The organism is Shouchella shacheensis, assembly GCF_001484965.1.
GTDB classification, from domain to species: Bacteria; Bacillota; Bacilli; order Bacillales; family Bacillaceae_D; genus Shouchella; species Shouchella shacheensis.
The window spans coordinates 1-56760 of record NZ_LLYY01000027.1 but is presented as its reverse complement, the minus strand read 5'-3'; the positions used below and the strand labels follow the sequence as shown (position 1 = coordinate 56760).

General features: G+C 48.6%; 54 protein-coding genes and 2 pseudogenes. 33 read left to right on the top strand and 23 right to left on the bottom strand.

Going from position 1 to position 56760, the window contains the following annotated elements:
• Nucleotides 1-19: 19 nt before the first annotated feature.
• Genes AVZ68_RS15765 through AVZ68_RS15745 form a run of 5 tightly spaced genes read right to left on the bottom strand, consistent with a single transcriptional unit; the run spans nucleotide 20 to nucleotide 5114 of the window.
• Nucleotides 20-1684 carry a CocE/NonD family hydrolase gene (locus tag AVZ68_RS15765; protein WP_059105533.1) on the bottom strand — a complete coding sequence of 555 codons (1665 nt, stop codon included), beginning with the start codon at nucleotides 1682-1684 and terminating at the stop codon, nucleotides 20-22.
• Between the two features lie 13 nt (nucleotides 1685-1697).
• On the bottom strand, nucleotides 1698-2360 hold the full coding sequence (locus AVZ68_RS15760) for an ABC transporter permease (protein ID WP_059105532.1): 663 nt from the start codon (nucleotides 2358-2360) through the stop codon (nucleotides 1698-1700).
• The gene (locus AVZ68_RS15755; protein ID WP_059105531.1) at nucleotides 2360-3277 is read right to left on the bottom strand and encodes an osmoprotectant ABC transporter substrate-binding protein; all 918 of its coding nucleotides are present in this window, start codon (nucleotides 3275-3277) and stop codon (nucleotides 2360-2362) included. Before AVZ68_RS15755 ends, AVZ68_RS15760 begins: the two co-directional genes overlap by 1 nt.
• Nucleotides 3278-3291: 14 nt before the next feature.
• Complete coding sequence (locus AVZ68_RS15750; RefSeq protein WP_059105530.1) at nucleotides 3292-3948, bottom strand: ABC transporter permease; 657 nt, start codon at nucleotides 3946-3948, stop codon at nucleotides 3292-3294.
• 11 nt (nucleotides 3949-3959) lie between these two features.
• Nucleotides 3960-5114, bottom strand: coding sequence for a betaine/proline/choline family ABC transporter ATP-binding protein (locus AVZ68_RS15745; RefSeq protein WP_059105529.1), 1155 nt, complete (start codon nucleotides 5112-5114; stop codon nucleotides 3960-3962).
• 248 nt (nucleotides 5115-5362) lie between these two features.
• On the opposite strand from AVZ68_RS15745, the gene AVZ68_RS15740 reads away from it, so the two are divergent.
• The 7 genes from AVZ68_RS15740 to AVZ68_RS15710 all read left to right on the top strand — a co-directional run bounded on the left by AVZ68_RS15740 (nucleotide 5363) and on the right by AVZ68_RS15710 (nucleotide 12169).
• Nucleotides 5363-5950, top strand: a complete 588-nt coding sequence (locus AVZ68_RS15740; protein ID WP_059105528.1) for a GbsR/MarR family transcriptional regulator — start codon at nucleotides 5363-5365, stop codon at nucleotides 5948-5950.
• On the top strand, nucleotides 5943-6824 hold the full coding sequence (locus AVZ68_RS15735; RefSeq protein ID WP_059105527.1) for a beta-keto acid cleavage family enzyme: 882 nt from the start codon (nucleotides 5943-5945) through the stop codon (nucleotides 6822-6824). The genes AVZ68_RS15740 and AVZ68_RS15735 overlap by 8 nt, the downstream gene beginning before the upstream one ends.
• 26 nt (nucleotides 6825-6850) lie before the next feature.
• Nucleotides 6851-7813 (top strand): 3-hydroxyacyl-CoA dehydrogenase NAD-binding domain-containing protein, encoded by a 963-nt coding sequence (locus AVZ68_RS15730; protein ID WP_059105526.1) that lies wholly within the window; start codon nucleotides 6851-6853, stop codon nucleotides 7811-7813.
• Nucleotides 7806-8270, top strand: coding sequence for a thioesterase family protein (locus AVZ68_RS15725; RefSeq protein WP_059105525.1), 465 nt, complete (start codon nucleotides 7806-7808; stop codon nucleotides 8268-8270). The genes AVZ68_RS15730 and AVZ68_RS15725 overlap by 8 nt, the downstream gene beginning before the upstream one ends.
• Before the next feature lie 241 nt (nucleotides 8271-8511).
• Nucleotides 8512-9486: a TAXI family TRAP transporter solute-binding subunit gene (locus tag AVZ68_RS15720; RefSeq protein WP_059105524.1), complete on the top strand. Its 975-nt coding sequence runs from the start codon at nucleotides 8512-8514 to the stop codon at nucleotides 9484-9486.
• Nucleotides 9487-9494: 8 nt separating this feature from the next.
• Nucleotides 9495-9992, top strand: coding sequence for a DUF1850 domain-containing protein (locus AVZ68_RS15715; RefSeq protein WP_082676692.1), 498 nt, complete (start codon nucleotides 9495-9497; stop codon nucleotides 9990-9992).
• A gap of 5 nt (nucleotides 9993-9997) precedes the next feature.
• Nucleotides 9998-12169: a TRAP transporter permease gene (locus tag AVZ68_RS15710; protein WP_082676689.1), complete on the top strand. Its 2172-nt coding sequence runs from the start codon at nucleotides 9998-10000 to the stop codon at nucleotides 12167-12169.
• A gap of 80 nt (nucleotides 12170-12249) precedes the next feature.
• Here AVZ68_RS15710 and AVZ68_RS15705 read toward each other — a convergent pair whose 3' ends face one another.
• Nucleotides 12250-13239 carry an HD domain-containing protein gene (locus AVZ68_RS15705; protein ID WP_059105522.1) on the bottom strand — a complete coding sequence of 330 codons (990 nt, stop codon included), beginning with the start codon at nucleotides 13237-13239 and terminating at the stop codon, nucleotides 12250-12252.
• Between the two features lie 13 nt (nucleotides 13240-13252).
• Nucleotides 13253-13570, bottom strand: coding sequence for a MazG nucleotide pyrophosphohydrolase domain-containing protein (locus AVZ68_RS15700; RefSeq protein ID WP_059105538.1), 318 nt, complete (start codon nucleotides 13568-13570; stop codon nucleotides 13253-13255).
• Between the two features lie 429 nt (nucleotides 13571-13999).
• Here AVZ68_RS15700 and pxpB point away from each other — a divergent pair, with 429 nt between their 5' ends.
• From pxpB to AVZ68_RS15675, 5 genes are all read left to right on the top strand, one after another.
• Nucleotides 14000-14731, top strand: a complete 732-nt coding sequence (pxpB, locus tag AVZ68_RS15695) for a 5-oxoprolinase subunit PxpB (protein WP_059105521.1) — start codon at nucleotides 14000-14002, stop codon at nucleotides 14729-14731.
• Nucleotides 14728-15732 carry a 5-oxoprolinase subunit C family protein gene (locus tag AVZ68_RS15690; protein ID WP_059105520.1) on the top strand — a complete coding sequence of 335 codons (1005 nt, stop codon included), beginning with the start codon at nucleotides 14728-14730 and terminating at the stop codon, nucleotides 15730-15732. The genes pxpB and AVZ68_RS15690 overlap by 4 nt, the downstream gene beginning before the upstream one ends.
• A gap of 23 nt (nucleotides 15733-15755) precedes the next feature.
• Entirely contained in the window at nucleotides 15756-16517 is a 762-nt protein-coding gene (locus AVZ68_RS15685) for a LamB/YcsF family protein (protein ID WP_059105519.1), read from the top strand.
• Between the two features lie 91 nt (nucleotides 16518-16608).
• The gene (gene manA / locus AVZ68_RS15680; RefSeq protein WP_157404684.1) at nucleotides 16609-17565 is read left to right on the top strand and encodes a mannose-6-phosphate isomerase, class I; all 957 of its coding nucleotides are present in this window, start codon (nucleotides 16609-16611) and stop codon (nucleotides 17563-17565) included.
• Between the two features lie 171 nt (nucleotides 17566-17736).
• Entirely contained in the window at nucleotides 17737-18045 is a 309-nt protein-coding gene (locus AVZ68_RS15675) for a CotD family spore coat protein (protein ID WP_059105517.1), read from the top strand.
• Nucleotides 18046-18091: 46 nt separating this feature from the next.
• Here the strand turns inward: AVZ68_RS15675 and AVZ68_RS15670 are convergent, their stop codons facing one another.
• The gene (locus AVZ68_RS15670; RefSeq protein WP_059105516.1) at nucleotides 18092-18562 is read right to left on the bottom strand and encodes a low molecular weight protein-tyrosine-phosphatase; all 471 of its coding nucleotides are present in this window, start codon (nucleotides 18560-18562) and stop codon (nucleotides 18092-18094) included.
• A 114-nt stretch (nucleotides 18563-18676) separates the two neighbouring features.
• On the opposite strand from AVZ68_RS15670, the gene AVZ68_RS15665 reads away from it, so the two are divergent.
• Nucleotides 18677-19645: a Gfo/Idh/MocA family protein gene (locus tag AVZ68_RS15665; RefSeq protein ID WP_059105537.1), complete on the top strand. Its 969-nt coding sequence runs from the start codon at nucleotides 18677-18679 to the stop codon at nucleotides 19643-19645.
• 63 nt (nucleotides 19646-19708) lie between these two features.
• Here AVZ68_RS15665 and AVZ68_RS20945 read toward each other — a convergent pair whose 3' ends face one another.
• Together AVZ68_RS20945 and AVZ68_RS15660 are read right to left on the bottom strand one after the other, a co-directional pair.
• A complete protein-coding gene (locus AVZ68_RS20945; RefSeq protein WP_281176635.1) occupies nucleotides 19709-19843 on the bottom strand; it encodes a hypothetical protein in 135 nt (44 codons plus the stop codon).
• A gap of 12 nt (nucleotides 19844-19855) precedes the next feature.
• Nucleotides 19856-20965: an AimR family lysis-lysogeny pheromone receptor gene (locus tag AVZ68_RS15660; protein ID WP_059105515.1), complete on the bottom strand. Its 1110-nt coding sequence runs from the start codon at nucleotides 20963-20965 to the stop codon at nucleotides 19856-19858.
• Between the two features lie 267 nt (nucleotides 20966-21232).
• Between AVZ68_RS15660 and yidA the strand changes: the two genes are divergently transcribed.
• Nucleotides 21233-22048, top strand: coding sequence for a sugar-phosphatase (yidA, locus tag AVZ68_RS15655; RefSeq protein WP_059105514.1), 816 nt, complete (start codon nucleotides 21233-21235; stop codon nucleotides 22046-22048).
• Between the two features lie 82 nt (nucleotides 22049-22130).
• On the opposite strand, the gene galT is transcribed toward yidA, so the two are convergent.
• Both galT and AVZ68_RS15645 read right to left on the bottom strand, forming a co-directional pair.
• Nucleotides 22131-23609: a UDP-glucose--hexose-1-phosphate uridylyltransferase gene (gene galT, locus AVZ68_RS15650; RefSeq protein ID WP_059105513.1), complete on the bottom strand. Its 1479-nt coding sequence runs from the start codon at nucleotides 23607-23609 to the stop codon at nucleotides 22131-22133.
• Nucleotides 23610-23624: 15 nt separating this feature from the next.
• Complete coding sequence (locus AVZ68_RS15645) at nucleotides 23625-24785, bottom strand: galactokinase (RefSeq protein ID WP_059105512.1); 1161 nt, start codon at nucleotides 24783-24785, stop codon at nucleotides 23625-23627.
• Nucleotides 24786-25021: 236 nt separating this feature from the next.
• On the opposite strand from AVZ68_RS15645, the gene AVZ68_RS15640 reads away from it, so the two are divergent.
• From AVZ68_RS15640 to AVZ68_RS15625, 4 genes are all read left to right on the top strand, one after another.
• A complete protein-coding gene (locus AVZ68_RS15640) occupies nucleotides 25022-26026 on the top strand; it encodes a LacI family DNA-binding transcriptional regulator (protein WP_059105511.1) in 1005 nt (334 codons plus the stop codon).
• 411 nt (nucleotides 26027-26437) lie between these two features.
• Entirely contained in the window at nucleotides 26438-27277 is an 840-nt protein-coding gene (locus tag AVZ68_RS15635; protein WP_059105510.1) for a hypothetical protein, read from the top strand.
• Nucleotides 27278-27349: 72 nt separating this feature from the next.
• On the top strand, nucleotides 27350-27994 hold the full coding sequence (locus AVZ68_RS15630; RefSeq protein ID WP_059105536.1) for a type 1 glutamine amidotransferase domain-containing protein: 645 nt from the start codon (nucleotides 27350-27352) through the stop codon (nucleotides 27992-27994).
• A 238-nt stretch (nucleotides 27995-28232) separates the two neighbouring features.
• A complete protein-coding gene (locus tag AVZ68_RS15625) occupies nucleotides 28233-29762 on the top strand; it encodes a BCCT family transporter (protein WP_059105509.1) in 1530 nt (509 codons plus the stop codon).
• Between the two features lie 212 nt (nucleotides 29763-29974).
• Here AVZ68_RS15625 and AVZ68_RS15620 read toward each other — a convergent pair whose 3' ends face one another.
• Complete coding sequence (locus AVZ68_RS15620) at nucleotides 29975-30166, bottom strand: YwbE family protein (protein ID WP_059105508.1); 192 nt, start codon at nucleotides 30164-30166, stop codon at nucleotides 29975-29977.
• A gap of 165 nt (nucleotides 30167-30331) precedes the next feature.
• Between AVZ68_RS15620 and lipP1 the strand changes: the two genes are divergently transcribed.
• The 10 genes from lipP1 (at nucleotide 30332) to AVZ68_RS15570 (ending at nucleotide 41345) form a co-directional block, all read left to right on the top strand.
• The gene (lipP1, locus tag AVZ68_RS15615; protein WP_059105507.1) at nucleotides 30332-31270 is read left to right on the top strand and encodes a LipP1 family hormone-sensitive lipase; all 939 of its coding nucleotides are present in this window, start codon (nucleotides 30332-30334) and stop codon (nucleotides 31268-31270) included.
• Between the two features lie 241 nt (nucleotides 31271-31511).
• Complete coding sequence (locus AVZ68_RS15610; protein WP_059105506.1) at nucleotides 31512-32234, top strand: MBL fold metallo-hydrolase; 723 nt, start codon at nucleotides 31512-31514, stop codon at nucleotides 32232-32234.
• Nucleotides 32235-32581: 347 nt separating this feature from the next.
• A complete protein-coding gene (locus AVZ68_RS15605; RefSeq protein ID WP_059105505.1) occupies nucleotides 32582-32845 on the top strand; it encodes a hypothetical protein in 264 nt (87 codons plus the stop codon).
• A gap of 102 nt (nucleotides 32846-32947) precedes the next feature.
• Nucleotides 32948-34243 carry a S1C family serine protease gene (locus AVZ68_RS15600; RefSeq protein WP_059105504.1) on the top strand — a complete coding sequence of 432 codons (1296 nt, stop codon included), beginning with the start codon at nucleotides 32948-32950 and terminating at the stop codon, nucleotides 34241-34243.
• Nucleotides 34244-34403: 160 nt separating this feature from the next.
• Entirely contained in the window at nucleotides 34404-35159 is a 756-nt protein-coding gene (locus tag AVZ68_RS15595) for an IclR family transcriptional regulator (RefSeq protein WP_180316720.1), read from the top strand.
• A gap of 17 nt (nucleotides 35160-35176) precedes the next feature.
• On the top strand, nucleotides 35177-36157 hold the full coding sequence (locus tag AVZ68_RS15590) for a sugar kinase (RefSeq protein ID WP_059105502.1): 981 nt from the start codon (nucleotides 35177-35179) through the stop codon (nucleotides 36155-36157).
• On the top strand, nucleotides 36154-36792 hold the full coding sequence (locus AVZ68_RS15585) for a bifunctional 4-hydroxy-2-oxoglutarate aldolase/2-dehydro-3-deoxy-phosphogluconate aldolase (RefSeq protein ID WP_059105501.1): 639 nt from the start codon (nucleotides 36154-36156) through the stop codon (nucleotides 36790-36792). Before AVZ68_RS15590 ends, AVZ68_RS15585 begins: the two co-directional genes overlap by 4 nt.
• Before the next feature lie 501 nt (nucleotides 36793-37293).
• Nucleotides 37294-39075, top strand: coding sequence for a methyl-accepting chemotaxis protein (locus AVZ68_RS15580; RefSeq protein WP_245628155.1), 1782 nt, complete (start codon nucleotides 37294-37296; stop codon nucleotides 39073-39075).
• Between the two features lie 18 nt (nucleotides 39076-39093).
• A complete protein-coding gene (locus AVZ68_RS15575) occupies nucleotides 39094-39843 on the top strand; it encodes an SDR family NAD(P)-dependent oxidoreductase (RefSeq protein ID WP_059105499.1) in 750 nt (249 codons plus the stop codon).
• A 35-nt stretch (nucleotides 39844-39878) separates the two neighbouring features.
• Nucleotides 39879-41345, top strand: coding sequence for a sodium:solute symporter family protein (locus AVZ68_RS15570; RefSeq protein ID WP_059105498.1), 1467 nt, complete (start codon nucleotides 39879-39881; stop codon nucleotides 41343-41345).
• 132 nt (nucleotides 41346-41477) lie between these two features.
• On the opposite strand, the gene AVZ68_RS15565 is transcribed toward AVZ68_RS15570, so the two are convergent.
• From AVZ68_RS15565 to AVZ68_RS15550, 4 genes are read right to left on the bottom strand one after another with little or no spacing between them, the layout of a single operon-like run.
• On the bottom strand, nucleotides 41478-42671 hold the full coding sequence (locus AVZ68_RS15565) for a hypothetical protein (RefSeq protein ID WP_059105497.1): 1194 nt from the start codon (nucleotides 42669-42671) through the stop codon (nucleotides 41478-41480).
• 13 nt (nucleotides 42672-42684) lie between these two features.
• Entirely contained in the window at nucleotides 42685-43518 is an 834-nt protein-coding gene (locus AVZ68_RS15560; RefSeq protein ID WP_059105496.1) for a hypothetical protein, read from the bottom strand.
• Complete coding sequence (locus AVZ68_RS15555; protein WP_059105495.1) at nucleotides 43515-44204, bottom strand: ABC transporter ATP-binding protein; 690 nt, start codon at nucleotides 44202-44204, stop codon at nucleotides 43515-43517. The genes AVZ68_RS15560 and AVZ68_RS15555 overlap by 4 nt, the downstream gene beginning before the upstream one ends.
• A complete protein-coding gene (locus AVZ68_RS15550; protein WP_157404683.1) occupies nucleotides 44197-44577 on the bottom strand; it encodes a GntR family transcriptional regulator in 381 nt (126 codons plus the stop codon). Before AVZ68_RS15550 ends, AVZ68_RS15555 begins: the two co-directional genes overlap by 8 nt.
• Before the next feature lie 307 nt (nucleotides 44578-44884).
• On the opposite strand from AVZ68_RS15550, the gene AVZ68_RS15545 reads away from it, so the two are divergent.
• A complete protein-coding gene (locus AVZ68_RS15545) occupies nucleotides 44885-45697 on the top strand; it encodes an NYN domain-containing protein (RefSeq protein ID WP_059105493.1) in 813 nt (270 codons plus the stop codon).
• 407 nt (nucleotides 45698-46104) lie between these two features.
• On the opposite strand, the gene AVZ68_RS15540 is transcribed toward AVZ68_RS15545, so the two are convergent.
• From AVZ68_RS15540 to AVZ68_RS15525, 4 genes are all read right to left on the bottom strand, one after another.
• Entirely contained in the window at nucleotides 46105-47274 is a 1170-nt protein-coding gene (locus tag AVZ68_RS15540; protein WP_059105492.1) for an MFS transporter, read from the bottom strand.
• Nucleotides 47275-47866: 592 nt separating this feature from the next.
• Complete coding sequence (locus AVZ68_RS15535; protein ID WP_437182701.1) at nucleotides 47867-48676, bottom strand: SDR family oxidoreductase; 810 nt, start codon at nucleotides 48674-48676, stop codon at nucleotides 47867-47869.
• Between the two features lie 173 nt (nucleotides 48677-48849).
• A complete protein-coding gene (locus AVZ68_RS15530; RefSeq protein WP_059105491.1) occupies nucleotides 48850-49959 on the bottom strand; it encodes a Gfo/Idh/MocA family protein in 1110 nt (369 codons plus the stop codon).
• Nucleotides 49960-49971: 12 nt separating this feature from the next.
• Nucleotides 49972-50718: a sugar phosphate isomerase/epimerase family protein gene (locus AVZ68_RS15525; protein WP_059105490.1), complete on the bottom strand. Its 747-nt coding sequence runs from the start codon at nucleotides 50716-50718 to the stop codon at nucleotides 49972-49974.
• A 131-nt stretch (nucleotides 50719-50849) separates the two neighbouring features.
• Between AVZ68_RS15525 and AVZ68_RS15520 the strand changes: the two genes are divergently transcribed.
• A complete protein-coding gene (locus tag AVZ68_RS15520) occupies nucleotides 50850-51761 on the top strand; it encodes a helix-turn-helix domain-containing protein (RefSeq protein ID WP_059105489.1) in 912 nt (303 codons plus the stop codon).
• A 93-nt stretch (nucleotides 51762-51854) separates the two neighbouring features.
• Nucleotides 51855-52847: a Gfo/Idh/MocA family protein gene (locus AVZ68_RS15515; RefSeq protein ID WP_059105488.1), complete on the top strand. Its 993-nt coding sequence runs from the start codon at nucleotides 51855-51857 to the stop codon at nucleotides 52845-52847.
• Nucleotides 52848-53055: 208 nt separating this feature from the next.
• Here AVZ68_RS15515 and gbsB read toward each other — a convergent pair whose 3' ends face one another.
• Nucleotides 53056-54264, bottom strand: coding sequence for a choline dehydrogenase (gbsB, locus tag AVZ68_RS15510; protein WP_059105487.1), 1209 nt, complete (start codon nucleotides 54262-54264; stop codon nucleotides 53056-53058).
• A 52-nt stretch (nucleotides 54265-54316) separates the two neighbouring features.
• Nucleotides 54317-55786: a betaine-aldehyde dehydrogenase gene (betB, locus tag AVZ68_RS15505; protein WP_059105486.1), complete on the bottom strand. Its 1470-nt coding sequence runs from the start codon at nucleotides 55784-55786 to the stop codon at nucleotides 54317-54319.
• A gap of 560 nt (nucleotides 55787-56346) precedes the next feature.
• Between betB and AVZ68_RS15500 the strand changes: the two are divergent.
• Together AVZ68_RS15500 and AVZ68_RS21155 are read left to right on the top strand one after the other, a co-directional pair.
• Nucleotides 56347-56550: pseudogene (locus tag AVZ68_RS15500) on the top strand (transposase); the annotation flags it as partial.
• Nucleotides 56551-56568: 18 nt separating this feature from the next.
• Nucleotides 56569-56760 (top strand): annotated as a pseudogene (locus AVZ68_RS21155) (IS3 family transposase); the annotation flags it as partial.

The following is a 56760-nucleotide window of genomic DNA, read 5'->3' as shown; positions in this document are numbered from 1 at the left end:
ATTCAGCAGGCGCGCTTTCCTACTTTTCCACCGGCACAATCACCCGCGACGGATACCGTGCTCCATGGTAAACAACTTGCTCACTTGCTACGCCACCAGAAGAGGTGCGTGTCGTTTCCCCGTTGTTCAAATTCACATCAAAGCGGGGGGCATTGCTAGCAGCAATCTCGAGGCGAATGGAGTGACCTCCCCTCAGGCGGTAGGCGGTATGATTCACAGTAATATAGAGGCATGATGGCACACCGGGCTTCACGGTTTCGCGTTGATAGGCATCAACGACATTATAGGACCGGCCATCGGGATACACGTCCGTCACTCGAACAAACAGATCCAATAACGAGGAAGCACTGGAGACCCAAATTTCGGCTTGAACCAGACCAAGAAGATCACAATGTGCTTCAAGCGGTTCGCTTGTGTACATAAGCACATCTCTGCGGCTTTCAATGGCGCGCTGGTCAAACATGCCAGACTCTTGCCCCGCAACAAGCGAGTTGCCGCCATGTGCGGGCACAGGGTTTTTCGGGTCGTGAACAAATCCATCCCCGCCCTCTCTCGTAGGAGGTTCGCTCACTAACTTTCCATTCCCATAACGAGACTGCGCGTTTCCTTCACTTTGCAGATAAAAGCTTCGCATCTCACCTTGAGGAGGCCAGGTTTCCAGTGCTTCCCAGAGCCGTTGCCCCATCTTATAGACATGTACGGATTTTTCCATGCCGAGCACCTCATCTTTGAGCCAGTGATTGAACCAGCGAATGTGTAGCTCGGTTGGGTCCTTGATCTTGTCTACCCCAAGTGATGTCGCGCTGTCTGCAAAATAGAACTCTCCTGCTCTCCCCGTCATTTCCGAGTGAGTCCACGGCCCGATCCACAGCGAGGACGGCCCGCCGTAGGCTTGGTATGCTTTGATCGTTGGTTCAAGCAACGCATCAAACCAGCCACCGACAAAGAGGGCGGGAATATCAACATCGGCCAGTCGGTTCAAAACATGGATGCGCTCCATCGTATCCTCACTCAGCTCCTGATTGATGAAATCAAAGAAAAAGGAATCAGGGTCCAGGTCTTTAAGCGGCGGCCATTCGTTTGCCGGGGCATAGGCAAGCCATTTAGTTAACTGGCCAGCATACGTTTTTAGCTGCTCAAGCTTTTCAGGACGGCGGCGCTCCAGTTGATTAGGCAGGATCGATTCTAGCGTCCATGTGAAAAACGAACCTGTGTCCGCCGGCCCATTTTTCTCTGACAACATCGCCGCATGCGGCTCAGCCATTGTCATGACGGGAGCGATGGCCTTCAGAGAAGGAGGGGCGCAGACAGCGGCGGCCAGCTGTGTATACCCGTGGTAGGACATGCCGAAAAGCCCGACTTTTCCATTGGTATAGGGCAAAGTCGCTGCCCATTCCACCGCTTCATAGCCATCTTTGCCTTCATCGACAAAGGGATAAAACTCGCCATCTGAGGCAAAACGACCACGCACGTCTTGCAAAATGACGACGTACCCTGCATCGACCAAACGCGGGACGCTTATATATTCATCATAGTAGCGCTTCGTCTTCTTATTGTAAGGGAGGCGGAGCATCAGTACCGGGTAGCGTTCGGAAGTATCCGGCCTATAGACATCTGCGCGAAGAATGGTGCCATCCGAAAGCTGACACTCGACGTCTCGTTCAACGATTTGTTCTCTCAACATTGGTCTACCCTCCTTAGCTTGCGGCTGGCTTCGATTTTTTAATCGGATGCAGCTTGCGTTCAACCCAGCCCATGAATAAGTCGGCAACAATTGCCATAACGGCGGTTGGGATCGCTCCTGCCAAAATGATCGCTGTTCCATCTGTCGCGTTTGTCCCTGTTAAAATAATCGCTCCAAGTCCGCCGGCGCCAACAAATGCACCGACAGCCGCGATACCGATCCCGACAACAAGCGCTGTCCTGAGGCCAGCCATGATCACGCTAATTGCTAGAGGCAATTCAACCATGCGCAAAAGTTGGTAGCGCGTCATGCCGGTGGCGTGGCCCGCTTCAACGATGGTAGGGTCAACGCCCTTCATGCCGACATACGTGTTCTGGGTGATCGGTAAGATCGAGTAGAAGAACAGTGTAAGAACGACGGTGAGCGGGCCTAAACCCATGACAAGCATTAAGGCAGCCATCGCGCCGATGGCTGGGATCGTTTGAATGATGTTGCCAAAAGCCAGAACCCAGCCACTTAATTTCCCGTACTTAGCAATGAAAATGCCGAGCGGGATGGAAATAATAGCGGCGAAGAAAACGCCGTAAGCAGCCATGAGGAAGTGTCGGTAAAACTGCATCCAAATGTAGCCGCCGTTTTGCGAAACATAGGTCATGAATTGCTCCAAAGTCTCCATTATTCATCCCCCTCTTCAAAGTAGTTATGTTCCTCTAGGAATTCCCGAGCCACTTGTTCAGGGTTTAGCAAGTCGACATCGGCTTGGTAGTTCAGTTCTTGCATTTTCTCTGTGGTGATCGTGTTTTCTAGTTTCTTTGTAATTTCTGCGATTTCTGGGTGTTCCTCGAGCACTTCATTTTGAACCACTGGTGAGGCGTCATACGGCGGGAAGAATTGTCTGTCATCTTCTAGGACTCGTAAGTCGAACTCCTGAATGCGCCCGTCGGATGAATAGGCGAGGACGGCATCCATATGACCGCTCGCGTTCGCCTGATAGACAAGGCCGATATTCATTGGAAATACATCGCCAAATTCAAAATAGGTCTCGACGAATCCATCATAGCCATCCCCGACGCGATTCACCCAGGCGTTGTCGACGCCAAAGCTCATATCACCTGCATGCTCCTCAAGGTCGGAAATCGTTGTGATGCCCTCTTCTTCCGCAAATTCTTCGGTAACGGCGAGTGAATAGCTGTTTTCAAAGCCGTATGTCTCGGCCCACGTTTGATCGAACTCGCTCTGAAAATCACGCTGGACAATATTAAGTGCTTCGTCAGGGTCTTTGACTGGCTCCATTCCGAGAGCACCAGCCATATCTGTTCCTGTGTAGCGAGTGGATGTGATGTCGAGGTCATCGGTCATCATCGCCTGGTGCTGGACAACCGATGAGCCTAAATGAGTAATCAGTTCCGTATCCAAATCGGTTTCTCGTTCAATCATAATAGAAAGAACTTCTCCAAGAATTTCTGATTCTGATGTTCCTAGCGTCCCGATCCGAAGGGTATTCGTCGTAGAACCGCTAAGGCCGGGCAGTGCACAGCCTGAAATCATCAGGAGGGCACTGGTCGCCAGAATTGCTTTGATTCGTCTCTTCATTTTTGACCTACCTCCTAGGTTGTCTGCTGTGACTTCTCTTTCAGGCCGTTCGGTGTGAGCTTTTGTTCAAGCAAATGTAAGGTTCGGTCTGTGATCAAGGCAAGAATCGTTGCAGGTACGGTACCGGCGACGATAAGCATAGGCTGATACAAGTTGAGACCGTCGAAAATAAAGTCGCCGAGTCCACCGCCACCAATGAAGGCAGCAAGTGTCGCCCACCCAATCAAATAAACGGTCGCCAAACGAATCCCAGCCATGATCACAGGGAGGGCGAGGGGCAGTTCAATTTTAAACACCGATTCGATCTGATTCATGCCCATGCCTTTTCCGGCTTCTCGCACATTGGCATCGACGTTTTTCACACCTGTATACGTATTTCTCAAAATGGGTAAGACTGAATAGAAAAAGAGTGCAATGATCGCCGGGAACTTTCCAACCCCAAGTAGTGGGATGAAAAAAGCAATGATCGCGAGGCTCGGGATCGTTTGCAAAATCCCAACAAACGAGATCAAGCGGTCGGCGACGTTGGGAATCCGCGTGAGCAAGACACCAAGCGGGACGGCCACAAGGACGCCAAGCAGGATGGCCGCAAAGGAAATGTATAAATGTTCGCCGGTTTTGATCAGTAACTCCGAACCATAGGACGAGAAAAATTCGCGTATCGCGTTCATAGTGTCACCTCCTATACACTCTGGGCGATTGGTTCTTCCACTTCGAGTCCATCGCCCCAAATTGTGTCATACACCATGTCTGCGAGGCTTGCTCTGGTAACAATGCCTGCGATGCGGTGGTCCTCATCGACAACGGGAACGTATTTTGCCCCGCGACGAAGCATTTTGTGAATGGTGTCACGTAGCAAGCTATCTTGTCGGACGGTGAAAAGGTTTGTTTCCATCACTTCGCGCACAAGGCTGGCTTTCTTGTAATTGGAATTGATGATCTCCACGTCGATGTACCCTTTTAGGACGTTGTTTTCATCGACAACCAAAAGGGAATCCACCCGCTTCTCACGCATTCGCCCAATTGCGTCTTTGAGCGATTCATCTTCCTGGGCAGTGACCTGAGACCCGCTCATCACTTGCCCAACCGTCGTCACATCAGGCTGGCCTTGAATGAGACGGTCTTTGCCAATGAAGTCTTCTACAAATTGATTGGCAGGACTGCGCAAGATTTCATCCGGCGAACCGGACTGGACGATCTCTCCGTCTTTCATAATGACAATTTTGTCAGCGAGCTTTAAGGCTTCATCCATGTCATGCGTAACAAAGATAATCGTTTTATCAAGTTCTTTTTGCAGCTTTTTAAACTCCTCTTGCAGTGTATCTCTTGTGATCGGGTCGAGCGCTCCGAATGGTTCGTCCATTAATATTAATGGAGGGTTTGTGGCGAGCGCGCGCAACACGCCGATTCGCTGCTGTTGTCCGCCACTAAGTTCATGCGGATACTTGTCCAGATAGGCCTCAGGCAAGTCGACAAGGTGAATCAATTCCTTTGCTCGTGCCTCTTTTTCCTCTTGCGACCATTTGAGCAAAGTCCCGACAAGCACAATGTTCTCTTTAACTGTCATATGAGGCATTAAGCCGATTTGTTGGATTACATAGCCAATCGAACGACGCAGTTTCACTGGGTCCTGGTCTTTGATGTCTTTTCCGTCTATCAAAATTTCTCCATTTGTAGCTTCGTGAAGACGATTGACCATTTTCATGGTGGTCGTCTTCCCGCATCCACTTGGTCCGATGAAGCAGACGAACTCTCCTTTTTCAATCGTTACATTTAGATCGTTCACAGCGGGTTTGCCTCCGCTATACCGTTTTGTTACATGTTTAAACTCTAACAAGGCCTAAACACCTCCGTGTCGTTTTTTGTTGCTCGAACATTTCTACAGTATAGGAAACAAAGGCTGAAACGTAAAGTTTATAAAAATGTTAAAATCCATGCAATTTTAATTGTGCAGATTGTCATATGTTTATATCGTTGATTTCCTTTGTTTATCGCCGATTTCCTCCCTCACGTGATTTTTTCGTTTTTTGGGCAACAATGATAAAGTGATGGTTGTAAAAAGACGAGCGGACGGAGGGGAGGAGCATGAGCCGGAAATCAAAGGAAGAGTTGATGGAAGAATTGCAGCATGCGGAGAATCAAATTGCCGATCGTATTGCTGATAATATGAATACGTTTGGTGTCTCGTCCACGGTGGGTCGATTGCTTGGGATCATTTATTTGAACCGCGCGCCCATGACGCTAGATGATCTAGCCGAAAAAACAGGGATGAGTCGCACGAGAATGAGTCAGGTGATGCGTGAAATGATGGCACTCAATATTGCCGACAAGGAGTCGGTGAGAGGCAGTCGTAAGGAACATTACACTGTAGAAAATGATTACATCCAGACGTTCATTTCCCTGTTTACAACGAATTGGATGGAAGTCGTCAGCAAGAACTCGCTGCTCGCCCGCCGTCTTCAAGATAAGATTGATGCGATTGAGCAAGATGCAGGGAACGACGCCGCACCTGAGATTGAAGCGAAGATCAGTGAATTGAAGCAGGAACTTGAGGACTGGATTACCTACTACGATTGGATTCGGCGTCTCGTCGATTTCTTTGAAAGTCGAGAGGTGCTTGATTACGTACCGCTAAATGAAAACAAGGACCAAGGAGGTCGTACGAATGAATAAAAAAACGATCATTACAGCTGCCGTAACGGGGGCGGGAGAGACCACAGCGAAAAGCCCTCACGTTCCAGTCTCGCCAAAGGACATTGCCGACTCCGCGATTGAAGCGGCGAAAGCAGGGGCGGCGATTGCGCATATCCACGTTCGTGATCCCAAAACAGGACAGCTCAGCCACGATGTCGAGCTATTTAGCGAGGTCGTTGCGCGCATTCGCGAGTCGGAGACCGACGTTGTGATTAATCTGACCGCTGGTGGCGGCGGTGACTTTTTTCCAAGCCTTGAAACCCCGACCCAAGGTGGACCAGGAACGGATATCCAAACGCCAGCGGAGCGTCATGAACCGGTCGGACTTCTTTTGCCAGAGATTTGCACATTGGACTGTGGCAGCTTGAACTTTGGCGATCAGGTCTATCTGGGCCCGGCCGAGTGGCTAAGGGAGCACGCGAAGCTTATTCAGGCAAGCGGTGTGAAGCCGGAGATGGAGTGTTTTGATACAGGCCACATTCGACTTGCGAACCAGCTGATTCAAGAAGGGTTGGTGGACGAGAACCCGATGTATCAATTTTGTTTAGGGATTCCTTGGGGAGCCGAAGCAGATGCAGAGACGATGATTTATATGCGCGATCATATTGTCCCTAATGCAAGCTGGTCCGCGTTTGGAATTGGGCGGATGCAGCTGCCAATGGTGGCACAAGCAGCGCTACTCGGAGGCAATGTTCGCGTGGGACTTGAGGACAATCTCTATTTGGAAAAAGGTGTGCTTGGAACCAACGCGCAGCTGGTCGATAAAGCAGTCAGCGTTTTAAGGGGAATTGGGACAGAGCCAATGAGCCCTCAGGAAGCAAGAGAACAACTTGGTTTGAAAAAAGCACGCTAGGATCGGAGAAGGAGGATGAAAAACGAATGCAGCAAAAAACAATGGCCGTCATCGGCACGGGCGTGATTGGAAACGGCTGGATCGCTCGCTTTCTGGCAGGTGGTCACAAAGTGATTGCCTTTGACATGGACCCAAACGCAGAGCAAAAAACAAGCGCTTTTTTAGAGAACATTTGGGCCACGCTTGAGAGCTATGGCATGGACGAGAATGGCTCTTTAGAGAACTTACATTTTACCCAAGATCTTAAGACGGCGGTTGAACAGGCCGACTTGATTCAAGAAAACGTTCCTGAACGGGAGGATGTAAAAAAGAGCGTTCTGAAAGATGTTGATGCGTATGCGCGAGAAGGCGCGATCATCGCTTCAAGTACGTCGGGTTACATGCCATCGGTGTTGCAAGAGGCTTGCGACCATCACCCAGAGCGCTTGATTATCGCCCACCCGTTCAACCCCGTTTATCTCGTTCCTTTAGTTGAACTTGCGGGCGGAAAACAAACGGACCGCTCTGTTCTTGCTGAGGCGAAGGAATTGTATGCCAGTCTGAACATGAAGCCACTTGTGATGTCCGGTGAAATTGACGGTCATATTGGCGACCGCTTAATGGAAGCAATCTGGAGAGAGGGGCTTCACATTGTCAACGACGGCGTAGCAACGACGGAGGAAGTCGACGCGGCGATTGTCTACGGACCTGGCTTGCGCTGGGCCTTGATGGGGCCATTCATGACGCTTCATTTAGCTGGCGGAGAAAAAGGAATGGAGCATATGCTTGAGCAATTTGGTCCGGCTCTTAAATTGCCGTGGACGAAACTCGTCGCTCCTGAGCTCACCGAGGAGCTTAGCCAAAAATTGATTAACGGCACGAACGAACAATGTGGCGACACCCCGATTGCCGACCTCGAAGCCCGTCGCGATCGCTTCCTGATTAAACTGATGGCCCTCCTTGAAGAAGAAGGCTTCTGGCCAGCCGAGAAGTTGGTGCGAAATGGCTAAGCTGATTTGGACAGGAGAGGTGCGAGCAGAGTGGGTCGACTACAACGGCCATATGAACGACGCCTGCTACGCGCTTGCGTTTAGCGAGGCGTTAGAAGGACTCATTCAGGCGATCGGGCTTAATGAAGAGAGCAGACGTGACTATCAATACACGATCTTCACGTTGGAGACGCATCTTCAGTATGTGGCCGAAGCAAAGCAAGGAGAGAAGCTCACGGTAGAAGTGAGCCTCGCCGATTCAGATGCCAAACGCATGCATTTGGTGTTTTTAATGAAGAATGAAGCTGGGGCACTTGTCGCTGCAAGTGAGCAGATGACGATGGGCATGGACCAGCAATTAGGAAGGCCCGCACCGTTTCCAGAAGCGGTCGCGGCGACTATTCGGAAGCTCCCAGTAGTGAGTGCAGCTGAAACAGAGAACCACGTCGGTCGAGTGATCGGGATTCGCAGAAAATAGAGACGTTAACGCAAACCCTTGAGGGAAACTCAAGGGTTTGTGTGCGTGTTGAAGCAAGACCCCCTACCGCCGTTGCTCGAAATGAGCGGCATGTCAGATTGAGCGATTTCTTGTCAAACGACGACACTAATATTCTTGAAACCCGTTTCATATAATGATAATCTGATAGTGTGTGGAATTGTGCATTTTTTATTAAAAATGTATGGTTCTGAACTACGAAATTAGGGGGGGAGTTGTAGAAATGAAAAAACATGTGGGGAAATTATCGTTAGTGGCCGTCGCTTCGTTTGCTTTAGCGGCGTGTGGAGACGACGAAGCGCCCGGCGAAGACGGGGAAACGGTTGATTCGAATGAAGAGCTTGAAATTTTAACCGGTGGTGAGCAGGGGGCGTACTATCCGCTAGGCGGGGCGCTTTCCAATATTATCAATGATCATGTGGAGGGTTGGGATTCTGCTCATTACTCGACGGGGGCATCCGTGGTTAATATTAATGACATTGCTAGCAGCAGTGGTCATTTGGGCTTTGTGCAAAACGATACGGCGTATTACGCTGTCGAAGGGGACGATGAGTTCTTTGAGGAGCCTGTCGAGGGCTTTAGCGGCATGGCTACCCTTTATCCGGAAGTGATTCAAATTGTCGCGACAGCAGAGTCCGGTGTTGAATCCGTTGGAGACTTGGAAGGCATGAGCGTAGCCGTTGGCGACCAAGGTTCCGGAACGGAGGTTGTCACGAGACAAATTCTTGACGCGCACGGAATTACCTACGATGATATTTCGCCAGAGTATCAGGATTTCGGGGATGCCGCGGACAGCTTGCAGGATGGCAATATTGATGCAGCGCTCATTGTAGCAGGAACGCCGACAGGAGCGATCGAAGCTCTTAGTGCACAGACGGATATTGTGCTTGTGGATATCGAGCAAGACGCGGCCGACGCGTTGATGGATGAATATCCGTTCTATACGGAATATACGCTCGAGGAAGATCTGTATGGCATTGAAGAGGAAGTTAGTACGGTGGCTGTGCAAGCGATGTTGATTGCTAGGGATGACCTTGAAGAGGATGTTGTGTACGACATTATGACAGCGATCTTCGAAAACACGGATACTTTCTCGAACTCCCACAACGCTGGCAGCTTTATCGATCTTGAATCCGCACAAGAGGGCATGTCGATTGACTTGCACCCGGGTGCCGAGCGCTTCTTTGATGAGCAGTAAACAAGCAAATGGCTAAGCAATGGATGGATGTGCGAGGAAGAGGAAGGTGGTTGCTTCTCTTCCTTGCGCTCTCTTTTTTTGCGGGCGTCATTTGGTGCTTGCAAATGAGGCAAGCTCCTGTATTGCAAATTGTCTCGGTACAAACCGAAGACGTTCTCTTTGAAGAGGACGTCAATGTTGGGGATACGTTTTCTCACGAATACATCCACTCTGTCATGAAAACACCGATTCGAGAGGTCTTTGAAATCAACGAACAGTATGAAATGATTGCAACCGAAACATGGACAAAAGCGTTTGGAGCGGGCATTCCTTACGAAGAGGGGGCTGGCATCCGTGAGGAAGATGGCTATTTTGTCCTTTCCGATAACGGCCATGTGGTCGAGGAGTTTCGCATGGCTCCCTCCAATTTGTACACGCATACCTTTCAATTTGGGGGGGAGGTTCTTGAATTATCAGAACTTCCCGATGAAAAACGAAAAATCAGAATCCGCATTCAAGGGGGGTAGAAGAGATGCTGCGCACACTAAAGCAAGCTGCAAGAGACGAGAAAAGTGAAATTCAGGGGGACGTGCCGGACGAGGTCAAAGACGTCGATGGCAGTGACCGAAAAGTTTTTGGCTGGAAGGCGATGCTTATTTTGCTCATTGCTGTGGCGATGTCGATGTACCACTTGTACACGGCAGGGTTTGGATTAGCGGTCTCCACACGCCAACATATCTTTATTCACCTGATTCTTGGTCTTGTGCTTGTCTATTTAATCTTCCCGTATAAAAAAGGGATGAAGCAGCAAACGATCGCCTGGTATGATTTTCTGCTTGCTGGCCTATCGGCAGTCGTTGGGGTCTATGTCATGATGAGTCAAACCTCGCAATCCATTCTCTCGGGAAGAATGGAAGACCTGCAAATGGTGGCAGGGGTAACCATGATTGTGCTAATCATCGAGGCGACGCGTCGAGTGGTTGGAAAGCCACTACTGATCATTGCTGTTATCTTTATCCTTTATTATTTCTTTGGGAACCTTCTGCCTCCGCCATTTTCACATACGCGAGCTAGTTTTGATTCCTTTGTTTACGAAATGATGTACACGACAACAGGGATTCTGGGAACACCGATTTCCGTTTCCGCCAACTACGTCTTTATCTTTATTTTGTTTGGCTCCATTCTTGAAGCCACCGGTGCGGGGAAAATGTTCATCGACCTTGCGTTGCGTCTCGTCGGCCATTACCGCGGGGGTCCGGCGAAAGCAGCCGTCGTAGGTTCAGGGCTGATGGGCTCGATCTCAGGAAGTTCCGTTGCCAACGCCGTAACGACGGGGACGTTTACCATTCCGCTTATGAAAAAAGTCGGCTTTAAGCCCCATGTATCAGGGGGGATTGAAGTTGCCTCTTCCTCGGGAGGGCAGTTTCTACCACCTGTTATGGGTGCGGCGGCGTTCTTAATGATTGAGTATACCCCCTATAGTTATGGACAAATTATCATCTCAGCTGCAATTCCTGCCATCCTCACCTACGTAGGAATTATCTGGATGGTGCATATTGAGGCTGTGAAAAATAATATTTCCGGTCTCGCCAAAGACTCGCTCGTCTCAGCGCGAAAAAGCCTCGTGCAGCAAGGCTACTTAATTCTTCCGATTATCGCTCTTGTCTACTTTGTGATGGTCGGCAACACGGTCTTTAATGCGGCGTTCTTTGCGATTGTGATGCTCTTAACGGTGGCGGTTTTTGCTCATCGTTTGCGGGATCGTTTTGGCGCTGGACTTCTAATTGCCGCTTTGCTTGCCGCTCTTTCTTACGGGCTCCACGCGTGGATGGGCTGGCATATTGAAGTGACGATCATGATTGTCCTTGGGGTCTTTGTTTCGTTATTTTTTATCCTGTTTCAGCGACAGTTTAAGGTTGACTCTGCGCCTGTTAAATTTGGCTTGCGTGAGTTGATCGTTAGTTTTGAAATGGCAGCTAGAAAGGCACTCGCTGTTGTGACCGCCTGTGCGACAGCAGGGATTTTAATCGGTGTGATTAACCTCACAGGGTTGTCAGGGAAACTGCCGAATATTATCATTAGCTTTTCTGGCGAGATCATATTGCTGGCGCTCTTCTTCACCTTTATCGCCTCCCTTATTGTCGGTCTTGGACTACCGACAACGGCGACTTACGTGATTCTTGCGGCGATGATTGCGCCAGCCCTTGTTGACATGGGGATTCCAATCATGGCTGCACACTTGTTTGTCTTGTATTACGGCGTCCTTGCCGATGACACGCCACCGGTCAACTTGCCGGCCTACGCTGTCTCAGGGATTGCTAAAGCGGATCCGATTATTACAGGAGTGCAAGGCTTTAAATACGATTCTGGGGCGCTGCTTTTGCCATTCGTATTTGCCACGAACACAATCATCCTTCTTTTGCCAGAGAACGCAGGGATGTACAGTTGGTACGAGATCGGCTGGGCAATTTTTACGGCGCTTATCGGGATTATGGCCTTTGTGACGGTCATCCAACGGTACTTCCTCGTGAAGTACAGATGGTTTGAAATCGGTGTGGCCTTGGCTTCGGCGCTTGTCTTTTTGCACGGTGCTTTCTGGTCGGATATGATTGGGGTTGTGCTCTTTGCACTGCTCTTTATTAGCCAGCGGTTCCGTAAGAAGCGTTTGGAGCGGGAGCAAGAGGGGCCGGTTGCCACTTCGTAAACGACCGCTAAGAAAAATGGCATGGGGCTCGGTGAATAAACCGGTCCATGCCATTTTTGGTTTGCAGTAGGGTGCAGAGGTTAACACCATCGTTCGGACTCGACCACCTTCACAAAGGAACCTTCTTCTGCTCTTTTTCTCGTTTTCTGCTGCATATGTACCACCTGTTCTGAAAGATGAGAGCCGGGAACGGGTGTGCCATTCATCAAGACCGGGGGATCGACGAGTCGGACTTTATTTCTGATGTGGAAATCATACTCATGCTTGTTCTCCTCAACCTTCACGTCAGGATGAATACGTAGGAGGAGCTTCGTGATGTCTTCATCTGCTGAGTTTTCCAGGGTGGACAGCAGTTCATCATCTGTACTCAGGAAATCTCTTGTTCCAATAAGGCCCTTCTTAAAAGCTGATTGCAGCACGTTTGTCAGGGCTTTGTATCCGTAGAGATTCTTCGGATGCATGAAAAACTCAATGACTTCTTTGTAGTAGGTTTCCGTGAACCATTCCGCTGCCTGGATGGTACTGACGTAAATCCTTCCACTCTTTACTGTAAGGCTTGCAAGAAACGTCTGAGCGTCGTCGTTGTTTATCTGGCCATAGTGATACATATCACGTAAGGTGTAGTCAATTCGATCGGCGCAGAGCGCAGGTGCCTCCTGTTCAAGAAGCGTCCACTTCCACTCATTAAAAAGAAGGTCTGCATAGTTATACCCGTGTTCCTTCAGAATTACAGGAAGTTCGGAGTCTTCAATGACACGGTCGTAGATTTGCTCGTGGAAGTCCTCTTTTTCCTGTTCAAGAACAAAATCGATCACATGCGAAAAGGCGGTGTGGGACACGTCGTGGAGAAGGGCGGCGATCTGTTCTTCCAGCGACCCTCCTAGTTTGCGAACCAACAGCATCACGCCGATCGAATGGTCATAACGAGTCACGTTCCACTCTGGATTGACGAGAAAGCTAGCACCGCCTTGATGAATGCCTTTTAGACGCTGCACGGGCGCAGAATGAATAAGATCCGTGAGGACATCTTCCAGTTCATAGGTACCATAAAGCGTATCCGTAATGAGCATACAACTCTCCCCCCTAGGGTTTGTAGCGGGAATCTAGTTTTTCAATGTGAGATTGAAAGATGTCTTCGAGTGATATGTCGTAGCGGTTGGCGATGATGATCAAGTTGCCAAGGACGTCGCCTAACTCTTCTGTTAAGTCTTGGTTCAGCTGGTCCAATTTCTTGTCGGCTTCATCTGGACGATCTCTTCCAATTTCTATCGCTCGGATCGCTCGTGCCACCTCGCCCGTTTCTTCAGCTAAAAAACCAATCCGGATGAACGAGTTGAGCTCAGACCAACCTCTGTCCCGGTAGTAAGTGCTTACCGCTTTTTGAAAATCGTGCAATTCCATTATGTACCAACCCTTTCCTCGTTCTTCTAGCATCATAACATGGACGACAAGAGGAATGATGCGGAACCAGGAGAGCCAGTGCTTCTTATTTCCCGCGTGAGCGTCATGATTGAACGCCGAAATCCACACCTCCGGAATGCCAAGATCCAGTGCGGGGGCGCAGAGATTCAGCGCGGGAATGCCAAGGTTGAGCTTGGGAACGCCGAGATTCAGCCTTTGAACGGCAGGATTCTCTTCTGTTATTCCATAGGCCCCGCGTGTCCAAAGTTCCCCCTCTCTAAACACCGTATCTCCCCCACCTGTATCGCATCCTGCGGCTTTTAAGGTATACTATCCATAAGGCGCCGGTGAGTGAAGGTTGACAGATCACGGGTATGAGAAGAATAAGAGAAGCAAGATGAATTTGCGAATTCCAAAGGAGGGGAACGGATGCCTTCTGCTACCTATACCGTTTTAAGTGAACATGCAGTCAATCTTTCATTTGGAAATGAGATTAAGCGTTCCTATCATCAACAGGTGAAGAACGCCTTGATTCAATTGACGAATGCCCCTTTCGCTGGCTTTAGGGAATGCGTGCCGAGCTACACGGGGGTGACCGTCTTTTATGATCCTCTTGAGGTTTTACCCGCCATGAATCAAGAAGAGAAAAAGGAAATGCTTGTAAGTAAAAAGGTAATCCAAATGATCGAAGAACGAATCCAAACAATGGAAGAAAGCAGTGAAGGCAAAGAGTCAAAGATCGTGACGATTCCCGTTTGTTATGAGGAGTCGCTGGGACCGGACTTGCCCCATGTGGCCCGTGTGAATGACCTCTCGCTGGAAGAGGTGATCGCAATTCACACGGGCGGCGAGTATTTGGTGTACATGCTCGGGTTCGCGCCGGGCTTCCCGTTTCTAGGAGGAATGTCCCCAAACATTGCAATGCCGAGGCGGGAGGAACCACGAGCGAACATTCCGGCTGGAGCCGTTGGTATTGCCGGTGAACAAACCGGGGTCTATCCGATTGAAACCCCAGGCGGATGGCAGCTGATTGGCCAAACTCCGCTAGTTTTATTTGACGCGAAAAGAGAACAGCCAAGCTTGCTACAAGCAGGTGATACGGTTCGTTTTGCCTCCATCTCATTCGAGGAATTTCATGAACAAAAGGAGGCAGGCCGATGAGCTTTCATGTGGTGAAAGGCGGGGTGTTAACGACGATTCAGGATTTGGGACGAACCGGGTTTCTCGATCAAGGCGTCTTGGAAAGCGGGGCGATGGATCGTATTTCATTACGGACGGCCAACCTTCTTGTTGGAAATGAAGAAAGCGAAGCGTGCCTAGAGATGACGTTAAATGGACCTGAAATTGAAATCAACAAGGACAGCTTGATTGCTGTGACAGGGGAAGGGATGGTCCCTTTTATCGAGGGTGAACGCTTTCCGGTCGGGACACCGATCTACGTTCCAGCAGGGAGGACGCTTCACTTTAAGTCAACAAAAACAGGCTGCCGCACCTATTTGGCTGTGGCGGGAGGGCTTGAGGTTCCCGTTGTCATGAATAGTAAAAGCACCTACCTTCGGGCCAGATTAGGGGGTTATAAAGGGCGGGCGCTGCAAAAAGGAGATTGTCTACATATAGGCGAGGAGAGCGATCTTGCCAAAAAGAAAATCGGGCACTTTAAGCAAAAAAATGCTGCGAACCCTCAAAGCGAAAGCTGGAGCGCGAATGGAGAGTTACTCACAACTGAAGAGTCCGAAACGACGATCCGAGTCATACGCGGCACCCATTTCTATCGCTTCACAGAGGAGAGTCAAGAGCAGTTTTTCTCTCGACCTTTCATCGTTTCTCCAAAGTCGGATCGAATGGGCTACCGTTTAAGCGTGGATTCGTCGCTTGAACTCACAGAATCGTTCAGCTTGCTCTCTGAGGCGGTCGCATTTGGCACCATTCAAGTGCCACCAGACGGACAACCGATTGTTCTCATGGCAGATCGGCAAACAACGGGAGGCTATCCACGGATCGCTCAAGTTGTTGCCGTCGATTTGGGAAGACTTGCACAATGCCGGCCGAAAGACGAGATTTTGTTTAAAGAGATTTCGTTAGCCGAAGCGGAGGCGCTTTTTATCAAACAGGAAGCAGCCATGTCTGCGCGCAAAATCGGGATTTACCTAAAACATCGGTAGACAGGAGAAGGAGCGATGAAAAAGTGAAAGAAATCGACATCAACTGCGATATGGGAGAAAGCTACGGGGCTTACAAAATGGGGATGGACGAAGACATTCTCCCGTACATCTCTTCCGCCAATATTGCCTGTGGGTTTCATGCCGGCGACCCTTCGACGATGAAAAAAACGGTGCGCCTGGCGATGGAGCACAAGGTGGCTATCGGCGCTCATCCGGGACTTCCGGACTTAATGGGGTTTGGACGTCGCAACCTCGATATTTCTCCAGAAGAAGCGTATGATTTAGTTGTTTATCAAGTTGGCGCGCTCTGGGGATTTGTCCAAGCGGAGGGGGGACGCTTGCAGCACGTAAAAGCACACGGCTCTCTTTATAACATGGCCACGGTCAGAACTGATTTAGCGGAGGCGATTGCGCGGGCCGTCGATCACATTGACCCAGAACTTGTCTTAGTAGGAATGGCAAATGGCGCTCTGCTTGAGGCGGGGAAAACGATCGGATTAAAGACAGCGAGCGAAGTGTTTGCAGACCGGACGTACCAAGAAGATGGAACGCTGACGCCGCGAAGGTCGGAACAGGCGCTAATCTCAGACCCAGAAGAAGCGAGCAAGCAAGTGATTCGCATGATCCAGGAGCAGAAGGTCACATCGATTCAAGGGAGTACTCTCGATATTTTAGCGGAAACCGTATGTATTCATGGCGACGGCCTGCATGCCCTAGCGTTTGCCAAACGAGTGCGTAGAGAGATTGAGGCGGCTGGAATGGTTGTGAAAGCTAGCTCGGAGTAAAGAAGCTTTCCCCTGAACGCTAGAGTTCCGCCTTTTTTTGTGCTACTCTTCAATGTGTAAAAAGAACTCGACAAAGATAGGAATGATCAATGTGGCAAACGAACCCATTTTCTTTGAACCTTTATTCCAGTACCGGGTCTGGGGTGGTCAAAAGCTGAAGGAGTTTGGCTATTCCCTTCCATATGAGCGGACGGGGGAGTGCTGGGCGATTTCTGCCCATCAAAACGGGGTGAGCGTTGTGAAACATGGAACGTATGAAGGGCAGACCCTCGATTCTTTATGGAAAAACGAAGCGCAGCTTTTTGGAGAGAAAACCACAGAGTCCTTTCCTTTATTGGTGAAGCTGTTGGACGCTCGCGACGACTTGTCGGTACAAGTTCATCCAAATGATGAACAAGCGCAGCAGCTAGAAAGCAATGAAGCGTACGGGAAAACGGAATGCTGGTACGTAGTCGATGCGGAGGAAGGCGCAGAGCTCATTCTTGGGCACACCGCCAAAACGCGTGAGGAATTTGAGATCATGGTGGAGGCTGGACAATGGGAAGAGCTTCTCACCCGCGTGCCAATCCAAGCTGGCGACTTCTATTATGTGCCAAGTGGGACGATCCATGCGATTGGGGCAGGCGCGCTGATCCTTGAGACCCAGCAGAACTCAGACACGACTTACCGCGTCTATGATTTTGACCGGGTGGAGCCGAACGGCGAAAAACGCGAGCTTCACTTAGATAAAGCAATCGAGGTCAGTGCTATTCCTCACGCCCCGGCAAAAACAGAGACAACCATCAGTAAGCAAGAAGAGGGAGGGACCGTCACCCAACTTGTTTCTACAGATTTTTTTACGGTTGATAAAATTGAGGTGGACGGAGAACTCACGCACTCCCTTTCTTCCAAGTACTCGCTCGCAAGCGTTATTGAAGGAGAGGGTTCTCTTTTAACGAGCGAGGGGACAGCGTTCGAGATTCAAAAAGGCGATCATTTCTTACTTCCGAATGGAATGAAAGAATTTAAAACAAAGGGTCGGCTTGAATTCATCGTCAGCCATCCATAGAAAAAAGGGCAGTCGGGGGGCTGCTCTTTTTGGCTTTCTCTAGTCAGTGGGAATCTCCTAGGAACTTGTCTGATTTTTAGCAATAGGAAGACAACCAGCCCATCAAGAGAAAGAACACATATGTTACTACTATACCACTGACCGGTGGTGATTCAGAAAGGAGGAAGAGTGATGTCGATGGAGCACACTTATAAGGGAGCAGCAGAACCTCAACGTCACCGCACGCTTCCAGAAACGGTGAAAAAATGTGAGCCGGTGATTCACCCGACACAACACAATGTTGTAGAAAGCACAGAGGTAATCATCACTCCAGAAGTGTTTCCTGTTCACACAACGTATGTGAAAAATCGGGTGAATAAGCGCGTGCTCAGTTCCCCTCACACGGAGTCTGTCAAAGAAAAGGTTCACGATGAAACGGTGGTTGAAGGAGCAGAAAATGGTAAAGACCAGCGCCGCGGGTTATTTGATCGTTGGTTCTAAGCAATTGCAATAAAAGCGAGTGTGAGCACTCGCTTTTTACTATCTATTAAAGATTATTCTGCTCTCGAATATGAGAAAGCAAATGAACGCACCCCTCTGAAATCAAGTCATAGGCCTCTTGAAAATCGCCTGTGAAATAAGGGTCCGGCACGTCACCGGTCGATTGATTGGGCACATAATCAAGCAGTCGTTCAATTTCGGCTTGGGGCTGCAGGCCTGCGAGTCTGCGCAAATCACCAGCATTTGTCGTATCGAGTGCCACCACGTAGTCATAGTTCTCAAAATCCGCCAGTTCGATTTTCCTGCCAACGGAACGGGGAGCCTGGATCTTGTTTTCCTTGAGGATTTCGAGCGTTCCTTCATGGGGCTCGCTTCCAACATGATAGCCTCCTGTCCCAGCCGAATCGATCACAAAAGATTCCTTGAGACCCGCACGGTTGACTTCGTGCTGAAAAATCGCCTCAGCCATTGGTGAACGGCAAATGTTTCCCAGGCACACAAATAAAACATGGATCATTCAAACCCTCTCCTTTTAAACGGTTGTTTGGGTTCTAGTTTAGCACAACAGGCGATCAGCCATGTGATAAGATGGAAAAGAAGAGAAAAGCGAGGAGTGAGATAAATGAAAAACTTGAAAAACGTAAACTGGGGCATTCTTGGCCCTGGAGCCATTGCAGAGAAGTTTGTACAAGCGCTCCATGAGGTGAACGGAAGCGCGTATGCCGTAGGTTCTCGTTCCTTTGAGAAGGCCAAGCGTTTCGCCAAGGAGCATGGGGTCGATCAGGCGTACGGAAGTTACGAAGAAATGCTTAAGGACGAGGCCATTGACGCCGTATACATATCAACCCCACATTCGAACCATTACGAATACATGATGAAAACGTTGCACGCTGGCAAGCATATTCTCTGTGAAAAAGCAATTACGGTGAATGGAACACAACTTAAGGAAGTTCTCGCACTGGCTGAGGAGAAGAACTTAATTGTGTCCGAAGCGATGACCATTTTTCACATGCCGCTTTATAAGAAGCTGCGGGGTATTGTTCAAACGGGAAAACTCGGTCCCCTAAAGATGGTGCAGGTCACTTTTGGCAGCTGCAAAGAAAACGATCCCAGCAATCGCTTTTTTAACAAAGAGCTGGCAGGCGGGGCTCTCCTCGATATCGGCACCTACGCCCTATCTTTCGTGCGTCCGTTTCTGACAAGTCAACCAAACGAAGTGCTAACCACCGTAAAGACCTATGACACAGGCGTGGATGAGCAGTCAGGGATAATCTTGAAGAATGACCACGAAGAAATGGCCGTCGTCTCCTTGACGTTCCGCGCAAAAATGCCGAAGCGTGGCATCGTCGCTTGCGAAAAGGGATTTATCACCGTCGAGGACTTCCCGAGAGCAGACAAGGCAACGATGACTTATGTCGATGGGACGACGGAGGAAGTTCAGGCTGGCGAAAGTGGCAAAGCCCTGCATTACGAAATTGAGAATATGCAAGAGGCGATCCTAAATGGAACCCCGGATGCGACGCAGACCCTGACCCGGGATGTGATGGAACTCATGGATGAGGTTCGCGGGCAGTGGGGGGTTCGGTATGAGGGGGAGTAGGGATCTATGAAAGATGAACGTAAAAAGCCTCAGCATTGTTTAATGCTGAGGCTTTTTTCCTTCTTAAAGACCGTGATTTGGATGACTTTGAACGGACGCTGGGTTCTCTGCGTCAGAAGCAGCGCCAAAAGAAACAACGGAAAGTGCCAAGACGCTTACAAAAACGAGGGATTGTGTGATTTTCACAAATTTTTTCATTTCAGGTTCCTCCTAGGTTGTTTTTGTAGGGACGAAAGAATTCATTTCTCGTAAATACCATTCACTGTAAAAAACGTTGCCAGATTTAATCGCAAGTCTGAGAGCCTTTACATACTGATTTGGATCTTTGCTTGCTTTTGCTTTATAAAATTCACTGAGGTAGCTAGTGTTACCGGTACTGTCTACAAGAGCAAGTGTATCGAGTGCTTTTTTGTAATCGCCTCTAACGATGTATTGATGAGCTCTCTCGTTCAAATCAATTCTACCGTTAAGATCCACTGATTTCCCGTAAACGTTCTTGAGCAAGATCAGATCATCCTGAAGGAGAATATCAACTTGTGGTTGGTTGCCAAGCTCCCTGAACATTTCAATCGCAATGTTTAGATGCTCGAGGCTCCTATCTTCGTTTGTGAACAGATAAATGAGGCTGAGCGTATGATGTACCGCAGCTATTAAGGGCTGTGGTGCAACAGGGTTTACTAGGACACTTAAAGCATAATTTTCTGCTTTAACGAGATCGTTGTGTGCATATAAATACGTAATGGCAAAATGAACGCCAAGTCTTGCTGAGAAGGTTGTTTTAAGGAAGCCATTGCTGCTTCTTTGAATTTTTTCTTCCAGCTGCTGAGCCAAATACAAGGAAGCCGAATACTCTCGAACTCGATAGAAACTAATAACTTCCATGATGTCATTGTTAATAATCAAGTCGAAGTCACTTGTTGGTGTTAATTCAGCACGCATTACACCAATCATGTCTTCCGCTTTTAGATGTCCGGTTAGGTAACGCAGTTTAATCTCATACGCATCACACCAGTCTTTCAACAACTCATCTTCCTGGTGTCTATTAATCAAGAATTCCAACAACTCTTTTTGAAGGTACAACGATGCAAATTCAAAGGCCGCCTTCACTGAAGCGAGCTTATTCGTCGTTCGACAATACTCGCCCATGATTTCTAAAAAGTGATCTGGGTTGACATGTTTCACAATCGTCACAACGTCTTCAAAATCTAGCGCAGGATGTTCTTTTGCGAGTGAGCGAACGGTTTCAATTGTGAAGGCATCCCCTGGCTGAATCCCTTCATTATGCAAAAGCAACCGGTTCTTCTCGCTTATCCAACTCAAAGGCCATCACCTCAGCTTCGTATTAAATTACTTGAAGTATAACATGAAAAGTTTTTTGAATGGTAACTTTTTTGAAAGATTTTGTCGATTTTTTGGTTGGGAAAATGAGTAACCATGTTGCAAAAAGTCGAAGTATAAGGAAGGGGCAACGCTTGGATTTAGCGCCAAACGTAGTCCAGGTCCCCACACCACACCTCCTTAATGGAAGTGAGACGGCTAAGTCGTATATAATAGAAAGAAAGAGCTAGTGGTAGGAGAGTGGAACATATGTACAAGCTAATCGCGATTGATATGGATGGGACGCTACTGAACGATCAGCATGAAGTGACAAATGAAGTGAAAGACGCCTTACGGGAGGCAAAATCTCAGGGAGTAAACGTGGTGCTTTGCACAGGGCGCCCGATTGGCGGCGTACGATCGTATCTCGATGATTTAAACTTAACAGAGGAAGGGGACTTTGTGATTGCTTATAATGGGGCGCTCGTGCAAAACAGCTATTCGGGGGAGGTGGTTCTCTCTCATTCGCTCACGCATAAGGAACTAAAGGAGATCTATGAGCTTAGCCTTACGCTTAAGACCCCGATGCATTACTTTGATTCGGAGAATGTCTATACACCCAACCGCCACATCAGTCCATACACCGTTTACGAGTCCTATGTAACTGGGGTGCCACTAACGTATCAAACGGTTGAAGAAACGCCTCATGACATTGCCATTCCTAAAATCATGTTTGTGGACGAATCGGAAAAGCTGGATCAAGCGATGAAAGCTCTTCCCGCTTCCTATAAGGAAACATATATGATGGTCAAAAGCGCGCCGTTCTTTCTGGAAATTCTCCACCCAGAGGTTAGCAAGGGAAATGCGGTCCGGCATTTAGCGGAAAAATTGGGGTACGGCCGCGAGGAAGTACTCGCGATTGGGGACAATGGGAACGACTTGACGATGGTGGAGTACGCCGGCTGTGGCGTTGCCATGGCGAATGCGATTCCAGAGCTGAAAGAAATTGCAGATGCCCATACAGGCTCAAACAATGAAAATGGCGTTGCTCACGCCATTCGCGATCTTGCCTTAAAACCAGTTTAAGCGATCTGAGGTATCAGCAGACAAGCGGTCAGGCGAAATCAATCGCCTGACCGCTTGTCGTTTGCTTTTGGAATGAAAACAGTCAGCCATTTACCCTGCGAATAAAACGGTCGAATGCCTGCTTCTCTTTAAATACCCCTGCATCCTCAAGCACCTTTTCGAACTTTCTCCCCAACTCCTGATGCACGATTGTCTCTGCCTCTTCGGGATTGGAAAGAGTACCGTACGAATCTTTCAGTTGACGGGCCCATTCCTGATGGTAGTCGGCCACATCCGCTTGTTCGCCAAGTAAAAACTGGTTAATCTCAGCCAGTTCCTCCTTGAGTCGTGCTGGCAACACCGCAAGGCCCATGACTTCAATGAGGCCGATATTTTCCTTTTTAATATGATGAACATCGGCATGTGGATGAAAAATCCCCATGGGGTGTTCTTTAGACGTGCGGTTGTTTCGCAAAACGAGGTCCAGTTCATGCATGCCTTCGCGAATCCGGGCAATAGGCGTGATCGTATTATGAGGCGTATCTCCAGAGAAAGCTTTCACATTCGTGTCTTCATCTGAATACTGTTTCCACGTTTGTAGCAGGTGATCTGCCGCTTGAATGAGCGGTTCCTTATGCGAGCCCTTTAGACGAATGACAGATAACGGCCATATTAAAACAAAAGCAGAAATCTCTTTAAATCCCTTGAGCTCAAAGGAGAAAGCCTCGTCCGCGTTCGTCATGGGGAACGCGTAGCGACCGGCCTGATAGTGGTCATGGCTTAAAATCGAACCGCCGACAATCGGCAAGTCTGCATTGGAGCCGATAAAGTAATGGGGGAATTTGTCCGTGAACGTGAGCAGTCGTTCAAAAGCGTGTTTGTCAATCTTCATGTCCCGGTGTTCTTCGGCTAGTAAAATGCTGTGTTCATTGTAATAAACATAGGGGGAATACTGCAGGTACCAACTTTCTCCCCCAAGTGGAACCTGAATCACACGGTGATTGGCGCGTGCGGGATAGCCCGTGCGCCCGGCATAGCCTTCATTTTCCACGCAGAGTAAACACTTTGGATAATCCACCGTTTTCTTTAGTTCCCGTTCTCGTTTGATTTGGGCGGGATCTTTTTCTGGTTTCGATAAGTTAATGGTGATGTCCAGTTCGCCGTATCTGGTGTCCGCTTTGAAATGAATGTTTTTTCGGATCCGGTTCATCTGGATGTAGTTGCTGTTCTTGCTGAGTTCGTAAAAATAGTCGGTCGCTGTTTGCGGTGACTCGGCATATTTTTCTTGGAAACTCGCATTCACCTCAGAGGGACGTGGCAAAAAGCAGTTCATGATGTTGGCCGCAAGCCTCTCCTTCTCGTCGAAAACATCGTCAATCACGTGTTGTTCGATTGCGTAACCGATGATGTCCTCAAGCAAGTTCGGAATCGTCTCATCAGTGGCTGCATCCATGTTTTCAGGAAAAGTCTCTAGCTGCAAACGGTTCATGATCTGGTTGCGCACATAGAGGTGATCCGCTTTATCAATCAGCTTTACGTCCATCGCTTTTTGAACCAGTTTTGCTAGAGTTTGATCAATCATTTTGGTTGCTCCTTTTCATAGTTGTTTGGCGCCGTCGCCTAACGCAGCGGTGTAAAAGGTTGCGTCGTAGCCCACGGTTTCGCGATACATTTGATTCGTGTTTTTCTGGAAATCATCAATGGTATCCTTCTGCACAATCGCAATCGCACACCCACCAAAGCCAGCGCCGGTCATACGTGCGCCGATCACGCCTTTTCCTTCCCAGGCGGCTTGCACAATCGTATCGAGCTCCAGCCCCGTCACTTCATAATCTTGTTGGAGCGACCGATGCGATTCATTCATCAAGGTTCCGAAGCTTTTAAGGTTCCCAGCTTGCAACTGTTTTAACGCTTCCAGTGTCCGCTCATTTTCGTAAATGACATGCTTGGCGCGCTTTCGATTGATCTCACTCTGGATCAGATGCTTATGCTGTTCAAATTGTTCGCTCGATAGCTCGCCAAGGCTATCGATGGAAAGCTGCTGTTGTAAATCAGCAAGCGCTTGTTCACATTGCGAACGACGTTCATTGTATTTGGAGCCTGCAAGGGCGCGCTGCTTGTTGGTGTTAATGATCACAATTGCGTGCTGATCCAGCTTGACCGGCGCGTAGTGGTAGTCGAGAGTTTGGCAGTTTAAAAGAATCGCGTGATCCTCTCTCCCCATGCCGACCGCAAACTGATCCATAATCCCACTATTGACGCCGATGTATTCGTTTTCTACTTTCTGAGCAAGTTGAATCATATCGAGACGAGCGACTTCTTGATTAAAGAGACCCTCGATCAGAACGCCAGTCGCCATTTCGATAGATGCCGAAGAGGAGAGGCCGGCACCGTTTGGGATATTTCCGTAAAACAAAAGATCGGCGCCATGGGCAACCGGGTGTCCATTTTCCGCTAAATACTTAATCATTCCCTTTGGATAGTTGGCCCAGTCGTGGTCGTTATTATAGCTTAAATCAGCGAGAGTACAGGTGATGATACCGCTTTCCGTGGCATTCATAGAATAGAAACGAAAGGTCTGATCCTCTCGCTTTCGCCCCAGGGCATAGGTACCAAAAGAAATCGCAGCCGGCAAAACGTGCCCGCCATTGTAGTCAGTGTGTTCGCCGATCAGGTTGATTCTTCCTGGAGCGAAGAAAAGGGAGGGTTGTTCGTTCGTTTCAAATTGTTCCTGAAATGCCTGGTAAAGATTCTGCACAGCCTGTGCCCCCTCGTTAATGAATTTTTCTTAAGTTTACTATGAACAAGTCATTTTTTCAATGGATTTTAAGTTAAAATTTAAGTAAAAAATAAAGCGATTTTACCCATATTTTCTTTTATTGGCCTGGATAACCTTTTGGTCTTTTACATGAGAAGATTGACTAGCTATCCTTTCAGTATTAAAACAGGTAAAATAGTCGGTAAAAGTGGTTTTCTGTTATTGGAGGTGAGGAGATGGCGACGATGAAAGATATTGCTGAAAAAGCGAATGTTTCCATCGCGACCGTGTCACGGGTACTAAACCACGATCCGACGCTATCCGTGGGGGAAGATCTAAAGAAACGAATTTTTGACGCCGCAGAACTTCTTGGTTATAAAAAGCATTGGGAGAAAAAGCCGAAAAAGCGGCTGCGGATTGCGATTGTCCAGTGGTATACCGAGTCGGAAGAATTGAACGACATGTATTATTATGCCATCAGAGTAGGCGCCGAAAAGAAAATGAAGGACAAGCAACACGAGTATACGCGCATCTTCCAAAAGCTAGACAAGAAAAACGGGCAGAAGATTGACGGAATCATTGCCATCGGTAAGTTTTCAGAAGAACAGCGGAAGCAGCTGCAGCAATGGAGTTCGACCATTTGTTTTGTGGATGATCCGCACTCCCCGCCGACGTCTGATGCGGTTGTCGCTGATTTTAATCAGGCGACAATTAGCGCTTTGGCTCATTTGACGGAGGAGGGCCATACGAAAATCGGCACTTTGGTGGGGGAAGAACATGTTTTTGATTCTTCAGAGGTGCTAGTTGATCCTAGATATGAGCGGTTTCACTCCTACATGAAAAGCAAAGGGTTATTCGAAACAAAGTATTGCTACAAGGGGTCATTCTCTGTGGACTCAGGCTATCAAATGATGGAAAAAGCGATACGTGAGTGGAAGGAGGACCTGCCTACGGCCTTCTTTTGCGCGAATGATCCCATTGCCGTCGGAGCTCTCCGTGCTCTGCGTGACCACGGAATAGAGGTTCCAGGAAGAGTCAGTATTATAGGCGTTAATGATTCCAGCGTCGCAAAGTATGTTTCTCCTTCTTTGAGCACAGTAAGAGTGCCTACCGAATTAATGGGCGAGACCGCTGTGTCCTTATTAGAAGAACAACTTCTCGATAGGCGCACAGTGGCGAAAAAAGTAACGCTAGCCACGGAATTGGTGATTCGGGAGAGCAGCGGTGAGTATAAATGGTAACGAACCATTTGGCAGCAAACAGGGATTTCCATTAATGATGGGAGCCTTGAAGGGTGCTCTTGTTTTGCTTACCCTCCTCTGTAGCTTCTTCAGACCTCTGTCTTTGGAAGGGGCAGAACGGTAGGATGTTCTCTCTTGCTAGGAGAAAGCCTAAATGTGCGGGAGAGTGCCTCCGATGTTCGTGAGAGAAAGGCCACACGTGGGCCAGTCCCCATTCGAGTCGCTACATGCCTGAGCCAACCCCCTAACGGCGATTCTGGCAACGAGCATGAGGGTTCATTCCCATGTTGCGCAAAAGAGATCTGCCAAAGGGAGCCATAAAAGCCGATCAGTAAGATGTTGAGAATGCTACCAATCTACATTGATGCTACACTTGAGATACGAACATTTTCGCTCAAGGAGAATCAAAGAATGAGGAAATTTTTGCAAACGAAGTGGTCAAAGTTCCGTCAAGCACACCAAACGGAGGAAGCGAAGATCGAAGAATTTTGGATAAAAGATCGGATCTGTTATATAAAGGGACAATGGCCAAAGACCGTTCATAAAAAGCAGGACGCCCAGCTCGTTTTAAGCAAAAAGGAATCGACGACGACGTTCTCTCGCCCCTTGGAATGGCTAGCGACCAAGGATACTTTTCAGGCCAGCTTTCCGCTCATGGACCTGGTAACAAACGGGACATGGGCGTTTCATATTGTCTTGCAGGGGGAGAGGCGCTTTCCTCTTTTGATGAACAACGACGTGTATGCAAAAAACCGAAACACGTATGTTCTTCCCCAATTACGAGAAGCGCAGCAGCTCTCGTTCAAGCGAGAAGAGGGCGAGCTTCGATTGAAAGTAAGTCGCGCCCAGCTTGAGGCCGAGGTGGTGGAATTCTCGCACGGGATGAGGGACACGGTTTCGACCGTTGTCGCGGTTCAGGATCAAAAACTGGAAGGAGGAGAGCTCTTTTTAACCTTTGCACGGAGGGGTGCCGAGCAATTCATTCGTTTCCCACTCATTCCGTATAAAAAGGAGAGATGCCAGGCGGATGTTGCCTACGGACAGATACCGGCTGAGGGGGCCACCTATTGGGAGGTGTATGTAAGCCAGAAGATAGGCGGAGACGTTTACAATTATCGGGTGAAGGCAACCGCTCTGGCAGGGCGATTGGAAGAGACACAACGTGAAATGGAGAGTGGAAACAGCGATAAAGCCGGGTTTTGCACAGATGAGGGAGAGGAATTGTCTTTCTTTACAGATGTGGATGTTTAAAGGGGGCTGCTTCTTGGGAATAGACCAACTGTAAAGGAGAGATTCACTGTGGCAGAACAAAAACAGATCGTAATGGTTGTAACAAACGGAAGAAAGATGAGCAATGGCCATGTAGCCGGGCTTTGGTTGTCCGAATTTGCGGAGCCATACGAAGAGTTGCGTGCGGCAGGCTATGAAGTGACGGTTGTCAGTCCAGACGGCGGGGAATCGACGATTGACGAAAATAGCCTCGATAACAATGAAGTGCCTGAAAAATGGCATGAACTGGCCGAGTGGCTTAAGAATACCGCGCCGATTGATACCGTTCAATCCGCCGATTATGATGGGATTTTCTTGCCAGGCGGGCACGGGGCGATGTTCGACTTACCTGATAACCACCATCTGCAAAAGTTGTTAAGGGACTTCACGGAAGCCGATAAGAGTATTGGAGCGGTTTGCCACGGCCCTGCCGGTTTGACAGGTGTTGTGCTTGCAAACGGGGAACATCTTGTTGCGGGGAAGAACGTTTCTGCGTTTACGGACTCAGAAGAACGGGGAGTGCAGCTTGAAAACGAGATGCCGTTCTTGCTTGAGAGCAAACTCCGAGACCTCGGCGCAAATTTCTCCGCCAAAGGAGACTGGGAAGAGCACGTTGTCACGGATGGGAAGCTGGTCACAGGCCAAAACCCGCAGTCTTCTGTCAGTGTAGCAAAAGGGTTTATCGAGACGTTAAATTAATAGAGCCCCTTGGAAGGAACCCCGATTCATAAAGAGTTGGGGTTTTTTGGCATGAAGTCCATTTGAAGCAACTGTAAAAACTAAATATTCCAATCATAGCAAGAATAGGTACATTTACAATTCCGCTTCCCGTCTTTGAAAGTTCCTGTTACAATAAGTCATTCGTTTCATCGATGATGAGTTGAGACGATACTATCCTGCAGGTGCAGGCTCTCTCCTTGAGAGGAAAGGACGGTCCATGAAAAATAAGTTAACGAAGTGGAACATCGACTGGCCTGTGTTTGCCATAAGCGGAGGACTGTTGCTCTTGTTTGTTGCGGCATCGATTGTAGATGTAGGAGCCGTTTCTGCTTATGTCAACGCAGGCTTTGATTATTCGGTAAGGTATTTTGGGGCGTTCTGGCAAGTGATGCTGCTCGCCATGTTCGGTGTTTCGCTTTTTCTCGCGTGTTCCAAGTACGGAAAAGTAAAACTTGGAAAAACCAATACGATTGAAATGAGCTATTTTCGCTGGATCTCGGTTATTTGTATCTCATTGCTCGGGGGTGGGGGTGTCTTCTGGGCAGCGGCAGAACCGATGTACTATTTTATGGATGTGCCGCCCGTGCATAGCGGCATCGACAATGGCTCGCCTGAAGCGGTCATTCCAGCCCTTGCTCAAAGTTACGTTAGTTGGGGGATGGCGGCTTGGGCCGTGCTTGGCACAACGGGCGCCATTGTCATGATGTACGCGCATTATCACAAGGGGATGCCAATGAAACCCAGGTCTATGCTCTACCCGTTCTTCGGTGAGAAAATCGCGACCCATCCTCTCGGAATTTTCATTGATGCTTTTTGCATTATCTCGGTCGCGGCAGGAACGATTGGGCCGATCGGAATTTTGAGCTTACAAGTCAGCTACGGCATGAATTCCCTGTTTGCTTTAACAGACGGTTTTCCTGTTCAGCTGGCTGTCATTGGTTTTCTCATTTTGATTACGATTATTTCCGCATTAACTGGGGTTCACAGGGGCATTCAGTGGCTCAGCAAAATGAATATTATCATCGTATTAATTCTTGCGGGCTTCCTGCTTCTTTTCGGTCCGGGGGCTTTTATTATTGATTCGTTTGTTTCTTCCTTCGGATACCAGGTGAACCACTATCTCACCTTAAATACGTACCGAGGGGACAATGCATGGCTTGGGGCGTGGATGCTCTTTTTCTTTGCCTGGTTTATTGGCTTTGGACCAATGATGATCATGCTGATTGCCCGGATTTCGCGCGGGCGAACGATCCGTGAGATTGTGCTTGCCGTGGCCATTATCTCGCCAATCGTAACGAACTTTTGGTTCACCGTCGTTGGCGGTTCAGGGATCTTCTATGAGATGAATGACCCGGGCATTATCTCGGCGCCGCTTTTTGAAGGAGGGTTACCAGCAGCCATTATTGCCATTGCCGGACAAATGCCTCTGGGGCAAATCATGCCATTTGTGTTTCTAGTGCTAGCGATTCTCTTTGTCATTACGACGGCTGATTCCATGACGTATTCGATTTCAATGAGCGTGACGGGGGATGAAAATCCGCCCAAACCCATACGCGTCTTCTGGGCGCTCGTGATGGGGGCGATTGCGGCGATTCTCGTCTTTATTGGCGATGGTGGCATTGATGCGCTGCAATCCTTCATTGTCATTACAGCAGTGCCCGTCTCGATTTTACTCACCCCCTCCATTTGGCACGCGCCGAAAATTGCACGGAAATTGGCGGTGGAGCAGGGGATCTCAAGGAAATAAAGGAAAAGCTGGCCTGAGGGAATGCCTTGGGTCAGTTTTTTGTATGTAAAAACTGTGGATGTAGTAGAGGATATGTGGATAAAATCATTGGTTTGGGGATGGAATTGCTGGAACTGTGTATAGATATGTTGATTATGTGGATAGATAATGCTTGTGCACACTTTTATACACAAGAAAGAGCTGTTCTTATACAAAGCAGCTCTTTCTCATGACTATAAAATATGCTTCACTCGACCGACTTGTCCGTCTTCCAAGCGAACCTTAATGCCGTGGGGGTGAGAAGGAGACTTTGTCAGAAGGTCCTTCACAACGCCTTCCGTCAACTTGCCGCTGCGCTGGTCTCGTTTTAGGACAATCTGCACGTGTGCACCCGGCTGGATATTCTTTCGGTTTTGACCGTTCATATAAAGTGGTTCCTTTCTATTTAAAGGGTTAAGGATATTATACGTGTTTTTTGGACTGGATGCATACGGAAAGTGCGCCCAACTTGCCTTATAACGGTTTCAAAAGCAAACGAGTAGGGAATAGAACGTTATTGGAAAAACGGTTACAAGTGGGAGGGCAAAATCATGACCATGAATCAGAGAATGAAAGAAGTTCTTGAGCAATTGCCGTTGATGACGGATGATCTAACCAATCTCAGTCCACAACTCATGCGAGAGGGAATGGACGAGGCAGCGGAACGAATGCCTGCGGTGGAGGAAGTGGCGGATGTTTCAGATCGCACGATGGATTTGTCAGGTCGAACGATCAACCTCCGCATCTACAAGCCAGAGAAGACAGAGCCCCTGCCGGCGATCGTGTTTTACCACGGGGGAGGGTTCGTTGCTGGGAGTATTCAGTCCCATGACCCGGTGTGCCGTGTGCTCGCCAATCGGACGGGGGCGGCCGTACTTTCTGTTGATTACCGTTTAGCGCCAGAGTCGCCTTTTCCGGCTGCCGTAGAGGACGCCTATGAAGCACTGAAATGGGTGGCGGAGCATGCCGGCTCACTTGGCATCAAAAAAGAGAAGATTGCTCTTGCTGGCGATAGCGCGGGAGGGAACCTGGCTGCGGTTACCGCCCTGCAAGCGCGCGACCGGGAAGGGCCTAACGTCTGCTATCAGCTATTAATCTATCCTTCCGTTGGTTTTTTGGAGAGGCATCCCGCCTCGATGACAGAGAATGCCGAGGCCCCTCTCCTGCCAGCAAAATTAAGCGGGTGGTTTCAGGAGCAATACATTCAGAACAAGGAAGCGCTGAACGATCCTCTGTACCGCCCAATGATCGCAGAAGATTTAACCCAACTGCCTGGCACCCATATTGTTACCGCCCAGTATGATCCGTTACGTGACAGTGGCAGGGACTATGCCAAGCGATTAGAAGAAGCAGGTGTTCCAGTGACATATAAGCTGGAAGAAGATATGCCCCATGGGTTCGTGAATTATTATGCTCTTGTTCCAAGGGCGAACGAAGCGTTTGAAGAGATGTGCGGTCATTTGAAAGACGCACTGTATGGAGATCAATAAAAGGGGGAAAGGGACGACTTTGTGTGCTGAAGTCGTCCCTTCCTGTTATACTTTTAAAGGAAGATGAATGACGTCACGATGAATTTGGTGATCGAGAACGAAAACCCTGGTACAGGGAGAGACGCTTTACAAGAGCGAAAAAATACACCTACAGCTCCCTTCCCTCGAATTTCCGCTCAAGGAAGACCCACGCGCTGTCCATAACGGAGCGTACCCATACATAAAAACGGAGGAATGTAAAATGCTTGCATTCATCGGGAACGGAAGTGCATTTAATACAAAACGAGGCAACAATGGCGCCTTTATGAAAGAGGACACGCAGCTTTTTTTAATTGATTGCGGCAGTTCCACGTTTCACCGACTTGTGGAAAAAGGGGTGTTGGAGGGCGTTGAAGAGGTGACGGTGCTGATTACGCATTTGCATCCAGACCATGTCGGATCACTCGGAGACCTAATTTTCTATAGCTACTTTAAATTACAGCCTGCATTTACATCCAAAGTCAATGTCATGGCCCCGGCGGCGATCATGGATGATTTGCGCTCATTGCTGAAAGCCGTTGGTGTCACGGAGGAGCAGCACACGCTGACAACAATAGAGGGAGAGGCAAGGGAGGTTTCTCTTTGTGGTGTGAAGAAGGTTGAGCCGGTGAACGTCGAACATGCGAGGGAGCTTGACTGTTTTGGCTACATTCTTCAATTGGAGAGAGAACGCATTTATTATAGCGGGGACGCAAATATGATTCCAACGGCGGTTCTCACACAGCTTGAAAGAGGAGAGCTTCAAGCGGTGTACCAAGACTGCTGCAAGGCTGATTATGAAGGGAATGTTCATTTGTCGCTGCGCGCGTTGGATGAGTTGATTGAGCCAAACCACCGCAAGCGCGTGTGGTGCATGCATTTAGATGAAGGCTTCTCGATTGAGGAGGCAAAGGAATTAGGGTTTCAGGTGGTTGAAGCGATCTAATCGGAAAAGGGTGCAACGCAGATTTGGGTCGTCAAACTCCTCCCCACCCTGTGGCATAGCAAAAAAGCTACTAGATAAGCTTCACTAGTAGCTTTTTCCCTGTTTTTTTTGCGTCGTTTGAAGTACGATGGCTATAGAGAAAAGCTGAAGCGGGTCGAAATTAAGCGAGAAGTTGGGTCGCCCAAAATGCCCCATCTCTCCTGGGATGGGCGGCACTTGCGCGTCTCGTGTTTCGGAGACTCTGAGAACCCACGGTTTTGGATTTCGATGTCAGAACGCTAATGCTGAAGCTAGACATAGGAATACTTGTTGCTCGCGTATAACTATACATAAAGGATGGGTCACTGATGATCTTTTTGTCCATTTTTCTTCTGGTTGTCTTTATAGATGGGATGCTTATTTATTTCTTTGCAAACGAAAAGCCGATGTACATAGCGGCGTTTGGAGCGTTGTGCGCCGTGTTAGCTCCCGTCACTTGGCTTGTTGTCTCGATGCTTTCTTTGCATGAGGGGCTTACGTACGGCTGGTTTGTCACATCGGTCGTGTTGCTGTTGAACGGCGTGATTTTGTTGCTGCTTGTCGGGTGGAACGTTGCGCGAAAAAAAGGATAACGACGTGCTGGGTCGAAAGGGTAAGGACGTAGAACCCGAGGCAAGAAGTTGAGTTGGATTCCTCGGTGCGCATCTAACTAATACTTGATGAGGGGTGGAGCCATGAAGTGTAAGCATTGCGGAGCTGAACGGACACGTCGCACAGGCAACTGTGAGCAGTGTGGGGAAATGTGCGCGTCAAAAAAACGGAAACGTCGGTTAGTGATTGCTGCTATGGCGACGATCGGGGCGGGGGCGACATTACTCACGTTCCACTTGCAAGGAGCGTCTTCTGCGACGGAAGCAGAAAGCGAGACCGTCAGTCAAGTTCGTGAAGAGGTAGTCTCCACTGATTTAGTAAGCATACATGAACACGTTTATACCATTCAGGCCGGAAAAAAACAAGGGTCGGGCTTTCTATATGAGCAAGGCGGCTATGTGTTAACCGATGCATTGATCGTAGAGGGACAGATAGAGGCCGAAGTTCATCTGAACGATTCCACGAGTTACACGGGGGGGGTCGTCGGGTTTTCCGAGGAATCTCAAGTTGCTTTGTTGTTTGTAGAAGAACTAAAGGACCGAACCCCCCCTCCTCTTGCGGTTGAGGAGCATGCGGCTTTAGGAGACGAAGTGGTGGCGCTTAGCGGTCGGCTAAGTGAGGGGCGTGCGGCTTCCATTGGTCAGATTATCGGCGTCGACCGCGAACTTGTTTTTGATTCACATAGCTATGAAAATGTCTATCAGATTTCCACGCCGATACTGGCACACAGCAGCGGCGGCCCCCTTGTAGCGAAGGACGCGGGCCAAGTCACCGCTATGAATGTGGTTCATGCTCAGGACAATGAAGTGATTGCCTACAGCATTCCGTTGTCTTTGATTGACCCTGTTATCCAAGAGTGGCTAAGAAAGCCGATGGATTCAAACGAACTGGAGGGCTTGTACAACAACATGCCTCCTAAACAGCAGAGGTCAAGATCAAACGCTTCGTTTAACGGTGGAGAATTGGATGAGGGCCTTGTTGATGAAACAGAGGCGTCTCATGATCAAGAGGATTGGTATGAGCAGTACGAGGATGAGGTCGAACAGCAAGAAGCAGAGAACGAGGAACAAGAAAAGCAAGAGGTCTCTCCAAAAGAAGAGGAAAAAAAAGAATCGAAACCTGAGCCCGAGAAGGAGACAGAACAGCCATCTGGTCCAGCAAGTGAATTAGAAGAGGAGAGGAAAGTGAACGAACCGGAACAAAAACCGGGGATGGACTCAGAAGAGAGAGAACCGGCTGATTCAGAGACAGAGGCAGAGAAAAAGCAGGAGGAAGAGCAAGTATCTCCGCAGCAAGAGGAGAAACAAGAGAACGACAAGACCGAAGAGGAGACTCCAGAGGCCAAGCCAGAGCCTGAAAACGGAGAGGAAGAAGAGTGAGAAAAAGCCGATGCGCCCATGCGCTTCGGCTTTTCTAGTTTTTAATTCTGTTGTCCCCACTGTTAAGAAGAGTCCACTACGCTTTCCTTGACAGCGGTTTCTTCTTGCCGTTATAATAAATTAGGAACGGTGTTCTTTTATAAGGAACGAGGTGATGGGGATGCTGTCTTCAGTACAGCGCGCGCTAGCGCTATTAGAGGAACTAAAGCTTTATAAAGAAGGCGTAGGCGTTACGGAGCTTGCGAACAGACTGGAAGTGGCTAAGAGCACCACGCACCGACTGCTTATATCACTAGAGGAGTATGGGTATGTGCGCAAAAGAGGAGAAGGACGGTACCAATTAGGGTTGAAGTTCTTAGAGATGCATCAATCCGTCCTGTCGCAGCTTGACGTTGTAGAGTTGGCTCGGCCAATTATGGAAAAGCTTTGCCAAGACGTTGGGGAGATTGTCCATCTGGTCGAGCAACAAGGAGATCATGTAATCTACTTAAATAAAGTTGAGCAACAGTCGAGTGCTTTGCGGGTCCATTCACGCATTGGCAGCCGCGCCCCGATGTATTGTACGGGGGTGGGAAAGCTGCTGTTAGCCCATCAAGACCCCGCAAGATTGGATCGTTACTTCTCGGACGTTCCACTAAAGGCGTACACCCCTCAGACATTAACAGAGCAAGACGTACTTCTAGAGACCTTTGCAGCCATTCGAAAGGAAGGTTACTCGCTCGATGACAGTGAACATGAGCCAGACATCCGCTGTGTGGCAGCTCCTGTATTTAATCATGAACAAAAGGTGCTGTATGCGCTGAGTGTGACAGGGCCGGCGTCGAGGATGGACAGTGAAACGATAAAGTCGCATACAGAAAACGTGATGCAGGCAGCACAGGAATTATCGAACCAATTAGGGGCAACCGCCCATTGACCGTGAGGGGAGAGGGAATGATGAAGGCAGAAGTCGTTACATTCGGTGAGACGATGGTTCTGTTCGATCCAAGTGAAACCGGCAAGCTCCGCTATGTGGAGCGTTTCGTGAAGCGGATTGGAGGAGCGGAATCCAACCTTGCCATTGGGTTACAAAAGCTAGGACATGCCACACTGTGGATGAGCAAAGTTGGCGCAGATGAGCTTGGGACCTATGTGACCAAGACGATCCGTGCAGAAGGTGTGAACACGGATTATGTGAAACGCACAGCAGAGGCACCGACAGGGATGTACATAAAGGAAAAAGTGCGTCCTGAGGAAACGAAGGTCTACTACTATCGGCACGGCTCAGCGGCAAGCCAATTCACAGCGGAAGACTTGGAGATTGATAAAATAAGAGAGGCGCGAATCCTTCATATTACAGGAATCACACCGCTTCTTAGCAAAAGCTGTGAAGCAGCTGTGAGGAGAGCAATCGACGTGGCGAAGGAAAACGAGGTGCTTATCTCCTTTGATCCGAACTTGCGGCATACGCTGATTCAAAAATACGGGGAACAGGAGGCAAAGACGCTTCTATGTGAACTGGCAGCAGAAGCGGACCTCGTCATGCCTGGCTTGGATGAGGCCGTCTGGATGTATGGCCTGAACACAGAGGAAGAGATGGCCGAACATTTGCTCAAGCAAGGGCCAAAGCAGGTGGTGCTTAAAAACGGGGCTGACTACTCGTTCTTTGCCGAAAAGGATGGCGAGAGCGGCCGCGTTGACAGCTACAAGGTCAAGCAAGTGGTCGACGCAATAGGAGCCGGGGACGGGTTTGCGGCTGGTGTGCTTAGTGGTCTGCTTGAAGGCCAACCGCTGAATGAAGCGGTTCGTCTCGGTTCTGCGGTCGGAGCGCTTGTGGTTAGCTCGGCAGGGGATGTCGAAGGATTGCCGGATAGAGAAGAAGTGGACGCCTATATGAACAAAATCATTGCAGGTGCAGGAGGAGTGTTACGATGAGTCGTTTGGACACGCTATTATCATCAGGGGTCGTGGCGGTAATGCGGAAATTGCCGGCAGAGGATGTGGAAGAAATTGCGCAGGCGCTCGTAGACGGCGGGGTGAGCGGGCTTGAAGTGACCGTTGATTCGGAGGACGCGTTTGGGGCGATTCGCCGCCTACGCGAAAAGTTCGGCGAGGAGGTCGTGATTGGCGCGGGCACGGTTCTCGATAGCGAGACGGCCGTCGTTGCCATTGAAGGCGGTGCTGAATTTATCTTCGCGCCTACATTAAGCGAAGGGACGATTCGAGCAGCCAAGCGTTATGGGAAAATCGTCATCCCAGGAGTTTTTACGCCAACAGAAGCTCTGCAGGCAACGGAATGGGGCGCGGATGTGGTCAAAGTTTTCCCAGCTGATTCCGTTGGTCCTGGATTTATCAAAGCGGTTAATGGACCGCTTGGACAGATCAAGATGATGCCAACGGGCGGTGTCGATCTGGATACGATTGAGTCCTTTATCAAAGCTGGTGCCGTCGCCGTTGGGGCAGGTGGGTCGCTATTGGATAAGTCGCTCATAGCTGCGAAAGACTGGAATGGGTTGCGGGAGCATGCGGTTCGGTTTGTGGAGAAGGTGAAGGAGAGCCGGAAAGCGTAGCTCACGCGTACTGCGGTTACTATGAAGACGAGAGACTTGGAAAGGCGAGCCTCTTGTGAATCTGTCCGTTCACCTACGTCATTCGTGCGGCCAAGAATGGAATGAGTCTTTCTTTGAAACAAAGGCAATCACCAGGTGTATGGTGGTTGCCTTTGTTGGATGACCCAGATAGATGATTATAGGGGTAACGGTCGCTTTGTTCTTTGATTCAAGGTGTAGCACTAGGAACAGTCGGGAACTGGTAGAGATCAAGCATTTACGTTTGGTACGCAGGAACCTACTTCTCTTTGGATAGAGAAGACGGACGTCAGAAAAAGAATTAATATTCTGTCTAATTATATCTTTGCAACTCCGGTCGATGGCTGCCAAGGATCATCTCCCCTCGCCCCTTTATCCTCTTTTGCTCCTAGATTTTATAGAATTCAGTAAAGTACATCTTCACGATCATTTCTCTGTACCTCTTCATTCTTTTCTCCTACGGACGATATAACTAATGTGACAATGACGATCACTGGCCTTTCGTGGGCGAATTTTTCTATTAAGGGAGTGGTACTGATTCTAAAACGATTATCGTTAAAGCGCAAGCTGTCGCTCTTTGTCACATTGGTTGTTCTTCTTGCTCTGTCCATTCTGACATGGACAAATACGACTCAACTGAGAGCGACTATGACAGAGGATTTGGAAAGGGAACTGTTGAGTGTTGGAATTTTAACAAGTTTGCAGTTGGACACAACGAGTATTCAAACACTTCAAGAAGAAAACGGTCCGGAGAATTCTACGTTTCTCGCTTTGCAAGAGCAATTGGATGACATTCAAAACGAACAGGGGACGATGGCTTGGAGCTACATTTGGTCGGGTGTCGATGAAGGAGATTCCGTGATCCCTCTTGCTTATACGTCCAATTTAAATGAGGTGTATGCACCAGGAGAAGAGTTTGACGACCTTGCACTAGAGCATACGGAAGCCGCAAGAGCAACAATAAATTCTGGTGAGTCCCAGGTTACCGATATTTTTGAGGACCCTTATGGCATTTGGCAAACGGTTTTTTCACCCATCTATGACGGGGAGCAAGTGATAGCCGTTATTGGCATTGATTATTCAGCCGAATACATACAAGAGGGGCTGCAAGCAGCAACTCTACAACAAACGCTTACGGCTGCGTTTTGGGTGATTGCCGCAGGAGCAGCAGTCTACTTCATTATCAGTCGGATGTTCAAGCCGCTGACTGAAATGGTAAAGGTGGCGGATCGCATAGCAGACGGGGATTTAACGGTGGCTTTAACAGAGCGAAAGACAGAGGATGAGATTGGCAAACTTCAATCATCGCTGCAAACGATGCAGGAGCATTTACGCAACGTTGTTCATCGCACCCAGGACATTTCCAACGAAGTGGCGGCTTCTTCTGAGGAACTCGCGGCAAGTTCCGAAGAAATGAGTAACTTCTCTAAAAACGTTCAGTCGGATAGTGGTTCCGTTGAAGAATCGACGGCAAACAATGCCTCGATTATCTCTGAAACGGCCCTTGTGTTAGATGAGACGGCGGAGGGCGTTCAGCGCATTGCTGAATCGGCAAACAACGCGGCGACTGAATCAAACCATATGACTGGGGAAGCACAAAATGGAAATCAGTTTGTCCAAGGTGTTGTCTCCCAGATGGGGGTGATTTCGAATTCGGTCGAGGGCATGAGTGACAGTCTGTCCCAACTGGAAGCAGAAGTCAATGAAATTAGTGATTTTACTCATCTGATCACTCAAGTTTCAGAGCAAACGAATTTGCTTGCTTTAAACGCTTCCATTGAAGCTGCTCGGGCAGGAGAACATGGACGTGGTTTTGCCGTAGTGGCAACAGAAATTCGAAAGCTTGCTGAACATACGCATCAGTCTGTAAAAGAAATTGAACGGCGGGTCTCTTCGATTCAGAGTAGTTCGAAGGAGACGGTTGCCCTTTCTTCCCAAGGCACGAAAGACGTGGCGGAAGGACTAACGTTGGTCGAAAAAACGGGGGAGTCGTTTACACGAATTCTTCACTCCATTGAGAACGTTGCTTCACAAATTCAAGAGATTTCAGCCTCATCAGAAGAGATTTCAGCTTCTTCCGAGGAGGTTACTGCGTCTGTGACAGAGCTAAGTCATGCGGCTGAAAAAATTGCTCGCAATGCAAAGGACGTCTCCCAGTCATCGTCCTTGCAGCTTCACACGATCCAGGAGGTTACAGCCTCAGCAGAATCGCTCAGCGAATTGGGTCTTGCTCTCCAAGAAGTCATCCATCGCTTTAAAGTATAAAAATAGGGAGGGGAACATATGGAGGGGATTAGAGGAAAGAATGTGCTTATTACCGGGGCGAACAAAGGAATTGGTCAAGCCATTGCCCTTGGGTTTGCGAAGGAAGGGGCCAATGTAGTCATTAACGACATTTGTTCGGAAAACGAGGCACAGGCTACGGTTGATCAAGCAAAACGTTATGGCACAAGCGTTTATTATTACCGGGCAGACGTAACCAACCGCCAGCAAGTTCAAGAGATGCATCTTTTTTTCAAAGAGACACTCGGAGAGGTTCATGTGCTTGTGAACAATGCTGGCATTGCCAAGGCTTCCCTTGTTCGTGATATGAGTGATGAGCAGTGGGACCAAATGATTAAAGTTCACTTATATGGAACCTTTTACAATAGTAGAGAAGTGATTGCCTCGATGCAAGCGTTCGGCAGCGGGAAAATGATCAATATATCTTCTGACCTGGCAAGCCTTGGCGTTGAGGAATTTGCCCATTATTCAGCGGCCAAAGGTGGGATCATTTCCCTCACGAAATCTCTTGCTCGTGAACTTGCGCCTCTCATCCAGGTAAATGCGGTAGCGCCCGGTGGAACACTGACAGACATCCTAACGTCTTTTGGTGAAAACTATATCGAAGAGGAAGCGGCTTCCTATCCTTTAAAAAGGCTAGCCACCCCTGAGGAAATTGCTCAATCGGTTCTTTTTCTCGCTTCAACTGCGGGTGATTTTTACACAGGACAAGTGCTGAACCCAAATGGTGGCAGCGTGATGAATGGCTAAGAACCGCTTTATTATAGAGAGTAGGAGAGAGTAAGATGCTTGCCATTATTGTTTTTTTGATTTATTTAATGTTTATCTATTACATTGGATTTAAGGGATATCAAAAGGTTCATAGCGCGGAGGACTTGCTTGTCGCCGGGTGGAGCATGCCTTTCTATGTGGTCACAGGCAGCCTTGTCTCGGCCCTTCTTGCCGCCCCTTTCTTCTTTGCGGCGATTGGGTCTGGGTACACCACTGGGGGCTTTGAAGGGACGGCCACTATGGCTGGTCTTGGGACATGCATGATTTTAGGCGCCCTCATTTGGACCAAGCCGTTGCGTCGGTTAAAAGGGTGGACGATCGCTGATTATTACGGCTTGCGCTATTCAAGCAAACGGCTAGGCGCTTACACGGGAACGGTCCTTGCCACCGCTTTTGGCATCTTTAATGCTGGCGCTTTAACCGTCGGTGGAACGTATATTCTGCAGACGATCTTTCAGATTCCCTTCGTGCCTGCAGCCATTCTTTTTGTCGCCATAACCGCCCTTTATTCCATTATTGGTGGACTTTGGGCTGTTGCTTATACAGAGGTCGTGCAAGGCGCCCTTTCTGTGATCGGCATACTTGGGATTACGTTTGCCATCCTCTTTAATTACAATGATGTTATTTTCCAACCAGAGTGGTGGAATGTCGGAGAACTATTTGAGAAAGGTGGAGCCACGTTTTGGGCGCTTTACCTTGTCCTTGCTCTTGGGGATGTTCCCGCTGCTGATCTTGGTCAGCGTGTCGCTGGAGCGAAAAGCCCCAGGGTGGCCTTTCGTGCCATGATTGTGGCCGGTGCGGTTGTGATTGCGATTAGCTGGATTCCGGGGATGCTTGGAGAAGCATTTAAAACCATTTACCCAGGGAGCGAAAACCCTGAAATGCTGATGCTTGTTTTTACAGAGGGCTACTTCCCTCCTTTCGTCTCCGCCATCTTTTTAACCGCTCTTGGTGCCATGGGGATGTCAACGTTGGCAGCTTGTCTGGTTGCTTCTTCAGGGGTGTTTACAAAAAACATTTACCTCGACTTTTTGAAAAAACAGCCAGAGCCACTCAAGCTGCTTCGTGTATCACGAGTCGGCATTGCGGGCAGTGCCTTGCTTGGCCTTGTCCTTGCCCTTCAATTTCAACAAATCATTAACCTTGCCTACTTGGCATGGGACATCATTTTCGTTACCGTCTTCTGGCCACTCGTACTTGGGCCTTTCTGGAGGCGTGTCAGCACCCCTGCCGTTTGGATTAGCATTACGATCGGGCTTACCTATTACATAGGGACATCCTTTTTAGGTGTGCCTGGCTTCTCCAATGTACAGAGCGAAGGCTTCCTTGGCTTGCTTGCGGAATTGTGGCAGCTGCCGGTGATGTCAGGGGTTGTCTTTTCAGGCATCGCGATTGTCGTCTTCAGCTATGTGTTTCCTCCTTCCCAGGCAGTTCAGGACATGTTTGACAAGCAGCGAGATCGAACCCTGGATGACCTTTAAACCACACGCCCTTGAGAGAATACTCTCGGGGCGTGTTGTGTTCCTTTGTGGGTAAGTCTAGAAGTATTGATTCACTCGCTTGCAACAGGTTCACCAATGAAAAGAGCGCACCTCCCCAGCACGCTTCTCTCCTCAATCTTCCGGCTCAACGGTTAGCTCATAATACTCAAGCTGCCCATGTTCGGTCGCTTCTCCTTCCACGGGCACGATCCGTCCTTCGTACAGTGTCTCGCCGCTCTCCACCGAAAAGATATGCAGCTCGCCCATGGAGCTTTCCTGCGAAGACGGATAGCTAAGTAAATAGAACCGCTCTCCGCTTATTTGGCTCATCGATTGCCAGCCATCTTCAATTGGAAGCTCTATCCTGCTTCCTTCAGTGAACGTTTCACTGCCGAGGTCATACGTAGAAATGTGCGCAATATCGCCCGTAGTATCGACAATGTCAATCACGTCATCCGAGTGATAAAACTCGGCCATGCCTGCTTCGCTAAGGTTCAAGTCGACTTCGTCTACTTGATTCGTTTGATAGGAATAGACAAGCAAGGAATCTCCCTCTATCTGCTCATTTCCCCCCTCATCGACGGTGATCGAACGGGTAGAAAAAGCAAGGTGATCGCTTGGCTCTGCGCTACTCGCCGAGGGCATGGAAGAATCACTGCCTATCATTTGCACATGTGGCTCACTGATGACTGTTTCCGCATCGTTAATGGATTGACCCGAGATGTTTATCGAATAAACATCAATGTCCGTTTGTTGCTGCTCGTTCGTTTCTTGATACGTATAAGACTCCGTTGTTACCTTGAGTTCGGACTCAATCAGCTGAACGTCAATCACACGGCTGGACAGCGCTTGAGCGGGAAGGTCGATTTCGAATGAAACTTCTTCTTCGTCCTTGTGATCAAGGATGGAAATCTCCATCATGCTCTCGCTCTCACCTGTGGTCCTCCTCAAATCGGCGTAGATGATGAATTGGTCATCGATGTAGAGAGAGGAAGGATTGTCTTTGCCGCGCATGAACGAGCGATGCTCATTTTGCAACGCATTCATCAGCGGGTCCCAGTGAACGTCCATCTGCTCTAAGAAGGAGAGTTGTTCTTCGATGTCTCTGGGACTGCCAACGACTTTTACTTCCTGATCGGATTGCCCGCCTCCGTTGTAGCGATGTCCCCTAATTGAAACTCCCTCTGCTTCGTCGGCATCGCCTTCCACCCGTTCTAGCGTAAAGGGAGGAGAGGTGGTTTCCGATGAAACCATTTGCGAATAAAAGAATCCAAGCCCCGCTAAAATGAATGCTGTTAACAAAAAACTATACAGGTATTTCTTCACGAGTTTCTCCTCCTCAAACTGTAATCTTCTTTGTAATCAGTTGGTACGATACCCAAATCGAAAGCGCTGCAAGGAAAAGTGTGAGCCCGAGTAGAAGCAGAAAGATTTCTGAGTCATACAGGAAACGAGAAAAGTCTCCAAAGAAGAAGAAAGGCCCAATAACCAGCAGTAACGCCCCCACCCCGTAAAGAAAAGCAAACACCATCCCTTTCCATTTAAAGCTTCTCTCAAACAAAATCATCGTAAAGAGGACGAGTAAAGACAGGGAGCCTATGCCGTAATGAATAAGAAACGCGCCGAAATCTGCAGGAATGATCACATTCAAAGGTCCGTACGTACTTGTAACGATTTCCTGTACCGACATCGCCCCGTTATATAACTCTTGAGGAATCAACCAGGCTAAGAGCGCCTGCTCCGCCACGAGAAGCGGAATTTGGATCGTCACAAGCCCAAGAGTCATGAGGAAGACCGCCGTTAGCTTGGCGAAATAAATCGACATCCGGTGGGTCGGCAGTGTAAGCAGTCGGTACGCAAATGTATTCTTGCCAATCCATTCTCTGTACCAGATGAGGATCGCATAAAGAAGAAGGGTGGCTACAGAAAGGGCGACGCCGCCGTTAAACCAAAGCGAGCCAAGCACTCTTGTGAAGTCCATCGCCCCGAATTGATGGACGAACGCTTCGGGCGTCATCCCCTCAAAGGTCATCGCCGATTCCGCCTGCTCTAGATAGGCACGAGCAACGAGATAGACCCCTAAGAACTGTGTGAGGATGACCAACCCAATGAGAGATAGATAGATTTTCATAAAACGGCTTAGCTCAAAATGAACGAGCTTTAAATAACTCACGATGGGTACACCTCTCTCATCACATCAACGATCGATTTGCCTTCTGTTTCGCGCATTTCTTCGGTGCTAAATTCCCGCAGTACTTGACCTTCGTCAATAAAGACAACCTTATCAATTAAATGCTCGATATCGTTAATTTCATGTGTGGTGATAATAATCCCGCGGTCCTCTAAAAATCCGCTGGAGAAAAGATCGGTGATTTGCTCTCTGCTGAAAATGTCAATCCCTGAAAACGGTTCATCCATTAAGACGAAATCGGTGTTTAGGGATAGTCCTAGAAGCAAGTTGACTTTTGCCGTATTTCCCTTGGATAACTCAGAGAGTTTCATCTCTTCGCTGAGCTTGAAAAACTGCATTAATTCATTGGCTCGTTCCTGGTTCCAGCTTTGGTAAAAATCGTTCATAAATGCCATCGCCTCACGAATCGTCATAGCCGCAGGCATCGTGATGGCGTCTGGAATAAAGGTAATTGCTTCATAGCTTCTTTGGGTTAATTGGCTACCATTCATGAAGATCTCTCCGCCACTTTTGGGCGTTAGGTTCATGATCGCCTTTAGGACCGTTGTCTTTCCTACCCCGTTAATTCCGATCAAACAAGTGATTTCACCTTGTTTCGCCGTAAAGCTAATATCGTGTAGGACTTTTTTGCGCCCATACTTTTTAGAAAGATGCTTCACTTCAATCAAGGGTCTCTTCCTCCTCTTCATATTTGTCTTTCAATAGTGTCACCAGTTCTTCAAAGGGAACGTCAATCGGGCGAATCGCTTCCACAAAGGCGTCAATGGACTCGTGAATCAGTTCTTTGCGCACGGCGGCCAGTACAGAAGCATCGTTGGTGACACGGCTTGGTTTGTTGCGTTCGGTATGAATCAATGTCTGCTCCTCCATTTCCTTGTACGCACGCTGGGCTGTGTTCGGGTTAATTTTCAACGTTGCTCCTAATTCGCGACGGGAGGGAATTTCTTGTCCAGCAACGAGAGCACCGGTGGCGATTTGTTCTTTAAAATATCGAACAACTTGCGCATACACGGGATCGCGCGCGTTAAATTTGATGTTCATGGAAACCTCTCCTTGTTTCATGTGTATGTATTACATGGTCCATACACTTATGTGTGTACTATACGATTAATACAGGTGAAGTGTCAAGATCATTTTGGTAAGCTAAGGGTAGAGGGAGACAGTTGTCAGAGCATCATCAGAGATTTTCGCAAAAAATGGGATAGGCTTTTATCCATAAGTATCGTAAAATGGTTATGATAGTAAGGAATAGGTGCTTGATGAGTGAGAGGAGAGAAGCTGTCTTTGAGAAGGCAGCAGAAACAATGAAGAGAAAAGAAAAACACAGAGAGAGGAAGCCGATCACAACATGGATTTCAGAACGATTGAACACAGCAATGTCGCTGTCTTTATTGACTATGACAATGTGTATTGGACGTTAATGAATCGCTACAACCACGACCCGAATCACGAAAACGTGGAGAAAAATTTATTTAACTGCTTATGGAATCGTTACGGGCAGGACCAGGTCCGAACCTTTCGCGCCTATGCTGATTTCCAACGCATTCGTTCCAGCCTAACGGACTTGCAAAAGCAACGTGTGCAGATTCGTCACGTATATTCGAACGACAAGGAAGGAGATTCGCGGAAGAACTCTTCGGATATTGAGCTATGTATTGATGCGATTGAGAGCACGTATAAGGATCAAAACATTTCCTGCTACATCTTTGTTACCGCTGATAGCGACATGGTTCCGATTATGAGTCGACTCATGTACAAAGGGAAACGTGTCGAATTATATTACTTATCAGAAGCAGCGCCGAAGCATACAGATATAACAAGCTACTCTCACTATAGTGAAGATTTGCGTGATTTCTTAAGCTTGGAAGTCAAAGAATACAAGCTGGAGTCCTACATGAAGGAAGCGCTTCTATTTATCGATGATTGGGAAAGCCGATTTGGTTCAGAGAATGAACTCTACCTTGGCGCGCCGTGGCTTAGAAATCAATTTTCGATCAAATTTGGAATCCCTGCGAACTCGGCAAGTGAACTTATTGATAAATTGAAGATTGAAAAGCTGATCGGAACGGAGAATAAGGAATTGAATAACGGAGATGTGAAACCAAGCTTGGCCCTAACAAAACAAGGGCGCGAGTGGCTCGCGCCCTTGTCGAAAACATAACGGTCATTTTGTCGAATTTTAAGGGTTGACTTGTAGATAAGTCTCTCATATTATAGTGATAGGGAAAACATTCGTTATCATTCGCTAAAACATGAATGCGTTAGACAATTCGTTATGAAAGGCAAGGACATACCTTGTCTTTTTTTGTTATATCTCATCCTCCCCCCCGTGAAATTGTGCTTACTTATTGATTACCCGTTTCTTTGTGATGTAAACATCCTTTTTGAAAAGTGCCGTCTCTTTATGCCTCGAAGGAGCATAGAGAGACGGCATTTTTCGTTCTGATCGAGGAGGCTGATTGGAGGAGAAAGAATGGATGCGAGTGAGAGGGAGTGGAATGTGCGTGAGAAGCAGGTGAAAACGCGGGGGAAGCATGGTATTCTCACCTCCGCCCCTCCGCTTTCAAGTTAACGAGCCAGTCTCAAAACGGGAACCACACATAGAAGCAATCCGCTCACAAAGAGCAAGACCCCAAGCCAGCCATAGCTACTCCAGAAAAAGCCACCGACTGTGCCAGCGATGCTTGATCCCAAATAGTAGGCGACCAAATAAAGCGAGGAGGCCTCTGCCCGTGCTCCGTTGGCTTGGGTGCTAACAGTGGAAGAGGCGATCGAGTGGCTGGCAAAAAAGCCGAACGTGAAAATGAGCAGTGCTGGCAGTTGCATCAGGGAGGAGGGTACGGCCGTAAGCCAGGCTCCGGCAGCCATAATCGCTCCCGAGAGTAAAAGCACACGACGCTTGCCATACTGATCCGCTTTCTTGCCCATATAGACTGAACTAAACGTCCCAGCCAAGTAGGTAATAAAAAGAAGACCAATCACGGTTTGGCTGAACGAAAACGGGGGCGCCATCAGGTAAAAGCCAATGTAGTTGAACAGTGTGACGAAACTACCCATGAGCCAAAAGCCAAGCGAGATTAAAAGCACGAGCTTTTTGTCCTTGAAGGCTTTTAAATACCCACCAATTGATTGCTTCAGGCTTAGGGATGGATTTTTGGGGTGGCTCGGCGCTGGCAACAGGTAAAAAAACAGAAGCGTTAGAACAATCGCTAGTATGCTGATCAAAGCAATGGCAAAGCGCCAGCTAAGCAGATCAGTCAGAAATCCGGTCAACAGCCGTCCGCTCATTCCTCCTATACTCGTTCCTGCGATATAAAGGCCCATAATCTTACCAAGGCCACGCTTTTGGAATTCCTCCACAATGTAGGTCATGGCAATCGCAGGCACACCGGCAAGGGCCAGACCAAGAAGGCCTCTTACAAGCAGAAGCAGGCCGAACGACGGGCTTAGTGCACTGAGCAAGGAGAGGAGCGATGTGGCCATCATCGAAGCAAGCATGACGTTTTTTCGGCCGTAGCGTTGGGACAGCGGCGTAGCGATGAGTAAACCAATGGCCAGAACCCCCGTTGACAGCGACAGTGTCAAACTAGCAGAAGAAGGCGACACAGCGAAGTCCTCAGAAAACACGGGCATGAGAGGTTGTGTTGTGTAAAGTGTGGCAAATGTGACAAACCCGGCAAAGAAAAGCGCCAGTGCAGCGTGACGATACGTGGTTGTGCCCTCTTGGATGTAACTCATGCAAACCCTTCTTTCTATCTACCACTCTACTGTACACCGATCGCATCATTCCGTAAATACGGCGGTAAACAGTATGAGTGAAAGAACGTTCCCCGCCGAGTTTACAAAGAACGTTGAAGAAGGTTTCGGGCTGCCACTCCCCCTAATTCCGCTAACTCCTAGGAATATAAATAAGCCTATTGGTCTACACTGCTAAAAAGGAGTGAAGGCAAATGGAACGGGAGCAGGGCGGTCACTTCGTACAAGGATTGCTTTGGGGAACGATGTTGAGCGTGCCGATTTGGGGCACTCTGATCTTAATTGTGAAATGGCTCTTTTTCTCAGGATAATCGGGGACGCGAGGAAGGCGTTCTCGTTTTTTTAATTGCTATAAAAGAGACGATGCAAAGGGGTTTCATCGCTTAATCCGCTAAGGAGATTGTGTCTGCCAACTGCATTTGTTCCAAGTTCAATCTCGTTCAAAGAGGGAAAAATTCTATGAAAAACCAAAAAACGGCCTTAAGATATAAGGGCCGTTCCTGTTGAAAAATAATGAACCTAGCCGTCAGCTTGAAAGAAGGCGTGGTCTTGCCATATAAACTGTCTCTTCCCCTCACAACAGCGTCTGCGCCCCGTCCACAAACAGCTCCGTTCCGCTAACATGCTTCGAGGCATCGGAAGCAAGAAATAACACAACGTCCGCGACCTCTTCTGGTTTCCCTGGATCTGTAGGCATTTTCGCTTTTCCTTTAGGGATGCGGATGTTCTCAAGCTGCTCTTCGTTTGGATAGGTTCTCTCCCCAATGCTGGTTTCAAACGCCCCTGGACAAATGACATTTACCCGGATGTGGTAATTGGACAGCTCTAAAGCTGCCATTTTTCCAAATGCCAGCTGACCAGCTTTGGAGGCGCTGTATGCGGTCATTCCAAAATTCGAGAAGACACGAGTTCCGTTCACAGAACTCGTAATGATCATGCTTCCGCCGTTTTCTTTCATATAGGGAATCGCATGCTTAACCGTCAGGAATGTGCCCTTTAAATTGATAGAGAGTGTCTGATCCCACTCTTCTGGGTCAAAATCTTCAATGGGCGCCAAACGGCCATTCACACCTGCGTTCGCAAAGACAACATCAATATCTCCCCAGGCTCCTGCTACTTGTTCGATGGCCGACTGCACGGCTTTGGTCTGGCTGACGTCTACCTGCACCCCCATCGCTTCTCCACCCTCGGCTCTGATCTGGTTAGCCGCTTCGGAAACCTTGTCGGCGTTGAGGTCAAGAAGAGCAACCTTCGCTCCTTCTTTGGCGAGGCGTTTGGCTGAAGCGAGGCCAATGCCAGAGGCGCCCCCAGTTACAATTGCGACTTTATCGGCTAGCACACGCATCACTTCTTTCTGGATGTTTGTATGGACATGGTCCTTCATTATAACGTACCCATCTTAAGGGGAAATCAAGCATAAAAAAACGATGGACTCCTAAGGAGAGAAATCGTCGTACAAAAAGGATAACCCTCTCTTTTTGAACGGATTATCCTAAAAAAGCGTTTATCTTTCTGCTCTTTTATAGCCCCACCTGAGCAACAGGTGGGGTGATTTCTCTAAGAAATCTCCGAAAGATCTTTTTTCTCACCAAAGTAAACAGCTTCTCCCGTTTTCGCAGATTCATAGATGGCTTCAAGGATTTCACTGACAACAAGGGCTTGCTCGGCTGTGACAAATGGTTCGGTGTCATGGAGGATGCTGTCGATCCAAAGCCGGGCTTCTCGGTCTGCCTGGCTCTCAGCACCGCCCTCATAGTAAGCGACTCCACCTGCGTTAAGGTCAGGCTTTGTTACATAAAGCCGGCCCAATTTCTCTCCGTTGATTCTGAGGCCATCTCTCATATCAGCGCCACCTTTCGTACCGCAGAGCGTTGTTTTGGCTTCATCGACATCAAGCGTGTTGAGCGCCCAGCTTGATTCTAAGCTGATAGTGGCGCCGTTTTCCATTGTAATAAAAGCAAACGCTGAATCTTCAACTGTAAACTCTTGCGGGTTCCAAGGTCCAAAGGCGTTCGCCGCGTTTTCATTGTCCGAGAGCTTATGGTAGACATTACCGACAACGCTCTTCACCTTATAGTTGTCCATCATCCATAAGGTAAGATCAAGGGCATGGGTGCCAATGTCAATAAGCGGCCCTCCACCTTGTTCCTCCTCATTCAGAAACACTCCCCATGTTGGCACAGCACGCCTGCGAACCGCGTGTGCCTTGGCATAGTAAATCTCCCCGAGTTCGCCACTTTTGCAAACCTCTTTCATATATAGAGAATCATTGCGGTAGCGGTTGTCATAGCCGATGGTTAGTTTCTTGCCCGTTCTTTTGGCGGCTTCCACCATTTTTCTGGCCTCTGTCGCTGACTTGGCCATTGGCTTTTCGCAAAGGACGTGCTTGCCGGCTTCAAGGGCAGCAATGCTGATGGTAGAATGGGACTTATTTGGCGTACATACATGAACCACGTCAATGCTCTCGTCTTTTAATAATTCTGTGAAGTCTGTGTATATGCGGGCATTTTCTGTGCCAAACGTGCTCTTCGCTCGTTCAGCTTTTTCCTCAATGATGTCACAAAAAGCGACCATTTCCACTTCTTGTACGTTTGATAAACTTGGCATTTGTTTCCCGTTGGCAATGCCCCCACAGCCAATGATGGCCACTTTTAGCGTTTTCGTCATATAGATCTCTCCTTACAGAATCGATTTTAAATAGGTGGCACTTTTCGTAACGCTCTCCATTTGGTCTTGATCGAACTGTTCTTGTTCTACTGTGTACCATTCAACGCCATGCTTTTTCCCGCTGGTGACAATGGCTTCGACATCCATAGTTCCTGAGCCGACGACAACGTTGCGAAGCTCGCGAGGATTGTTCATGTCCTTCATATGAAGGATTCGCACACGTTCTTTGTACTGCTCGATCCAGTTGACTGAGCTAAGGCCCGTGGCTTCCAACCAGAATGTATCAAGCTCCATGAAGACGTGGGTGGGATCAGAATACTTAAAAAGCAACTCGAGCCCATGCTCTCCGTCAAACGTCTGCAATTCTACATCGTGGTTATGGTAGCCAAAGGCCAGTCCGTTTGCTGTACATCGTTCTCCTATGGCAGTCAAAATTTCTGCCGTACGTTTGTATGCATCGGCACTGTCCCGATAGGATTCTGGAAGACCAGGGCAGATGATGTAAGGGTTCTCAATTTCAAGTGAATACTGAATGGCTTGATCGAGAGTGCTCTCCAGCGTATCCATTCCAATATGGCTACCTGCGGCCTTTAGACCAACGTTGTTGAGCTCATTTTTTAGCTGCTTGCTCGGTGTTTCAAAATAGCCAGCAAATTCAACCCCTTCATAGCCAGCCGCAGCCACTTGGTTAAGCGTGCCAAAAAAGTCTTCCCTACAGAGCTCTTTAAGAGAATAGAGCTGTAACCCAAGTTGTGTCATAGCAGAGACCTCCGTTTCCTCCAAGATTAAACATGTACAAAATGTATCACAAACACGTAATTATGCGATATACTTAAACGATTATATTATATCAAAAGTTTGTCATTCATTGATTTTGCAGGAGGGAAACGATGAAATCGCTTACTGAGCCTTATAAGGAGCGGGTGCTTGAAGACAATGTTCTCAAACAGCCGATTCATTGTCATATGGAGCATAGCCCACCCAATCAACTAATTGTCTCTTCCCATTTCCATGATGCGATTGAACTGTTGTTTGCGTTCTCGGGAGCTGCCCGCGTGTTTGTCGGAGGCTCCACGTTCACGATGAGGGAAGGGGACTTGGTGATTGTCAATTCCAAAGAAGTGCATTCCATTTTTGCCGAAGATGGGGAGGAGGAAGTGCGCTATTTGGTGATCAAGCTTGAACCAGAGGTGCTTTATTCCACCTCCAGGTCGATTTTTGAATCCAAGTACGTGCTCCCATTTGCGATGGCAAAGTCAAGTCCGCAGACGCTTCTCTCAAGGGCGGATATTGAACACACGGCCATTCCGAGCATCATTGAGCAGATTATGAGTGAGTTCTACCTTAAGAGCTATGGGTATGATTTTGCGATTCGGATCCATATTTGTTCAATCTTTCTAGCCGTTTTGCGCTTTTGGGAACATTACGGCATTAAGGTTCGAGAGTCGGACCCTTACAATCAAATGGATATTGAACTGATGCAAAACGTTTTCCGCCTGCTAGAAGAACAATTTGCGCAGCCCATCACCGCTAAGCAAGCAGCGGAGTACTGCAACTTAAGTTATAGCTACTTTTCACGAAAAGTGAAAACCATTACAGGGCGATCGTTTACCGAACTGCTCAATTATGTACGCGTGACCGAGGCGGAGAAGCTGTTAACAACGAGCGATTTGCCTGTTACCGAAATTGCCGCACGCACGGGCTATTCCACCTCGAGCTATTTCATTCAGCAGTTCAAAGCGTTTAAAAACATATCCCCTTATCGCTTCAAAAAGAGGATGTTTGCCCATCAACGCGAATGAAAAATATAATTTTTTTGTCTTGACAGGCGGTTTCGTTTATCGCTAATATGGTGCTTAAGCTGAGTTCAGGCAGTCTGAAAAGGAGATGAAGATATGATCAATGTCGCATTGCTGAGCCGATGGCATGTTCACGCCGATGATTATGCTCGGGAGGTCCGCACACACCCGGAACTGCGCATCACGATGGTGTGGGATGAACAACGGGAGCGGGGAGAGAAATGGGCAAAGGAGCTGGAAGTGCCGTTTGAAGCGGATCTCGATACGCTTCTGGCCAGTGAAACTGTGGACGCGGTGATTGTTGACACGCCAACAGTCTTGCACAAAGAAGTGATTGCAAAGGCGGCGAGAGCGGGCAAGCATATTTTTTCTGAAAAAGTGTTAGCGCTTACGGAAGCGGACTGTGAGGAGCTTCTCTCCATCGTAAAAGAGCATCATGTTTCTTTGATGCTCTCGCTTCCGCGCTTGAATGATCCATCCTATCTGTATGCCCAAAAAGCGCTAGAAAACGGCTGGCTAGGAGAGCTTACCTCGATCAGGTGTCGCCTTGCGCATGGAGGAGCCGTTCCAACCAACAGCCATCCGGCCGGGTGGCTGCCAGCGCATTTCTTTGATAGAGAGGCGTGCGGGGGAGGGGCGTTGATTGATCTTGGAGCCCATCCGATCTATGTAACAAATCGTCTAGCCGGAGCGGCAGAATCCGTGATGGCGGAGCTTACGAGTCATCGTTCAGGTGATGTCGACGATAACTCGGCGGTGCTTGTGCGCTATCAGTCTGGGGCGCTAGGTGTGCTCGAAGCTGGGTTTGTGTCGAGTGGTAGTCCGTTTTTACTTGAGTTGCATGGAACGAAAGGCAGCGTACTCGTAGAAGAGCGGGAAGTGCGCGTAAAGAGCACAGAACTACAGGATGGTTCTTGGCACACGCCTGTACTTCCTGCGCAAGCGCCAAGTGCGATGAAGCAATGGATGGCGCATATAGAGTCGGGGGCAGAGCCAGCGATCACTCAAGAAGACATGCTTCAGTTAACGAAAATCAATGAAGCCGCCGCTGTTTCTGCAAAGGAAGGGCGACGTGTGCGCCTTTCATAAAGAGCCGTCTCACACATAAGAAAAGCGTAGGCGCCCTGATTACGAGCGACAAGTTCTGGAGCGACGGCAGTTTCAAGCCCGGTTTTGGCTTGATCTGGCGGCGTGAAGAAACCTCGAGCGAGTGGGCGCCGGAGCTAGACAAAAAGAACCATGAGAAGGAAATTCTCATGGTTCTTTTCTTATGGTGAGATTGTGTGTGGTGAAAAACTTAAACCGTTTTCGGCACTTCGTTAAAGCAACGTTTATAAATCCATTCATAATCGGAAAGCGTCAGGTCACGCGGATTTCCGATTGTTTGCGGGTCGTTTAAGGCTTCGTTCGCCCAGCGTTCCACTTGTGTGGGGTCCACTCCTTGCTTCTCGAGGCTCGGCACTTCAAGCTCTTCAACAAGGTCATACATATAGGTAACAGCTGCTTTTGCGGCTTCTTCGGTCGTCATGTTGGCTGTGTTAATGCCAAAAGCTTGCGCAATTCGAGCGAAACGACCAGGAGCACCTTTCCAGTTGAATTCCATCACAGGTCCCATCATCGCTGCGACGCACTGCCCGTGAGCGACAGGAACCATGCCGCCAAGCGATTGACTCATGGCGTGCGCGGCACCGGCCGATTCGCTTCCGTAGGAAAGACCGGCAAGCATCGCTGCTTGAGCCATGCCGTAGCGTGCTTCAAGGTCAGCCCCGTCGGCAAAGGCGCGGCGGATATAGGTAGCTGCGTACTCAATCGCAAGCAAAGCTACAGCGTCGGTGACTGGTTGGGCGTATTTCATCGTGTAGCACTCCACCGCGTGTGCAATTGCGTCGATTCCTGTCATCGCTGTGACATGAGGCGGCATAGACGTGTGAAGTTCAGGATCAATAATGGTGAGGTAGGCTGCAATCAGAGGCCCGCCTGTATTGAACTTGTACTCTCGTTCTTCATCTGTAATCACTGCCCATTGCGTGACTTCAGAGCCTGTGCCTGCCGTCGTTGGAATCGTTGCGAGTGGTGGGATTCGATTCTCAAGCGGCTTCTTGCTCTCTGCGGCCTCATAATCAAGAACCGTGCCTTCATGTGTCGCTTCAACGCCAATCGCTTTTGCCGTATCCATGGACGAACCACCGCCCACGGCAACGAGACCGTCACAGTTGTTTTCTGTATAAACGTTTGATCCTTCAGCGATTAGACGAGTAGGAGGGTTTGGCTCAACATTGTTAAAGAGCACGACTTCCACTCCTGCTTCTTTTAAACTTGCTTCCACAGGTTTGGTTACACCAGCTTTGTAGATCCCAGGGTCTGTGACAAGCAGAACTTTGGATGATCCAAGTGCTTTGACCTCTTCGCCGAGATGCTTGATCGCACCAATGCCGTGTTTTATCGCTGTTGGCACTTCAAACGTGTGGTAGTTCATCATGGATTCGACTTTCATATGCATGCTCATCATCAATCTCTCCTTTGATTTATTATTAAAATTGAAACGCTTTGGTGGAGCGTTAGTTAAACCAGCCTACAGGCTGCGGATTGGTGTTGCGGAAGACGTGCTTCACTTCTGTATACTCTTCAAGCCCGATTTTTCCAAGCTCACGGCCGAAGCCAGACTGCTTGTAGCCCCCCCACGGAGCTTGAGCAAAGTATGGGTGGAAATCATTAATCCAGACCGTACCCATACGAAGCTTACGGGAGACGTACTCAGCTTTATCAATGTCGTTTGTGAAAACGGCACCGGCTAATCCGTAAATCGTGTCGTTGGCTTTTTCAATCGCTTCATCGGCCGTGCGGAACGCTTCCACTGTCAACACAGGGCCGAAAATTTCCTCCTGAACAATGCGCATATCCGCCGTACAATTCGTGAAAATGGTTGGAAGGAAAAAGAAGCCATCTTGCAATTCAGCATCGTTAGGCCGCTTGCCACCAACGGCGAGTGTGGCGCCTTCCTCAAGGCCAATGTCAATGTAACGTTCGACCTTTGCCCGGTGCTCCTGTGAGATAAGAGGACCTGATTCGGTTGCCTCATCAAAACCATTTCCAAGCTTGATGCGGCTTGCACGCTTCACGAGTTCCTCCACAAATTGATCATGAATGGATTCTTCAACGAGCAAGCGGGAGCCAGCGGAACAAACTTGACCGCCGTGGAAGTAGACCGCGTTTAGGGCTTGATCCACCGCTGTATCAAAATCCGCGTCAGTAAAGACGATGTTTGGATTTTTCCCGCCAAGTTCAAGCGCGATTTTCTTCACGTTGACGCTTGCGGAGCGCATAATCGTTTTTCCTGTTTCGATCCCACCTGTGAAGGATACCAGGTCGACGTCCGTGCTTTCGGAAAGAGGGGCACCCACTTCTGCCCCTGTGCCAAGCACGAGGTTGGCCACGCCGGCCGGAACACCAATCTCCTCAAACAGTTCAAAGACTTTCACAGTGGTCAGAGGGGTAATTTCACTTGGTTTCATAATCAGCGTATTGCCAGCTGCCAAAGCTGGAGCCAGTTTCCAAGCCGCCTGCAAGAGCGGGTAGTTCCATGGAGTGATTTGCCCGCAGACCCCAATCGGTTCGCGTACGACTTTGCTTGTGGAGTCGGGGATTGGGCTTTCGATCAGTTCGCCGCCGTCCTTGTCCGCAAGTCCAGCGAAATAGAAAAACACATTGGCAATGTCGTTCATGTCTCCGCGGCTTTCCTCGATTGTTTTTCCTGTATCAAGCGTCTCAAGTCGGGCAAGCTCTTCCACATTTGCTTGTATTTTTTCTCCGATTTGACGCACGATCTCTCCGCGCTCACTTGCGGGTGTGTTCACCCATTCGCCGTTATCAAACGCACGACGCGCAGCGGCGATCGCTTTTTCTGTATCTTCTTTTGTTCCCTCAGCAGCGGAGGCGATGATTTCTTGATTGAATGGATTGATAATCTCTCGCTGCCCTTTTTTTATGGCCTCAACCCATTGCCCATCAATATAGTTGTGGAGTTGCAATGCGCTCACCCTTTCAATTTGTTTAATATATATTAAATAATTTCAACGATCATTACTTTATCATGAGGGGAGGATTCTGTCAAAAGGAAAACCCTTTTTGTTGTTCTGACTAGGTGAGGATTGAGCATCGTCGGAGAGAAGGAGAGCTCTAGAAGCCCAGTTACGAGCAGTCATGAATGGGGAGAGCCATGTCTATGGATCACAGGGTCGTTCTGTGGAATTGTTCCCTTTTTTTAGGTGGAGCCATTCGTTGGTCGGATAGGCGTTGCATTTATAAGAAGAGAGCATTTGCCGAGGGTGCTCTTGGTTTGCTTATCCTTAGGTACGGGGGCTAAATGGACCTGTCACTTTTCACAATAGCCGGGTTTTACAGAACGGGCCCCTTTCTTGCTAGGAGAAACCCGATGTGCGTGAGGAGAGCCGGAATGTGGGTGAGAGAAGCGCGGATGTGGGTAAGAAGAGCCGGAATGTGGGTGAGAGTGATGTTAGTCTAAGAAGTGGACACAGGAATATGAGAATAGGAGTATAATACCCCTAACGATTAAAAGGACGTGTCCACGATGAAAAAATACAAGACTCAAGAGTACAGAGATTACGTTGCCAAACTAATTGTCGAAGAAGGAAGAGTCGCTCGGGAAGTTGCTTATGAACTGGAGCTCGCCTATTCGACCGTGTGTAAATGGGTAGCCGCATACAAAAGGAAAACGAAAACGGATCCGTCTGACGAAAAATATGTCACGCCTACAGAACTGAAAAAAATGGAAGATGCGCATAACCAAAAAATTCGAGAATTAGAAGAGGAGAACGAAATCCTAAAAAAGGCCATGCGCATCTTTACGAAAAACCACGAGTAATCTACAGCTTTATTTATGACAACCGGGATAACCATTCCGTGGTAAAGATGTGCAAAACACTGCACGTTTCGACGAGCGGCTATTACAAATGGCTGAGCAATCGAGACACGCTGCATTCCG

Excerpts from the sequence above, each read along its gene's own strand:
- AVZ68_RS15765 (WP_059105533.1), bottom strand. The coding sequence starts at position 1,684 with ATGTTGAGAGAACAAATCGTTGAACGAGACGTCGAGTGTCAGCTTTCG.
- AVZ68_RS15760 (WP_059105532.1), bottom strand. The coding sequence starts at position 2,360 with ATGGAGACTTTGGAGCAATTCATGACCTATGTTTCGCAAAACGGCGGC.
- AVZ68_RS15755 (WP_059105531.1), bottom strand. The coding sequence starts at position 3,277 with ATGAAGAGACGAATCAAAGCAATTCTGGCGACCAGTGCCCTCCTGATG.
- AVZ68_RS15750 (WP_059105530.1), bottom strand. The coding sequence starts at position 3,948 with ATGAACGCGATACGCGAATTTTTCTCGTCCTATGGTTCGGAGTTACTG.
- AVZ68_RS15740 (WP_059105528.1), top strand. The coding sequence starts at position 5,363 with ATGAGCCGGAAATCAAAGGAAGAGTTGATGGAAGAATTGCAGCATGCG.
- AVZ68_RS15735 (WP_059105527.1), top strand. The coding sequence starts at position 5,943 with ATGAATAAAAAAACGATCATTACAGCTGCCGTAACGGGGGCGGGAGAG.
- AVZ68_RS15730 (WP_059105526.1), top strand. The coding sequence starts at position 6,851 with ATGCAGCAAAAAACAATGGCCGTCATCGGCACGGGCGTGATTGGAAAC.
- AVZ68_RS15725 (WP_059105525.1), top strand. The coding sequence starts at position 7,806 with ATGGCTAAGCTGATTTGGACAGGAGAGGTGCGAGCAGAGTGGGTCGAC.
- AVZ68_RS15720 (WP_059105524.1), top strand. The coding sequence starts at position 8,512 with ATGAAAAAACATGTGGGGAAATTATCGTTAGTGGCCGTCGCTTCGTTT.
- AVZ68_RS15715 (WP_082676692.1), top strand. The coding sequence starts at position 9,495 with ATGGCTAAGCAATGGATGGATGTGCGAGGAAGAGGAAGGTGGTTGCTT.
- AVZ68_RS15710 (WP_082676689.1), top strand. The coding sequence starts at position 9,998 with ATGCTGCGCACACTAAAGCAAGCTGCAAGAGACGAGAAAAGTGAAATT.
- AVZ68_RS15705 (WP_059105522.1), bottom strand. The coding sequence starts at position 13,239 with ATGCTCATTACGGATACGCTTTATGGTACCTATGAACTGGAAGATGTC.
- AVZ68_RS15700 (WP_059105538.1), bottom strand. The coding sequence starts at position 13,570 with ATGGAATTGCACGATTTTCAAAAAGCGGTAAGCACTTACTACCGGGAC.
- pxpB (WP_059105521.1), top strand. The coding sequence starts at position 14,000 with ATGCCTTCTGCTACCTATACCGTTTTAAGTGAACATGCAGTCAATCTT.
- AVZ68_RS15690 (WP_059105520.1), top strand. The coding sequence starts at position 14,728 with ATGAGCTTTCATGTGGTGAAAGGCGGGGTGTTAACGACGATTCAGGAT.
- AVZ68_RS15675 (WP_059105517.1), top strand. The coding sequence starts at position 17,737 with ATGTCGATGGAGCACACTTATAAGGGAGCAGCAGAACCTCAACGTCAC.
- AVZ68_RS15670 (WP_059105516.1), bottom strand. The coding sequence starts at position 18,562 with ATGATCCATGTTTTATTTGTGTGCCTGGGAAACATTTGCCGTTCACCA.
- AVZ68_RS20945 (WP_281176635.1), bottom strand. The coding sequence starts at position 19,843 with ATGAAAAAATTTGTGAAAATCACACAATCCCTCGTTTTTGTAAGCGTC.
- yidA (WP_059105514.1), top strand. The coding sequence starts at position 21,233 with ATGTACAAGCTAATCGCGATTGATATGGATGGGACGCTACTGAACGAT.
- galT (WP_059105513.1), bottom strand. The coding sequence starts at position 23,609 with ATGATTGATCAAACTCTAGCAAAACTGGTTCAAAAAGCGATGGACGTA.
- AVZ68_RS15640 (WP_059105511.1), top strand. The coding sequence starts at position 25,022 with ATGGCGACGATGAAAGATATTGCTGAAAAAGCGAATGTTTCCATCGCG.
- AVZ68_RS15635 (WP_059105510.1), top strand. The coding sequence starts at position 26,438 with ATGAGGAAATTTTTGCAAACGAAGTGGTCAAAGTTCCGTCAAGCACAC.
- AVZ68_RS15630 (WP_059105536.1), top strand. The coding sequence starts at position 27,350 with ATGGTTGTAACAAACGGAAGAAAGATGAGCAATGGCCATGTAGCCGGG.
- AVZ68_RS15625 (WP_059105509.1), top strand. The coding sequence starts at position 28,233 with ATGAAAAATAAGTTAACGAAGTGGAACATCGACTGGCCTGTGTTTGCC.
- AVZ68_RS15620 (WP_059105508.1), bottom strand. The coding sequence starts at position 30,166 with ATGAACGGTCAAAACCGAAAGAATATCCAGCCGGGTGCACACGTGCAG.
- lipP1 (WP_059105507.1), top strand. The coding sequence starts at position 30,332 with ATGACCATGAATCAGAGAATGAAAGAAGTTCTTGAGCAATTGCCGTTG.
- AVZ68_RS15610 (WP_059105506.1), top strand. The coding sequence starts at position 31,512 with ATGCTTGCATTCATCGGGAACGGAAGTGCATTTAATACAAAACGAGGC.
- AVZ68_RS15605 (WP_059105505.1), top strand. The coding sequence starts at position 32,582 with ATGATCTTTTTGTCCATTTTTCTTCTGGTTGTCTTTATAGATGGGATG.
- AVZ68_RS15600 (WP_059105504.1), top strand. The coding sequence starts at position 32,948 with ATGAAGTGTAAGCATTGCGGAGCTGAACGGACACGTCGCACAGGCAAC.
- AVZ68_RS15595 (WP_180316720.1), top strand. The coding sequence starts at position 34,404 with ATGCTGTCTTCAGTACAGCGCGCGCTAGCGCTATTAGAGGAACTAAAG.
- AVZ68_RS15590 (WP_059105502.1), top strand. The coding sequence starts at position 35,177 with ATGATGAAGGCAGAAGTCGTTACATTCGGTGAGACGATGGTTCTGTTC.
- AVZ68_RS15585 (WP_059105501.1), top strand. The coding sequence starts at position 36,154 with ATGAGTCGTTTGGACACGCTATTATCATCAGGGGTCGTGGCGGTAATG.
- AVZ68_RS15580 (WP_245628155.1), top strand. The coding sequence starts at position 37,294 with ATGACGATCACTGGCCTTTCGTGGGCGAATTTTTCTATTAAGGGAGTG.
- AVZ68_RS15575 (WP_059105499.1), top strand. The coding sequence starts at position 39,094 with ATGGAGGGGATTAGAGGAAAGAATGTGCTTATTACCGGGGCGAACAAA.
- AVZ68_RS15570 (WP_059105498.1), top strand. The coding sequence starts at position 39,879 with ATGCTTGCCATTATTGTTTTTTTGATTTATTTAATGTTTATCTATTAC.
- AVZ68_RS15550 (WP_157404683.1), bottom strand. The coding sequence starts at position 44,577 with ATGAACATCAAATTTAACGCGCGCGATCCCGTGTATGCGCAAGTTGTT.
- AVZ68_RS15545 (WP_059105493.1), top strand. The coding sequence starts at position 44,885 with ATGGATTTCAGAACGATTGAACACAGCAATGTCGCTGTCTTTATTGAC.
- AVZ68_RS15540 (WP_059105492.1), bottom strand. The coding sequence starts at position 47,274 with ATGAGTTACATCCAAGAGGGCACAACCACGTATCGTCACGCTGCACTG.
- AVZ68_RS15535 (WP_437182701.1), bottom strand. The coding sequence starts at position 48,676 with ATGAAGGACCATGTCCATACAAACATCCAGAAAGAAGTGATGCGTGTG.
- AVZ68_RS15530 (WP_059105491.1), bottom strand. The coding sequence starts at position 49,959 with ATGACGAAAACGCTAAAAGTGGCCATCATTGGCTGTGGGGGCATTGCC.
- AVZ68_RS15525 (WP_059105490.1), bottom strand. The coding sequence starts at position 50,718 with ATGACACAACTTGGGTTACAGCTCTATTCTCTTAAAGAGCTCTGTAGG.
- AVZ68_RS15520 (WP_059105489.1), top strand. The coding sequence starts at position 50,850 with ATGAAATCGCTTACTGAGCCTTATAAGGAGCGGGTGCTTGAAGACAAT.
- AVZ68_RS15515 (WP_059105488.1), top strand. The coding sequence starts at position 51,855 with ATGATCAATGTCGCATTGCTGAGCCGATGGCATGTTCACGCCGATGAT.
- gbsB (WP_059105487.1), bottom strand. The coding sequence starts at position 54,264 with ATGAGCATGCATATGAAAGTCGAATCCATGATGAACTACCACACGTTT.